Annotated in this window: 43 protein-coding genes (2 of these 43 only partly in view); 18 read left to right on the top strand and 25 right to left on the bottom strand. The window is 63.7% G+C overall.

What is annotated here, in order from left to right:
- From AC1D08_RS10570 to AC1D08_RS10555, 4 genes are all read left to right on the top strand, one after another.
- Positions 1-876, top strand: the 3' portion of a protein-coding gene (locus AC1D08_RS10570) for an NHL repeat-containing protein (protein WP_457152276.1). It extends 180 nt beyond the left edge of the window; the window shows 876 of its 1,056 coding nt (coding positions 181-1,056); its start codon lies beyond the left edge, outside the window; its stop codon occupies positions 874-876.
- Complete coding sequence (locus AC1D08_RS10565; RefSeq protein ID WP_477423072.1) at positions 876-2,372, top strand: sugar ABC transporter ATP-binding protein; 1,497 nt, start codon at positions 876-878, stop codon at positions 2,370-2,372. Before AC1D08_RS10570 ends, AC1D08_RS10565 begins: the two co-directional genes overlap by 1 nt.
- A gap of 153 nt (positions 2,373-2,525) precedes the next feature.
- Positions 2,526-2,933 (top strand): carboxymuconolactone decarboxylase family protein, encoded by a 408-nt coding sequence (locus AC1D08_RS10560; protein WP_457153631.1) that lies wholly within the window; start codon positions 2,526-2,528, stop codon positions 2,931-2,933.
- Positions 2,934-2,963: 30 nt separating this feature from the next.
- Entirely contained in the window at positions 2,964-3,494 is a 531-nt protein-coding gene (locus tag AC1D08_RS10555) for a GNAT family N-acetyltransferase (RefSeq protein ID WP_457153627.1), read from the top strand.
- Between the two features lie 51 nt (positions 3,495-3,545).
- Here AC1D08_RS10555 and AC1D08_RS10550 read toward each other — a convergent pair whose 3' ends face one another.
- The 12 genes from AC1D08_RS10550 to AC1D08_RS10495 all read right to left on the bottom strand — a co-directional run bounded on the left by AC1D08_RS10550 (position 3,546) and on the right by AC1D08_RS10495 (position 14,403).
- A complete protein-coding gene (locus tag AC1D08_RS10550; protein WP_457153630.1) occupies positions 3,546-4,433 on the bottom strand; it encodes an amidohydrolase family protein in 888 nt (295 codons plus the stop codon).
- Complete coding sequence (locus AC1D08_RS10545) at positions 4,433-5,551, bottom strand: vWA domain-containing protein (RefSeq protein WP_457153629.1); 1,119 nt, start codon at positions 5,549-5,551, stop codon at positions 4,433-4,435. Before AC1D08_RS10545 ends, AC1D08_RS10550 begins: the two co-directional genes overlap by 1 nt.
- 5 nt (positions 5,552-5,556) lie before the next feature.
- On the bottom strand, positions 5,557-6,438 hold the full coding sequence (locus AC1D08_RS10540) for an AAA family ATPase (protein WP_457153628.1): 882 nt from the start codon (positions 6,436-6,438) through the stop codon (positions 5,557-5,559).
- Between the two features lie 9 nt (positions 6,439-6,447).
- Positions 6,448-7,452, bottom strand: coding sequence for a xanthine dehydrogenase family protein molybdopterin-binding subunit (locus AC1D08_RS10535; RefSeq protein ID WP_457153626.1), 1,005 nt, complete (start codon positions 7,450-7,452; stop codon positions 6,448-6,450).
- A 1-nt stretch (position 7,453) separates the two neighbouring features.
- On the bottom strand, positions 7,454-8,821 hold the full coding sequence (locus AC1D08_RS10530) for a xanthine dehydrogenase family protein molybdopterin-binding subunit (protein WP_477226924.1): 1,368 nt from the start codon (positions 8,819-8,821) through the stop codon (positions 7,454-7,456).
- Between the two features lie 11 nt (positions 8,822-8,832).
- Positions 8,833-9,315, bottom strand: coding sequence for a (2Fe-2S)-binding protein (locus AC1D08_RS10525; protein ID WP_477226925.1), 483 nt, complete (start codon positions 9,313-9,315; stop codon positions 8,833-8,835).
- 60 nt (positions 9,316-9,375) lie between these two features.
- A complete protein-coding gene (locus tag AC1D08_RS10520; RefSeq protein WP_457153251.1) occupies positions 9,376-10,170 on the bottom strand; it encodes an FAD binding domain-containing protein in 795 nt (264 codons plus the stop codon).
- Between the two features lie 12 nt (positions 10,171-10,182).
- Positions 10,183-10,626 (bottom strand): SRPBCC family protein, encoded by a 444-nt coding sequence (locus tag AC1D08_RS10515; protein ID WP_184875027.1) that lies wholly within the window; start codon positions 10,624-10,626, stop codon positions 10,183-10,185.
- A gap of 133 nt (positions 10,627-10,759) precedes the next feature.
- Positions 10,760-11,587 carry a helix-turn-helix domain-containing protein gene (locus AC1D08_RS10510; protein ID WP_477226926.1) on the bottom strand — a complete coding sequence of 276 codons (828 nt, stop codon included), beginning with the start codon at positions 11,585-11,587 and terminating at the stop codon, positions 10,760-10,762.
- 186 nt (positions 11,588-11,773) lie between these two features.
- Positions 11,774-12,541 (bottom strand): SDR family oxidoreductase, encoded by a 768-nt coding sequence (locus AC1D08_RS10505; RefSeq protein ID WP_457153249.1) that lies wholly within the window; start codon positions 12,539-12,541, stop codon positions 11,774-11,776.
- A gap of 87 nt (positions 12,542-12,628) precedes the next feature.
- On the bottom strand, positions 12,629-13,627 hold the full coding sequence (locus tag AC1D08_RS10500) for an ABC transporter permease (protein WP_095091447.1): 999 nt from the start codon (positions 13,625-13,627) through the stop codon (positions 12,629-12,631).
- 35 nt (positions 13,628-13,662) lie between these two features.
- Positions 13,663-14,403, bottom strand: a complete 741-nt coding sequence (locus tag AC1D08_RS10495; RefSeq protein WP_095091448.1) for an ATP-binding cassette domain-containing protein — start codon at positions 14,401-14,403, stop codon at positions 13,663-13,665.
- A 470-nt stretch (positions 14,404-14,873) separates the two neighbouring features.
- Here AC1D08_RS10495 and AC1D08_RS10490 point away from each other — a divergent pair, with 470 nt between their 5' ends.
- Positions 14,874-15,863: a sugar-binding protein gene (locus AC1D08_RS10490; protein ID WP_095091449.1), complete on the top strand. Its 990-nt coding sequence runs from the start codon at positions 14,874-14,876 to the stop codon at positions 15,861-15,863.
- A 183-nt stretch (positions 15,864-16,046) separates the two neighbouring features.
- Positions 16,047-16,832 carry a FadR/GntR family transcriptional regulator gene (locus AC1D08_RS10485; RefSeq protein WP_095091450.1) on the top strand — a complete coding sequence of 262 codons (786 nt, stop codon included), beginning with the start codon at positions 16,047-16,049 and terminating at the stop codon, positions 16,830-16,832.
- Between the two features lie 149 nt (positions 16,833-16,981).
- On the opposite strand, the gene AC1D08_RS10480 is transcribed toward AC1D08_RS10485, so the two are convergent.
- The gene (locus AC1D08_RS10480; protein WP_457154687.1) at positions 16,982-17,920 is read right to left on the bottom strand and encodes an NAD(P)-dependent oxidoreductase; all 939 of its coding nucleotides are present in this window, start codon (positions 17,918-17,920) and stop codon (positions 16,982-16,984) included.
- Positions 17,921-18,039: 119 nt separating this feature from the next.
- Between AC1D08_RS10480 and AC1D08_RS10475 the strand changes: the two genes are divergently transcribed.
- Both AC1D08_RS10475 and AC1D08_RS10470 read left to right on the top strand, forming a co-directional pair.
- A complete protein-coding gene (locus tag AC1D08_RS10475) occupies positions 18,040-18,936 on the top strand; it encodes an NAD-dependent epimerase/dehydratase family protein (RefSeq protein WP_457154686.1) in 897 nt (298 codons plus the stop codon).
- Between the two features lie 102 nt (positions 18,937-19,038).
- On the top strand, positions 19,039-19,815 hold the full coding sequence (locus AC1D08_RS10470; RefSeq protein ID WP_457154685.1) for a FadR/GntR family transcriptional regulator: 777 nt from the start codon (positions 19,039-19,041) through the stop codon (positions 19,813-19,815).
- Positions 19,816-19,833: 18 nt separating this feature from the next.
- Here AC1D08_RS10470 and AC1D08_RS10465 read toward each other — a convergent pair whose 3' ends face one another.
- Complete coding sequence (locus tag AC1D08_RS10465; protein ID WP_457154684.1) at positions 19,834-20,121, bottom strand: DUF3175 domain-containing protein; 288 nt, start codon at positions 20,119-20,121, stop codon at positions 19,834-19,836.
- 174 nt (positions 20,122-20,295) lie between these two features.
- Here AC1D08_RS10465 and AC1D08_RS10460 point away from each other — a divergent pair, with 174 nt between their 5' ends.
- The 7 genes from AC1D08_RS10460 (at position 20,296) to AC1D08_RS10430 (ending at position 28,270) form a co-directional block, all read left to right on the top strand.
- Positions 20,296-21,525 (top strand): MFS transporter, encoded by a 1,230-nt coding sequence (locus tag AC1D08_RS10460; RefSeq protein WP_457154922.1) that lies wholly within the window; start codon positions 20,296-20,298, stop codon positions 21,523-21,525.
- Between the two features lie 155 nt (positions 21,526-21,680).
- Entirely contained in the window at positions 21,681-22,709 is a 1,029-nt protein-coding gene (gene gntR / locus AC1D08_RS10455; RefSeq protein ID WP_457154921.1) for an HTH-type transcriptional regulator GntR, read from the top strand.
- 304 nt (positions 22,710-23,013) lie between these two features.
- Positions 23,014-24,141 (top strand): sugar ABC transporter substrate-binding protein, encoded by a 1,128-nt coding sequence (locus AC1D08_RS10450; protein ID WP_095091454.1) that lies wholly within the window; start codon positions 23,014-23,016, stop codon positions 24,139-24,141.
- A gap of 79 nt (positions 24,142-24,220) precedes the next feature.
- A complete protein-coding gene (locus tag AC1D08_RS10445) occupies positions 24,221-25,768 on the top strand; it encodes a sugar ABC transporter ATP-binding protein (RefSeq protein WP_477226928.1) in 1,548 nt (515 codons plus the stop codon).
- Complete coding sequence (locus tag AC1D08_RS10440; protein WP_457152510.1) at positions 25,765-26,745, top strand: ABC transporter permease; 981 nt, start codon at positions 25,765-25,767, stop codon at positions 26,743-26,745. Before AC1D08_RS10445 ends, AC1D08_RS10440 begins: the two co-directional genes overlap by 4 nt.
- Entirely contained in the window at positions 26,742-27,728 is a 987-nt protein-coding gene (locus AC1D08_RS10435) for an ABC transporter permease (protein WP_457152511.1), read from the top strand. The genes AC1D08_RS10440 and AC1D08_RS10435 overlap by 4 nt, the downstream gene beginning before the upstream one ends.
- Before the next feature lie 2 nt (positions 27,729-27,730).
- Complete coding sequence (locus AC1D08_RS10430; RefSeq protein WP_477226929.1) at positions 27,731-28,270, top strand: gluconokinase; 540 nt, start codon at positions 27,731-27,733, stop codon at positions 28,268-28,270.
- Here AC1D08_RS10430 and AC1D08_RS10425 read toward each other — a convergent pair.
- The 11 genes from AC1D08_RS10425 to AC1D08_RS10375 form a co-directional block, all read right to left on the bottom strand.
- On the bottom strand, positions 28,267-28,716 hold the full coding sequence (locus AC1D08_RS10425) for an RrF2 family transcriptional regulator (RefSeq protein WP_013530871.1): 450 nt from the start codon (positions 28,714-28,716) through the stop codon (positions 28,267-28,269). The genes AC1D08_RS10430 and AC1D08_RS10425 overlap by 4 nt on opposite strands.
- 353 nt (positions 28,717-29,069) lie before the next feature.
- On the bottom strand, positions 29,070-30,056 hold the full coding sequence (locus AC1D08_RS10420) for a sulfate ABC transporter substrate-binding protein (protein WP_457152513.1): 987 nt from the start codon (positions 30,054-30,056) through the stop codon (positions 29,070-29,072).
- Positions 30,057-30,282: 226 nt separating this feature from the next.
- Complete coding sequence (locus AC1D08_RS10415) at positions 30,283-31,323, bottom strand: sulfate/molybdate ABC transporter ATP-binding protein (RefSeq protein WP_095091460.1); 1,041 nt, start codon at positions 31,321-31,323, stop codon at positions 30,283-30,285.
- A 13-nt stretch (positions 31,324-31,336) separates the two neighbouring features.
- Positions 31,337-32,221: a sulfate ABC transporter permease subunit CysW gene (gene cysW / locus AC1D08_RS10410; protein WP_095091461.1), complete on the bottom strand. Its 885-nt coding sequence runs from the start codon at positions 32,219-32,221 to the stop codon at positions 31,337-31,339.
- On the bottom strand, positions 32,214-33,065 hold the full coding sequence (cysT, locus tag AC1D08_RS10405) for a sulfate ABC transporter permease subunit CysT (RefSeq protein WP_095091462.1): 852 nt from the start codon (positions 33,063-33,065) through the stop codon (positions 32,214-32,216). Before cysT ends, cysW begins: the two co-directional genes overlap by 8 nt.
- Positions 33,066-33,087: 22 nt before the next feature.
- Positions 33,088-34,116: a sulfate ABC transporter substrate-binding protein gene (locus AC1D08_RS10400; RefSeq protein ID WP_457152514.1), complete on the bottom strand. Its 1,029-nt coding sequence runs from the start codon at positions 34,114-34,116 to the stop codon at positions 33,088-33,090.
- A 222-nt stretch (positions 34,117-34,338) separates the two neighbouring features.
- Positions 34,339-35,442 (bottom strand): TIGR03032 family protein, encoded by a 1,104-nt coding sequence (locus AC1D08_RS10395; protein WP_457152037.1) that lies wholly within the window; start codon positions 35,440-35,442, stop codon positions 34,339-34,341.
- A gap of 80 nt (positions 35,443-35,522) precedes the next feature.
- A complete protein-coding gene (locus AC1D08_RS10390; RefSeq protein ID WP_477423069.1) occupies positions 35,523-39,812 on the bottom strand; it encodes a beta strand repeat-containing protein in 4,290 nt (1,429 codons plus the stop codon).
- A gap of 167 nt (positions 39,813-39,979) precedes the next feature.
- Positions 39,980-40,702, bottom strand: coding sequence for a M15 family metallopeptidase (locus AC1D08_RS10385; protein ID WP_457152041.1), 723 nt, complete (start codon positions 40,700-40,702; stop codon positions 39,980-39,982).
- Between the two features lie 18 nt (positions 40,703-40,720).
- The gene (gene pbpC, locus AC1D08_RS10380; protein ID WP_457152039.1) at positions 40,721-42,811 is read right to left on the bottom strand and encodes a penicillin-binding protein 1C; all 2,091 of its coding nucleotides are present in this window, start codon (positions 42,809-42,811) and stop codon (positions 40,721-40,723) included.
- A gap of 108 nt (positions 42,812-42,919) precedes the next feature.
- Complete coding sequence (locus tag AC1D08_RS10375; RefSeq protein ID WP_477423067.1) at positions 42,920-48,400, bottom strand: alpha-2-macroglobulin family protein; 5,481 nt, start codon at positions 48,398-48,400, stop codon at positions 42,920-42,922.
- Between the two features lie 272 nt (positions 48,401-48,672).
- Between AC1D08_RS10375 and AC1D08_RS10370 the strand changes: the two genes are divergently transcribed.
- The 3 genes from AC1D08_RS10370 to AC1D08_RS10360 all read left to right on the top strand — a co-directional run.
- Entirely contained in the window at positions 48,673-50,601 is a 1,929-nt protein-coding gene (locus tag AC1D08_RS10370; RefSeq protein ID WP_477423065.1) for an autotransporter assembly complex protein TamA, read from the top strand.
- A gap of 3 nt (positions 50,602-50,604) precedes the next feature.
- Positions 50,605-56,658: a translocation/assembly module TamB domain-containing protein gene (locus AC1D08_RS10365; RefSeq protein WP_477423063.1), complete on the top strand. Its 6,054-nt coding sequence runs from the start codon at positions 50,605-50,607 to the stop codon at positions 56,656-56,658.
- 265 nt (positions 56,659-56,923) lie between these two features.
- Positions 56,924-57,671, top strand: partial view of an ABC transporter substrate-binding protein gene (locus tag AC1D08_RS10360; RefSeq protein ID WP_477226939.1) — the beginning only. Its footprint extends 905 nt past the window's final position; the window shows 748 of its 1,653 coding nt (coding positions 1-748); it begins with the start codon at positions 56,924-56,926; its stop codon lies off the right edge, out of view.

Genomic DNA, 57,671 nt, shown 5'->3' with positions numbered 1-57,671 from the left:
CACGCTATCGCTGCCGGCGCTGTGCCAACCGTGGTCGAGACTTTTCCATCTCCGGTCACGGCGCTGGCGCTGTCGCCATCAGGCGAACTGACGGTCGGGCTGGAGAGTGGCAGGCTGTTGATTGCCGGCAAGGAGGTTTCGTTGCCGGCCGGAATGCGCTGCATCACCGCACTTGCCTATGCAGATGATGGCATGTTGTGGCTGGCCAACGGTTCGGCTGAACACGCGCCGTCGCAATGGGCCGCCGACCTGATGAAGAAGGGCGCGTCCGGTTCGCTGTGGAAGCGGGATGCGGCGGGCGGTGGGTTCCGCAAGGTGGCAGGCGAGATCGCCTTTCCCTATGGGCTCCATCCCATAGGGCAGGATGTGCTGGTCAGCGAAAGCTGGCGCCACCAGCTCGTCCGCTTCGACGGCGCGACCGGCAACCGCTCGACGGTGCTGGCGCATCTGCCCGGCTATCCCGCACGGCTGTCGCCGACCGCCGATGGCGGTGCGTGGCTGACCTTGTTTGCGCCGCGCAACCGGCTGATCGAATTCGTGCTGCAGGAAACGCACTACCGGCAGGACATGATCAATCAGGTGCCACCGGCCTACTGGATCGCGCCGGCCCTGGCTTCCAGCCGCAGCTTCCTTGAACCGCTGCAATGCGGTGGCATCCGCACCATGGGCATCCACAAGCCTTGGTCGCCAAGCCGCTCCTACGGGCTGGTGGTAAGGCTCGACCAGAAGCTGCAGCCGCAATTCAGCCTGCACAGCCGCGCCAACGGCACGCGCCACGGCATTTGCAGCGTCGCCGAAAGGGCCGGCCTTCTGTTCATCGCCTCCAGGGGCGGCGACTGCGTGTTGTCCGTCGACCTCGCGTCGGGAGGGTTTTGATGGAACCGATCGTCCGCCTGGAAAACGTCACCAAGACTTATCGCGGCGTGCCCGCGGTGAAGAACGTCAGCTTCGACCTGCGCAAGGGCGAGATCCACGCGCTGCTCGGCGAGAATGGCGCGGGTAAGTCGACGCTGACCAAGATCGTCGCCGGGGTGGTCGACGCCACCTCCGGCAGGATGTTCCATAAGGGCGCCGAAATCGCCTACGCCTCGCCGCATGCGGCGCTCGAAGCCGGCATTGCCATGGTGTTCCAGGAAACCAGCCTGGTGCCGTCGATGACGGTGGCGCAGAACCTCTATCTCGGCGCCGAAAAATTCCTCAACCGGCTACGCGGCACCTACATTTCGGCGCAGCAGTTCCTGCAGTCCCTCAACTTTCCCGTCGACCCGAACGCGATGGTGGCGACGCTGGGTGCCGCCAAGCGGCAGATGGTCGAGATCGCGCGCGCCGTCCACCACAATGCCGAGGTCATCATCTTCGACGAGCCGACGGCGACGCTGACGCCAGAGGAGAAACGGCATTTCTTCGCGCTGATCCGGCGGCTGAAGGCGAGCGGCGTGTCGATCGTCTTCATCAGTCACGCGCTTGAAGAAGCGCTTGATATCGCAGACCGCATCACCATCTTGCGCGACGGCGAGTTGGTCATCACCGACGACACATCCGCCTTCGACCGCGACCGGATCGTCGCCGCCATGGTCGGGCGTACTTTGTCGGGGCAGATCTATCGGCAGCGCGACGAGGCGAAATTGCGCAAGGCCGGCAAGAAGGTTCTGTCGGTGCAGGACATCTCGATGAGCAATGTCGTGCGCAACAATTCGTTCTCTATCTTCGAGGGCCAGATCACCGGCGTGTTCGGGCTGATCGGCTCTGGCCGCACCGAGACGTTTAAGATCGTCTCCGGCATCTACAAGCGCGATTTCCTGCGTGGCGGGGCGATCGAACTCGACGACAAGCCGGTGCGCTATCTCGTGCCGAGCGAGGCGGTGGCCGACGGCATCGTCTATGTCACCGAGGACCGCAAGAGCGAGGGCATCTTCGAGACGATGGGCATTGCCGAGAACCTGTTCGGCGGGCTGTTGGCGGCGGGCCGCGAAAAGGCCTGGGTGATCGACCAGCAGGAGATGCGGCAGCTTGCGGCCGAATGGACGAAGACGCTGAACATCAAGGCGATCAACGACAATGCACGCGTCGTCGAGCTATCCGGCGGCAACCAGCAGAAGGTGGTGATCGGCAAGGGGCTAGTGCAGCGGCCCCGCATCGTCATCTTCGACGAGCCGACGCGCGGCGTCGATGTCGGCGCGATCGCCGAGATCCATCAGATCATCAACCGGCTGGCCGATGAGGGCCTCGCTGTCGTCGTGATTTCCTCCTACCTGCCGGAGATCATGAACCTGTCGGACCGCATCCTGGTCTGCCGGCAAGGACGTATCGTCGAAGAGTTTTCGCCGGCGGAGGCAACCGAGGAAAAGATCATGTACGCGGCGGTTCACTAGATTCAGGTGAGGCCGGCCTGCAAATGGCGGCTTCCTGGGCTTCCTGAGCAAAATCGCCACTCCGTCGCTAAAAAGTGAATCGGGCAAATGGATTGGCTGCGATTGCTCAAGACCTGATTTAATTCACAAGACGTTCAAACGAAAGGACCAGCCATGGCCACCACGAAACTTCTGAGCGATGCCGAGGTGGAGAAGATCCCGGCTGTGAAGGCGGTGTTCGACGACATCCGCGCGACTCGCAAAGCCGATTTCGTCAACAATTTCTGGCGGGGGCTGGCCAATGATCCACCGGCGCTGAAGCGGATCTGGGAACAGTTGAAGGTGGTGATGGTCGCTGACAGCGCCATCGATCCATTGACCAAGGAGATGATCTATATCGCGGTGTCGACCGCCAATGGCTGCTCCTACTGCGTCCACTCGCACACGGCGGCGGCCCGGGCGAAGGGCATGACAGACGTGCAGCATGGCGAACTGGTTTCGATCATCGGGCTGGCCGGCCAGACCAACCATCTGGTCACGGCGATGCAGATCCCCGTCGATCCGCAGTTCGAGGTGAAGTGAGGGCGGTTGCTTCCCGCGGCTGGAACTTTCATGGACAAAAGCACCAGATTTCCAACGTCGCTCTCTGGCTACGAGATTGAAGGCCTGATTGGAATTGACGCTTCACGACTGGTGCCGCTGTATCAGGGCTGCTCTGACTATGTCGTGCTGGAACGAGGCGAGCCGCCCAACGTTGCCACCGCAAAGGAGGAATTTGAGAACTTTCCACCGAACCGAACGGAAGCCGACAAATTCGTATTCGGGGTGAAGGCAATCGATGGTGAATTCGTGGGCTTGCTGGCCTGCGACCGCAATTATCCGCGAGTGGAGTGTTGGTGGATCGCGTTGTTCATGATCGACAAAGCACTTCGCGGAAGAGGGTTGGGGCGTACACTGTGCGACGACTTTTTCAGGTGGCTGAAATCCCAGAACGTCAAGTGGGTGGAACTCGGCGTGATCACAGAAAATGAGCAGGCTCTTCGCTTTTGGCAGCGGCAGGGCTTCAAGCTGGTGCGGATGGCGGGGCCAGTCAGTATTGGGGCGAAACGGCATATGGTCCAGGTTTTAGGCCGGCCGTTGTGAGCAGATACATCAAAGGCGCTTGGCCACCTTCTTGAGAAGGGAAGGCGTGTGCTATGCAGGCCGATAAACTCTCTCGGCCGTGTTCCAGAAAATATCCGCCTCAGCTTTCGCGCCATGCTTGGCCACCGCCGCGCGATGCGCCTTGATCAGCTCGGCGTGGCTGGTCCACAGTTTCTCGATCGGGAAGTTCGAGCCGAACATCAGATGGTCCGCGCCCAGGATGTCGATCGCATTGTCGACGATGTAAGCGATCAGAGCCGGGTGGTTGCCGTGGACGAAGGTGCCGAGGCCGGACAGTTTTGCATGGAAATTGGGCGCGGCCGACAGCGTGCGCAGGCCTGCCTTCCAGGCTTCCGTGATTTCGGGCTCCATGCCGGTGAGCATGCCGGCATGGGTGAGGATGAAATTGGTCTCCGGGTTCTCGCCGACCAGCGTCAGCCCGTCCTTCATCTGGGCAGGGAATAGCTGAAGGTCGAAGGACAGGCCGTAGTGCTTCAGCCGGGCGACATTGGCGCGGACCTTGGGATCGATGACCTGGTCGGCCGAAGTGGCGAAGCGGAAGGCCGGCGTCTCGTGCCAGTGCAATTGCATGCGCACGCCGCGCAGCAGCGGATATTTCTTCAGCCGGTCGATCTGGGGCCTGATATCGTCCACGGTCATGTCGGTGTAGCCGACGATGGCGTGTGGCCAGCCGGTCTCATCCGCCGTTTTCTGCAGGAAGGCGACCTCCTTCTCGAAATCTTCCTTGGCCCAGTTGGTCTGGACATAGACGGCTTTTTCGACGCCCGATCCCTTCTGGTCGGCCAAGAATTCCTCGATCGGGTAGTCGCGGCGGATCGGCTCATAGGGGCCAAAGATGCGCGGCACCATCGGTCCGACCAGCCAGGGCTGGTCCTGTTGGCGCCAGATGTGGAAATGCGCGTCGATTGCTTTCTGCATCACGAAACCCTCTTCCAGATTGCCGCCGCCGCCGGGGTCGGGCGGGCGAGCGACAGGATGAAATCGGTGAGGCCCTTGAGCGACGAGCCGTCGATGAGATCGTCGAGCACCGGCAGGATGGCGCGCAGTGCTGCCGTTGCAGGCCAGAAGCGCGGGTCGCCGGCGAGCGGCGTCGCGAGAGACAATCGGAAAGCGCGCGCGCTCAGCCGACGCATCGCTGTCTCCAGTTCGGCATGATCGCCGCGCTCCAGCGCATCGGAGAGGATGACGATCGCTGCACCGCGGGCGAAAGCGGAGAAGCGTGGCACCGACAGGAAAGCGAGCAGCGTCGGCCCCATGCGGGTGCCGCCGTCCCAGTCATCGACCTGCGCCGCCGCGCGGGCCAGCGCCTGGTCGCGGTCGCGAATGCGCAGTGCGGCGGTAATGCGGGTGAGCCGGGTGCCGAAGGTGAAGATTTCGGCGCGGTCAGCACCTTGCACTGCGGCATGGGCGAGCTTGAGATAGTCTGACGTGTGCAGCTTCATCGAGCCGGAGACGTCGATCAGGATCAGCAGCTTGCGCGGCACAGTCTGCCGGCGACGCAGCAGCGGCGAGGGCACGTCGCCATCGGCACTGACGATTTCCCTGAGCGACCGGCGCAGATCGAGTTTGCCGCGCGAGTGGGTGCGCACGGTGCGGAAGGAGCGGCGGGCAGGCAAGGCCGGGGACAGCTTGCGGCGGAAGGCGGCCAGCCTATCGTCGTCGCGCTGGAAATCGCGCGCGCTCAATTGCTCCAGGGCCGAGGACAGTTCGCCGCCTTCTTGGCTGTGCTCGGCTTCGATCCGTTCGACGTCAGCGCCGCCATCATCCTTGATATTGATTTCCTCATCTCCGTCTCCTTCGACCACGGCGGATGCGTTGCCGTAGAAATGGTTCTGGAAATGCGCCTCGAATTCGTCGCGGCGGTCTGGCGGCGGCGCCAGCGTCGCAAGGGCCGCTTCGCGGATGTCGGCCATCGAACGCGGCCCGAGCAATGTCACGGCCTGCATGAAGCCGGACACCTGCTCCGGCGCGACGGCAAAGCCGTAACGGCGCAGCAGCCGGCCGAAGCCGAGGAACGGCGCGGCCGCGCGGGGCAGGGCGTTCACGCCATGGCCTCCTCGACAATCCGGCCAAGCTCCGGCGCGATGTAGGTCAGGTCTTCTTCGTCCTTGATCAGCACGCCGATCGATCGGCGGAAGGCTTCGGGCCACGGGCTGCCGCCCCTTTCCAGAATGGTCGCTGCGTTGGCCCATTCGACCGCCTCGGCAATGCCGGGCGGCTTGGCCAGCGGGCGCGCACGGATGCTCTGCACGGCTGTCGCCACTGCGCGTGCGGTGTCTTGCGCCACATCGCCGGCGCGCAGCATGATGATGGCGGCCTCGCGCTCGGCGTCGGGATAGCCGATCCAGTGGTAGACGCAGCGTCGGCGCAGCGCCTCGGCGAGTTCGCGGGTGCGGTTCGAGGTCAGGATGACGATCGGCTGAGCTGTGGCGCGGATGGTCCCGCGCTCGGGAATGCTGATCTGGAAATCGGAGAGGAATTCCAGAAGCAGCGCCTCAAATTCATGGTCCGATCGGTCGATCTCGTCGACCAGCAGCACGCGCTGCTCCGGCGCCTTCAGCACCTGCAGCAGCGGCCGGGCGATCAGGAAGCGATCGTCATAGATGTCGATCTCGTGCTCGCCGGCGTGGCGGATGGCGAGCAACTGGCGCTGGTAGTTCCATTCGTAGAGCGCGTGCGCGGCGTCGATGCCTTCGTGGCATTGCAGCCGTACGAGATCGCGGCCGAGCAACTGTGCGATCGCCTTGGCCGCTTCCGTCTTGCCGACGCCCGGCGCGCCTTCGAGCAGGAGCGGCTTGCCCAGCCGGATAGCCAGGAAGATGGCGGTTGCCAGGCTGTCATCGGCTAGATAGCGCGAGGCGGCCAGGTGCTGCGCCACAGCCTCCGGCGAGGTCGGCGATGTCTCGGCGTTCACCTCGGGCATTTCGATCACTCAGTTCGCCGCTTGCGCCCTGAGCGCGCGCAGGATGCGCTCGGGCGTGATCGGCAGCGTGTCGATGCGCACGCCGACGGCGTCGAAGACGGCATTGGCAACGGCGGGGATCTGCGGGTTTGCGCACATTTCGCCCGGCCCCTTGGCGCCATAAGGCCCGTCGGCCGACGGCCGCTCCAGCACGATGATCTCGGTCTCGGCAAGATCGCCGGGGCCAGGCATCAGATACTGGTTGAAGTCGGTGCCGCCATGGTCGCGGTTGGGATAGTAGGGCTCGGTCGTCTCGTAAAGCGCATGGCTGATGCCCATCCATGAGCCGCCGACGAGCTGCTGCTCGACCATTTTCGGGTTCAGCGCACGGCCGATCTCAAAAATGTTCTTCACCGTCAGCACTGTGACCTCGCCGGTCTCGTCATCAACCTCGACCTCGGCCACGGTGCAGGCATGCGCATAGCAGGTCGACGGCTTCATCGCGCCGGTCTCTTTCTCGGGATAGGAGCGCGGGATCAGGAACATGCCGCGGCCGGAGATCGAGCGGCCGCGCTTGAAATGAGCCGACAGTGCGACGTCGAAGATCGAGATCGATTTTTGCGGCGCGCCCTTGACCAGGATGTTGCCCTGTCCATCGGTCTCGAGGTCGGAGGCGTTCACTTCCAGCTCCTCTGCGGCCACTTCCAGCATCACCTGGCGGGCTTCCCTGGCGGCCTGGATGACGGCGTTGCCGGCGCGGTGGGTGCCGCGCGAGGCGAAGGTGCCCATGCAGTGCGGGCCGGTATCGGTGTCGGCGGTGTCGACGACGACGCGGTCGGTCGGCACGCCGATCGTCTCGGCGCAAATCTGCGCCATGATCTGCTTCATGCCCTGGCCGAGATCGACCGATGACAGTGTGACCATGAAATTGCCGGTCGGCGTCGAATGCACCAGGGCCTGGGTCGGGTCGCCGCCAAGGTTCATGCCGGTTGGATAGTTGATGGCGGCAACGCCGCGTCCGCGCCTGATCGCCATCTCAAGCTCCCTTCACGTAGGAAGACATCGCCATGAATTTTTCCGCCACCGGCCAGTTGGCGGCGCGCGAGGCTTCCTGCATGCACTCGATCAGCGCCGCACCCTCGGTCGGCTGGCGATGCGCCTTCATGTCGCCGTCACGATAGGCGTTGATGAAGCGGAATTCGAGCGGATCCATGCCGATCAGCCGCGCCAGCTTGTCCATCTGCACCTCCAGAGCGAAGTCGCCAATGGTGACGCCGAAGCCGCGCATGGCGGAGGAGGGCGTGCGGTTGGTGTAAACGCAGTAGGTGTCGATCCAGACATTGGGGATGGTGTAGGGGCCGGGATAGTGGCCGGCCCCCTTCTGCGCGCCGTAAGGCGAATGGCGCGAATAGGCGCCGGCGTCGGTATAGCCGGTGACCTTGCGCGCGACGATGCGGCCGTCCTTCATGACGCCGTCCTTGATGACCACCTTTTCGGCGGCGCGCGGCGAGGAGATCTGCATCTCCTCCTCGCGGCTGTAGATGAAGGAAACCGGACGGTCGGTGAGCTTGGCGCCGAGAATGGCGATCGGCTCGACGATGACGTCGACCTTGCCGCCGAAGCCGCCGCCGACGGTGCCGCCGACGAAATGGAGCTTGTTGCCGGGCATGTGCAGGATAATCGAGGCGTTGTCGAGGGTGAAGAACATCGCTTGCGTGTTGGTGTAGCAGGTGAAGCGGTCATTGCCTTCGGGCGCCACCACGCAGCCGGTGGTCTCGGTCGGCGCATGCTCGATCGGCGAGGACTGGTAGCTCTGCTCGAGGATGTGGTCCGCGCCCGCGAAGCCTGCCTCGATATCGCCGAAACGCACCTTGCGGCATTCGCCGCTGTCATAGAGATAATAGTTCTGACCGTGGTACTCGTTGACCAGCGGCGCGCCGGGCTTCAGTGCTTCCTCCATGTCGAAGACGGCCGGCAGCACTTCATAGTCGACCTTGACCTTGGCGGCGGCTTCTTGGGCGGCGCGCTCGGTTTCGGCCAGAACGGCGACGACGGCCTCGCCCTTCCAGCGCACTTTGCCGTCGGCGAGCACCGTCTCGTCCTCCGGTCCAATCTGGATCAGGATCAGGATGGTGTAGACATTGTGCGGCACGTCCTTGGCGGTCAGGATTTTCACCACGCCTGGATGCTTTTCCGCCTCGGCGGTGTCGATCGAGCGGATGCGGGCGTGATGATGCGGGCTGCGCACCATCTTCAGGTGCAGCATGCCGGGGAAACTGCGGTCGGCGAAAAAAGCGGTCTTGCCGGTGACATGACCGGGTGAATCCGAGCGCGGCCGGGGCTGGCCGATCTCGTGCAGATCATCCTTGCGGACATCGGCGAAGTAGCTCTTGCGCAGTTCCATGTTTGCTTCCCTCAGGCCGCGTTCTGCGAATTGGCGCGGGCTGCACGCAGCACCGCCTGGATGATCGGCTCGTAGCCGGTACAACGGCAGATGTTGCCCGACAGCGCCTCGACCACGTCGTCGCGGCTGGGATTGGGTGTATGGTCGAGCAGCACCTTGGCGGCCATGATCATGCCCGGCGTGCAGAAGCCGCATTGCGTGGCGAAGGTGTCGAGGAAGGCGTGCTGCAGCGGGTGCAGGACGCCACCTTCCGAAAGCCCCGATGTCGTCGTGATGGCAGCACCATTGCACGTCTCGGCCAGCGTCAGGCAGGACAGCCGGAGCTCGCCGTCGATGATGACCGAACAGGCGCCGCAGGTGCCTTGATGGCAACCGCCTTTCGGCGAGGTGTCGCCGATCTTGTCGCGCAGTGCGTGGAGCAGCGTCGTGCCGCTGTCGATGAATTCGGCCTTTTCAGAGCCGTTGAGCGTGAACTGGACCGGGACCTTTGCCATGTTTCCTCCTTGCGCGCCTGCCCGATTGATCGGACAGACGCGCGCCCCCCAACGGGTGTTTCAGGTCAGCAGCAGCCGGCCGAGATGGACCGGCAGCACTTCGTTGCGATACCAGGCGCTGGCGATCGGATCGGTGGCGGGCGAGGTGCCTTTGTTGCCCGCAGCGAGCGCCGGGGCGATGCCGTCCTTGGTCAGGCTTTGGCCGATCAGTGCTTTTTCCGCGGCCTTGGCGCGCATCGGCCGGTTTGCCATGCAGCCGAGCGCGATCCGCGCCGAGGACACGGCACCGTCGCCGGCCAGTTCAAGTACGGCGGCGATGCTGAGCACCGAGACGCCCTTTGGCTTGACCCGCGACACTTTCAGGAAGCGAAAGCCGTCTGCCTTCGGAAGCGCGAAAGCGACCGAAGTGACGATAGCGCGGTTGCTGTCGCGCCCTGCCAGGAAGGTTTCGATCGGCGTTTCGCCGTCATCGGTGCCAATCGTGGCATCGAGCGCCAGCAGGGCAACGGCGAAGTCGCCATAAGGCGCCGGTGCGAACAGATTGCCGCCAACGGTCGCCATGTTGCGGACCGCCGGGCCGCCGACGGCGCGTGCGGCCTTGGCAAGGAAACCGAGATCCGGATGACGGGCGACCGCCGCCATGGTCACCGAAGCGCCGATGCGGACCTTGCTGTCAGTGACGGCAATTGATGAAAGCGACGGCTCGGTCGAACGGATCAGGCTGGAGACCGAAACATCGCCTTCATTGGCGGCGCGCACGACCAGCGTGCCGCCTCCGAGATAGCGGCTGCCCTGGGATTTCAGCGCCGCGTTGGCCTCCTTCACCGTCGCAAAAGTCTGCAGTGCTAGCGCCATAGCCGGGCTCCCTCAGCTCTGGCCGGCGAAATGGCTCTTCAGGGCATTGAAGCCGCCCTGGAAGACGTTGGCGCCCATGCCCTCGGCCAGCTTGCCGGCTTCCTCGGGCGCCGCGTCGAAGCTGGCGGTCCATTCGGCATAGGTTCGGTCGCCATCGGTCACGCGTCGCAACTGCAGCGTCGCCTTGTGGTTGGTGAGCGGCTGCGGTGTCTCCAGGATCGAGTAGCTGACGAGGAAATTGTTGTCGGAGAAGTCGAGCAGCTTTTCGCGAATGCGGGCGCCACTGGCGAGCTGGAAATTGCGCACGCAGCCGATCGTCGAGGCGTCCTTGCCGTCCTCGATATGGCTTTCCACCATTCGCGGGTGCCAGCCTGGCAGGCCGTTGAAGTCGCGAATGCGCGCCCAGACCTGTTCGACCGGTGCGTCTATGACGCTTGAGATGGTGACGTTCGCCATATGGATGTCCCCTTGCAGATGCGGCAGTTGGGCAAGGGTAGGGCGGCCAAGTCAAAGACGCTTATCAATGCGTCTTGAGCCCGTATCAAGGAGTCTGAAAAAGGGTGGGAGCCTGAAAAAGCGGCCGGTTGGCTCAGGCGATCATCCGCGCCGCTTCGCGGTAGAGCGTCGGCGGCACGCCGACATGGTCGCGGAAGAAGCGCGAGAAATTGCCCTGCGTGGTGAAGCCGAGATTGCAGGCGACCGAAATCAGCGGTTCCTGCGACCACTGCAATTGCCGCACCGCTTCCTCCATGCGCAGCGTGTTCCAGTAGACATTGGGTGTCAGATTGGTCTGTTCCTTGAACAGGGCGAAGAAGTGCGGCCGCGACAGGCCGACGGCACGCGCCACGTCGTCGAAGCAGATGCGCTCGCAGACATTGGCTCTCATCAGCTGGATTGCCTTGCGGACGCGGAAATCCTGCATGGTGTTTATGCGGACGCGCGCTTCCTGGGGCGCCGAAGCGTCCGCGGCATCGAGGACGCTGTCGATGAAACGCTCGATCTCGTAATTGGCGACATCGTCGACGCTTTCATTGTCGATGAGGTGATCGAGCAGACTGGCGGCGGCCTGGTGCAGCCAGGGTTCCAGCGTGATTGCGGCCTGCGAGAACAGCGGTGCGGACGAAGGCAGGTCGCGGCGCCGCCGCGCCCAGTCGGGATCGATGTAGAAGGCGAGGAACAGGCCCGGCGTGCCGTTTCGCGACAGGACATGGCTGTGTGGCTGAAAGGAGTTGATGCCGGCGGCGGTGCGCGGGCCAAGCCGTACCGTCTCGCGGCCGATGGTCATCTCGCCGGCAGTGCCTTCAAGCCAGATGATCAAATGTGCTTCGACGTGGGCATGGGTGACGAAGTCGCTTGCGACATTCAGGACAGAAACATGTCCGAACCGGCCCCAGTAGAGCCTGATCGCTTCCGTCATGGGTATTCCTCCCGCAGACGACTGGCCTCCCTTCGCCTGCGGGGCGGATTGTGCGGCTGAGTTCGGGGCCGCGTCAAGACGTGGGCCTGTGGCGAGGGTGGATGACGGCCGATGCCGGTGGATTTTCAGACTGAGCGATAGGCAGTGAACCGAACAACGGTGGATGGCCGCGCCGGCGTCGGTGCCTCAAACCGAAGCCGTCATGCCGCCGTCGACATAGAGCGTGTGGCCGTTGACGAAGGACGATGCGTCGGAGGCGAGGAACACAGCGGCGCCGATCAGTTCGTCGACATTGCCCCAGCGCCCGGCCGGCGTGCGCTTCTCCAGCCAGGCGGAAAATTCGGGATTGTCGACCAGCGCCTGGTTCATTTCGGTGCGGAAGTAGCCGGGCGCGATCGCGTTGATCTGCAGGCCGTGTTTTGCCCAGTCGGTGCACATACCCCTGGTCAGATTCCTGATCGCGCCCTTGGTTGCGGTGTACGGCGCGATGTTCGGCCGGGCCAGTTCGCTCTGCACCGAGCCAATGTTGATGATCTTGCCCATGCCGCGCGCGATCATGTGGCGGGCAACCGCCTTGCCGGCATGGAAGGCGCCTGAGACATTGGTCTTGAACAGCCGCTCCCATTGCTCCTCGGGAAAGTCTTCGAGCGGGGCGCGGAACTGCACGCCGGCATTGTTGATGAGGATATCGATGGCGCCGATCTCGGCTTCGATGCGGGCGATGTCCGCGTTGACCGCTTGAAAATCGGTGACATCGAAGGTCGAGGCGTGCGCCTTGAAGCCGGCATCGCGCAGCTTTTCGACGGCGCCGCCGATCCTGGCGGCATCGCGGCCGTTCAGCACCACGCCGGCGCCATGTTCAGCCAGGCCGCGCGCCAGGGCAAAACCTATGCCCTGACCAGAGCCGGTTACCAGCGCCAGCCGGCCCTCAAGGCTGAACAGCGAGTTTGCCATCAGGCTGTCTTCTGTTCGACCATGATCTCTGGACAAACGGTTTCCGTTTGTCCGAAAAACCGGTTTCCACTTTTCGGGATCATGGTCCTAGTCGTTGCGGCGGAAATTGCGGATGCGGTCGAACAGAACCGCCAGCAGGATGGCGCCGCCGATGAACACGCCTTGCCAGAACGCATTGATGCCGAGCAGGCCGAGACTGTTGCGGATCACCTCGATGAGCGCCGCGCCGACGATGGCGCCAAAGGCGGTGCCAACGCCGCCGGCAAGGTTGGCGCCGCCGATGACGGTGGCGGCGATGACCTGAAGCTCCATGCCGGTGCCGAGATTGGTGGTGACGGCGCCCAGCCATCCGGTCTGGATGATACCGGCAATGCCGGCCGAGAGCGCCGAAATCATGTAGACGGCGACCTTGATCTGGCGCACCGGAACGCCGGTCAGCGTCGCAGCATGCTCATTGCCGCCGATGGCGAAGATGTGCCGGCCGAACTTGGTCCAGCGCAAGATGAAGCCGGTGATCAGCGCCAAAAGGATCATGTAAAGCACTGGATTGGCGATGCCGAACACCCAGGCGCCGCCGCCCAGCGCCAGCAGCTTGTTGTGGTCCGGTCCGAACTGGAAGACGACGGTGTTGTTGGAAGCAACCATGGCCAGGCTGCGGGCGATCGACAACATGCCGAGCGTCACCACGAACGGCGGAAAGCCGAGATAGGCGATCAGGATGCCGTTGAAGGCGCCGATGGCAAGCGCCGTTGCGATAGAGGCCAGGATGCCGATCTCGATCGAGTAGCCGGCATGCATGGTGACGGCCAGCACCATCGACGACAGGCACAGCACCGAACCGACCGAGAGGTCGATGCCGCCGGTGATGATGACGAAGGTCATGCCGAGCGCGATGATGGCGACGAAGGTGATGTTGCGGGTGATGTTGTAGAGGTTCTTCTGCGTGGCGAAGGCGTCGGTGGCAAACGACAGGAACAGGCAGGCGAGGATGACCGCGATCACCACCCAGAAGGTCTGGCTGGCAAACAGCTTCGACAGCAAGGTGTGCTGTTTCTGTGCGATCGTCTGGTCAAGGGTGACTGCCATTATCGACCTTTATCTGCCGGTGGAACGCGCTGAAATCAAACCTGTTCGATAGCACCAGTGATCAGCCCGGTGACTTCTTCGGGCGAACTGGACGCGATCGTCTTGTCGGCGACCTTGCGGCCACGCCGCATGACGATGACGCGGTCGGCGACGGTGAAGACGTCGGGCATGCGGTGGCTGATCAGCACGACGGCAATACCCTGGTCGCGCAAATGACGGATCAGGTTGAGCACCTCGGCGACCTGCCGCACCGAGATCGCCGCCGTTGGCTCGTCCATCAGCACGATCTTGGCTTGCGACAGCATGGTGCGGGCGATCGCCACCGCCTGGCGCTGGCCACCCGACATCTGCTTGACGAGGTCGCGCGGGCGGGTCTCGGACTTGAGCTCCGCGAAGATCTGGCCGGCGCGCTTGTACATAGAAGCGTAGTCGAGGATGCGGAAGGGGCCGACGCCGCGGCGCAATTCACGGCCGAGATAGACATTCGCCGCTGCCGTCAGATTGTTGCAGAGCGCCAGGTCCTGGTGAACGATCTCAATGCCGTGCTGGCGGGCTTCGACCGGCTTGTGCAGAATCAAATCCTTGCCGTCCATCTGCATGGTGCCGTGGCTCGGGCGGAAATTGCCGGCGATCATCTTGACCAGCGTCGACTTGCCGGCGCCATTGTCGCCCATCAGGCCGACCACCTGGCCGGGCTCGATCGACAAAGACACGTCGTTGACCGCCTGGATGGCGCCGAAATGCTTCGATATGTTGGTGAGTTCGAGAACCGCCACCAGCCTTCTTGCCTCCCCGTGCTTTGCGACCTGCTGCTGTTCCCGGCGTCAATGCCGGCGCTGCTTTGGCCTCGCTCTTCCCAGCTCCTCCCGGAAACAGCGTTAGCGTTCTTTTACGCAAAAGCCGGCGCGCGTCAATCAATTGTCGGACGAATTAAGGTTGGATTATTCTAAAAATCCGTTTTGTAGGACAAATAGCATTGACGTTGGCGGCGAGCCGATATTAGCTAAGCGTCGGAGGAGATTATGCCGGTCCCTGCCTGCGGTTCGCCGGGTGGAATCGGTGGAGGTTTATCGGTCGAGGTTTCGGCTGCACCCCGTGTGTTGAGCCGGTCCAAGGCCGCATCTGGAAATGCTTATCGATCTGTCTTGGCGATACGAGAGCTCGCGAAACGAACCTCGGTCATCACGCGTCCGGTCGATCTGTGTGGCGGGCACGCCGTGTCCGTCTGTTTCAAGGGAGGACTGATATGAGGAAATCACTTTTGCTTGCCGCCGCCGCCATGATGGCGCTTGGCGCCGGACCGGCTTTGGCCAAGAAACAGCTCGTCATTGTCGTGAAAGGTCTCGACAATCCGTTCTTCGAAGCCATCCACCAGGGTTGCGAGAAATGGAACAAGGAAAACGCCAGCTCGGAATATGAATGCTTCTACACCGGCCCTGCCTCGACCTCGGACGAGGCCGGCGAGGCGCAGATCGTCCAGGACATGTTGAGCAAGGCCGACACCGTGGCGATGGCGATTTCGCCATCCAACGCGCCGCTGATCGCGCAGACCATCAAGACCGCCAATCCGACGATCCCGATCATGACGGTCGATGCCGACCTCAGCAAGGAAGATGCGGCGCTGCGCAAGACCTATCTCGGCACCGACAACTACTTGATGGGCAAGAAGATCGGCGAGTACATCAAGAAGGGCAAGCCGAATGGCGGCACGATCTGCACCATCGAGGGCAATCCTGCGGCCGACAACATCTTGCGTCGTGCGCAAGGCATGCGTGACGCACTGTCGGGCAAGGAAGGCCTCGCGGCGCTCGCCGGCGAAGGTGGCTGGACCGAAGTCGCCGGCTGCCCGGTGTTCACCAATGACGATGGCGCCAAGGGCGTTCAGGCGATGACCGATATCCTCGCCGCCAACCCCAAGCTCGACGCGTTCGGCATCATGGGCGGCTGGCCGCTTTTCGGTGCGCCGCAGCCCTATCGCGATCTGTTCGGGCCGCTCAAGGACCGCATCGCCAGCAACGACTTCGTCATCGGCGCAGCCGACACGATTGGCGACGAGGTGGCGATTGCTCGTGACGGCCTGGTCACCGCACTGGTCGGCCAGCGGCCGTTCGAAATGGGCTACAAGGCGCCCTCGGTGATGATCGACCTGATCGAAGGCAAGACCGTCGCCGATCCGGTGTTTACCGGTCTCGACGAATGCACCAAGGACACGGTCGACACCTGCATCCAGAAGTAGGTTCTCGATTTGGGGCGCTCGGCAACGGGCGCCCCCCGTCGATTCCTGAACGGGACACTGCGGTTGGGGCGGCAGGCTCCGGCTTTGCCGCGTCCATGGTCTGGATTTTTCGGCAACGAGATCGGCGTGCCGTGCGGGTCCGGACCAGTCCGGACGACAGACGGCCGACGCATTGGAACGTGGATGCCGGACAAGAAGTCAAAGAAGCGAACCGACCGGGCCAAGGCACAAGACAGCCTCCGTCCAGTTGTCATGCGCAGGGCTGGCGCTGCACACTTTTCGGGAGCGAGCGTTCATGTCTCGCTAGCCAGCGAGATTGGTCTCAGGATCGTGCGCGGCGATTATCTGCCCGGCACCATCTTGCCCAACGAGGCCAAATGGGCCGAAATCTTCGACGTTAGCCGTTCGGCGGTGCGCGAAGCGATCAAGATGTTGATGGCCAAGAGCCTTCTGGCCTCGCGCCCCAAGATCGGCAGCTGGGTCGAGCCGAAAGAGCGCTGGAACCTGCTCGACCGCGACGTGCTGGCCTGGTACGCGACAGCGCCCGATCGCGAGGCATTCCTGCGCACCGTGCAGGAGTTTCGCCATATCATCGAGCCGGAAGCGTCGGCCTTTGCCGCCATGCGGCGCAGCGACGAGCAGATGGCCGAGATCAGCCAGGCCTGCCGCGAGATGGGCGATGCCTTGAGCCTGCAGGAGCGTATCCGCGCCGACACGCGTTTTCATCTCGCCATCCTGCGCGCCTCCGGCAACGATCTGCTGGTGCCGCTCGGCGTGCTGATCGAATCGGCACTCGACCATCTCTTCGACTTCACGACGCAGAGGGTCGGTGATCAGCGGCAGGCGCAGAAGCTGCATGAGGCGATCGAGAAGAACATCCGGCTGCGGCGTCCGACAGCCGCGCGCAACGCCGTGCACAAACTGCTTGAGAACACCGATGAAGGGATCGGACGGTCAAGGCGATGGTAGTGCGGCAGTGACCGCCGGCCCTTTGGGCTTTCCCTCTAAGATGTCCACTGGCCCTTTTTTCCGCCCGGAAGCGGACCCGGCCTTCACCGTTCGAAACTCGAAAAGCCAAGCAATTGGCTTTTCGTCAGTTGCGCGGACAGGTTCTCACCTCAAATCGTCTGTTTCTTGCCATCCTTGGTCGGCATCAGGTCGACGCCGTTGACCTTGCCGATATGGGTTGCCAGCATCGGCACGAATTGCTCGGCGGGGCCGGTGGCGAAGGCGCCGGCGAAAGAGTTCTTGGTGGCGTTGCCGAGCGGGTTGGCGATGCCGGCCGCGCCGGCCATCGATTCCAGATAGGTCAGGTCCTTGAAGGCGTTGGCGATGGAGAATTTGTGGGCGTCGCGGTCGCCCTCCAGCGTCCAGCGCATGAAGGTCTGGTAGAAGCCGCAATCCATGCGGCCGTTGCGGATGACGCTGTCGAAGCGCGGCGGCGAGATGCCGACCTTCTGCGCCAGCGCCAGCGCCTCGGAATAGATCGCGGCATAGCCGAGCGAGATGAAATTGTTGAGCAGTTTCATGCGGTGGCCGTCACCAGTGTCGCCGATATGAACGATGCGGCCGGCCCAGGTTTCCAGCACCGGCTTCAGCCGGGCGAAGACGGCGTCCGGCGCGCCGACCATGGCGTCGAGCGTGCCTTCCCAGGCTTCCTTCGGCGTGCGGCTCAGCGGCGCGTCGACGTAGTCGATGCCGAGCGCCTTGAGTTCAGCCGCCAGTGCAATGGTCGAGACCGGATCGGAGGTCGAGCAGTCGACGACGACCGCGCCCTTTTTCAAGCCCTCCTTGAGGCCGCCGGGGCCGCGAATGATAGCCTCGACTTCGCGCGATCCGGTGACGCAGATGAAGACGATGTCCGATGCCGCCCCGACATCGCGCGAGGTCGATACTTCCGCGGCACCGCGGCCAAGCAGGTCCTCCGCCGGCTTGCGGTTCTTGCGGCCGAGAAAGGTCAGGCTGTAGCCCTTGTCGACGATGTTCTTAGCGATCCCGTGCCCCATCAGGCCAAGGCCGATGAAGCCGATCTTTTCGCTCGCGGCAGTCGTGTTCATGTCTTCAAGTCCTGTTGCAATGATTGATGATCAGCGCTGCCGTTTTGCAGGCGAGGGTGGTTGCGGATTGCGATTTTGTCTGACAATACACATAAATCCCAGCGGATGTGGAGAGCAAAATGACGAAGCGGATCATGTTCACCGGCGGCAGCGGCAAGGCCGGACGCCATGTCGTGCAGTATCTGGTGGAGCAGGGCTGCCAGGTGCTCAACATCGACACAAAGCCGCTCGACAATCCCAAAGTGCGCACGCTGATCACCGACATCACCGACAGCGGACAGGTGTTCAACGCGCTGTCGAGTTATATGGGATTGCACGAATTCGACCCGTCTCTACGCGCCCAACCGGTCGATGCGGTGGTGCATTTCGCCGCCATCCCGCGCATCATGATCACCACCGACAACGAGGTGTTCCGCATCAATGCGCTCGGCACCTACAATGTCATCGAGGCGGCGGTGAAGCTCGGCATCCGCAAGGTGGTGATTGCCTCAAGCGAAACCACCTATGGGCTGGTGTTCGCCAACGAGCCGCGTGATCCCCAGTATTTCCCGCTCGACGAGGATTATGACGTCGATCCGATGGACAGCTACGCGCTGTCCAAGGTCGTCAACGAGAAGACGGCGCGCGCCTTTGCGCTGCGCAGCGGCATCGACATCTATGCGCTGCGCATAGGCAACGTCATCGAGCCACATGAATATTCGCTGTTTCCGAAATGGTTCGCCGAGCCGGGGTTCCGCAAGCGCATCGCCTGGAGCTATGTCGACGCGCGCGACCTTGGCCAGATCACCCTGCGTGCCATCGAGAAGGACGGGCTCGGCTATCAGGTGTTCAACGCCGCCAATGACGATACCTCATCCGACCTGCCGACCGCCGAACTCCTGAAGCGGTTCTATCCCAGCGTACCGGTCAAGGCCGACCTCGGCGAATACGAGACGCTGCTGTCGAACCGCAAGGCGCGGGATATTCTCGGCTTCCGCCCGGAGCACAGCTGGCGCAAATACGTCAAGCAGGCCTGATCCGTCGGAGCAATCGGGCTGATCTGTGCACAGCGGCCGGCTTTGCCGCCTGAGCCGCTTGCCGCGCTTGACAGCCCCTGCAATCCGGCCTTTCTGGAGCCTATGCGGGACGCGAAGCCGAACAAGGAAAAATCGCCAGCGAAAGCGGCCTCCGGCGAGCGCCCGGCGGGCGTTCGCCGACCAGACGCGGCGCGCATCCCCGGCTCGAGCGTCCATGCTTCGCTGGCCAGCGAGATTGGCCTCAGGATCGTGCGCGGCGACTACCCGCCCGGCACCATCCTGCCCAATGAAGCGAAATGGTCGGAGACCTTCAGCGTCAGCCGCTCGGCGGTGCGCGAAGCGATCAAGATGCTGATGGCCAAGAGCCTGTTGGCGTCGCGCCCCAAGATCGGCAGCTGGGTCGAGCCGAAGGAACGCTGGAACCTGCTCGATCGCGACGTGCTCGCCTGGTACGCGACGTCCCCGGATCGCGAGGTGTTCCTGAAGACCGTGCAGGAGTTCCGCCACATCATCGAGCCGGAAGCGACCGCCTTTGCCGCCATGCGGCGGACCGATGAGCAGATGGCCGAGATCAGCCAGGCCTGCCGCGAGATGGGCGAGGCGACGAGCCTGCAGGAGCGCACGCGTGCCGATACGCGTTTCCACCTGGCGATCCTGCGGGCATCCGGCAACGACCTTTTGGTGCCACTCGGCGTGCTCATCGAATCCGCGTTCGACCACCTGTTCGCCTATACGACACGGGAGCTGGATGATTTGCAGCACGCACAGAAGCTGCACGAGGCGATCGAGAGGAACATCCGCCTGCAGCGACCGGATGCGGCGCGCAACGCGGTGCGCAAGTTGTTGGCCAACACCGACGGCGTCATCCGTTCGCGCTAGGAGCCTAATGGGTCGCGGCTAATCCTCTTTCTCCCGCCCGAAGGCGGCTCGAAGCTCGTCCTTGGCGTTCTCAAGCACTTGTCTGCGCGAAGCGGGCAGATTCTTGCCGGCGCGGTTGATGTAGAAGTTCAGCATCGACATGGCGGACTGGAACGGCTCGGCCTTGCGCCGGAGGCTGTGTTCGGCGGATCGCTTGAGGGAGGCGGCGATTTTCCTGGCGTCATCGGATTCGAAGACGTGGTCCTCGAGATCCATAGCGTCGCTGTGCTCGGTCACCTCGGCCGACCATTTCTTCTTCGCGGTCATGGCAGGACTCCTTTGCAGGGTGGCTTGCCGGGAAACTCCACACCTTGGCATCGGTTCCCCATTGGTCTTGTCTGGTGCGACGGATTTGCCTGCCGTGGCGCTGCTGCGCGTTGCGAATGTGCCGATAGTGGCGCAAACGGCAGCCGATTTTCGAGACCGCCGACAGGAAACGCCTTGACCCGAACCGACTTGAGCCGGCCGAGCCCCGGGATCGACAGCAGCTATGCCTGGATGCGGCTCGCGATTTCGATGCTGCTGGCGACGATCGGCGGCGTCGGCATGTGGGCTGTCGTCGTGGTGCTGCCCGCTGTGCAGGCCGAGTTCGACGTTGATCGCGCCGCGGCGTCCATGCCTTACACCGCGACCATGGTCGGTTTCGCCGCCGGCAACGTGCTGGTCGGCCGCGCCATCGACCGCATGGGCTACTGGATCCCCGCGCTGCTCTCCTCGATTGCGCTCGCCGCCGGCCTCCTGCTCGCGGCGCTGTCGACCTCCATCCTGCAATTCACCATAGCTCAAGGGCTTTTGATCGGTGTCGGCACGTCGGTGATCTTCGGACCGCTGATCGCCGATATCTCGCACTGGTTCAACCGCCGGCGCGGTGTCGCGGTGACCGCGGCGGCCGCCGGCAACTACCTTGCCGGAGCGATCTGGCCAACCATCATGCCGACGCTGATGAAGGCTGAAGGCTGGCGCTTCACCTATGCCGCGATCGGCGTCTTCTGCCTGGTGACCATGGTGCCGCTGGTGCTGTTGCTGCGGCGCGGTGCTCCGGAGACTGCCGCAGCTGGTTCGCCGGGAAGCCGGCCGGTGCAGCCGATCTCGCTGTCGCCGGCGGCCTTGCAGGTGCTTCTGGTCGTCGCCGGCCTCGGCTGCTGCGTGGCGATGTCGATGCCGCAGGTGCATATCGTCGCCTATTGCATGGACCTCGGCTACGGCATGGCGCACGGCGCCGACATGCTGTCGATCATGATGGCGGCGGGCGTCGTCAGCCGGCTGGCCTCCGGGTTTCTCGCCGACCGCATCGGTGGCGTGAAGACGCTGCTCATAGGCTCGGTGCTGCAATGCCTATCACTGCTGTTCTACATTCCCTTCGACGGACTTGCCTCGCTTTATGTCGTGTCGCTGGTGTTCGGCCTGTCGCAAGGCGGCATCGTGCCTTGCTACGCGATCATCGTGCGCGAATACATGCCGGCCAAAGAGGCCGGCCAGCGCATCGGCATCGTCATGATGGCGACGATCTTCGGCATGGCGATCGGTGGCTGGATGTCGGGTTGGATCTACGATCTGACCGGCTCCTACGCCGCGGCATTCCTCAACGGAATCGCCTGGAATCTGCTGAACATACTGGCGATCGGTCTGTTGTTTTGGAAGGCAAGGCAACGTGCCGTGGCGATGGCTTGAACGGGCTGAGCTACTTCGAGTTGCTTGACAAGGGCGAAAGGCTGCGCGACGCCAGAACACGAGTGGGTGCGGCAAGGCAAGCCGGGTGAGATGACGACAGCAAGGACGATCGTATCCGCGCGCTTTGGTGGGTGCTCTTCCGAGGGAGCGGGTCCTTGATCAAGCCGCGCTCGCGCCGGGGCGGTGGCCGCCCGACCATTGCCGATGTCGCGCGCAAGGCCGGTGTCGGCGCCATCACCGTGTCGCGCGCCCTGCGCGAGCCGGTGCGCGTCTCGGAGGAATTGCGCCGCCAGATTCAGGCCGCGGTCGACGAACTTGGTTATGTGCCGGACCCGAATGCGCGGGCACTGGCTTCGGCGCGCGCCGAGGTGTTCGGCGTGCTGGTGCCGTCGCTCACCAACAACGTCTTTGCCGAGGTGGTGCGCGGCATCTATGACAGCCTGTCGGCCAGCCCGTTCCGTATCCAGCTTGGCAACACCCATTATTCCGGCCTCGAAGAAGAGCGGCTGCTGCAGGTCTTCGGTTCGCAGCGGCCGGCAGCGCTGATCGTCGCCGGCATCGACCAGACACCGACCTCGCGAAAACTGCTGGAGAGCGCCGGCTGCCCGGTGGTGCAGGTCATGGAAACCGGGCCTGATCCTGTCGACATGATGGTCGGCTTCTCGCATTTCGACGGCGGCAGGACGGCGACCGAGCATCTGATCGAGACAGGCTACCGCCGCATCGGCTTCATCGGCGCGCGCATGGATCCGCGCTCGCAGCGGCGCCTGGCCGGCTATCGCGCGGCGATGGAGGCCGCCGGGCTGTTCGACCCACGCCTCGTCACCACCACGCCAGTGCTGTCGAGCGTGCCGCTCGGGCGCGAAATGCTCCGCGACGCGCTGGCCAAGGTACCGACGCTCGACGGTGTGTTCTGCAACAATGACGACATCGCGCTCGGCGTGTTGTTCGAGTGCCATCGCGCCTCGATCGCGGTGCCGAAGACGATAGGCATCGTCGGCTTCAACGATCTCGACATGATGCAGGTGGCGTTTCCTTCGATCACCAGCATCCGCACCCACCGCTATGAGATTGGCCGACGTGCGGTCGCCATGGCGCTGGCGGCGATCGCCGGTAACAGGCCGGAACAACGGATCGTCGATCTCGGCTTCGAACTCAAGCGCCGCGAGAGCACTGCCCGTTGAAACACACAGAAGCGACTGTGTGAATGCCGGTTTACACAACGTCATGGTAGCGCTACCAATTCCCCAAAATGGAAATTTACGGCAAAGGCCAAGTCCTGTTTATTATATATAAGCGACAGCTGATGCTTGTTTATTATGTATAATATGATAGTTTTTGTTTCCGATTTGGAGGTGGCAAAGGAGGGAATCGGGTCGACATTGGCGACTTAAGAAAGCGCGAGAGGCAAGACAGGAGGTGTCTGGCCGGACGCGTGAAGTGCATGGCAGCCAACAACAATCAAAACTGCAACTGGGAGGAATATCGATGATCAAGTCACTCGTGGGTGGCATCGTTGCCGCCACTGCATTTGTCATGCTCAACTCGGCCGCAATGGCCGCCGGCCCCGAAGTCGTGAAGGGACCAGCCGCCGAACCGGACTGCTTCGCGCCCTGGGCCGCGGATACGCAGTTCTTCAAGTTTCCCAAAAAAGATGGCCCATACCGGATCGCGCTCGCCAATGGCTATATCGCCAACACCTGGCGCATCCAGATGATCCAGACCGCCAAGGCTTACGCAGCGCAGAAGGACGTCGCCGCCAAGCTGAAGGAATTCAAGGTGGTGTCGACCGGCGAGGATGTGCCGGCGCAGATCTCGGCGATCAACAACTTCATCGATTCCGGCTATGACGCCATTGTTGTCAACGCGCAGAACCCGACCGCTTTCGCGCCGGTCATCAAGCGCGCCAAGGAAGCCGGCGTGGTGCTGGTCGCCTTCGACAACATTCTCGATACCAAGGATGCCATCAACGTCAATGTCGATCAGAAGGGCCTTGGCGAACTTTGGGGCAAATGGCTGACCGGCCATATACCCGAAGGCGGCAAGATTCTTGAAGTCCGCGGCGTTGCCGGCACGTCGGTCGACACCGATCGCCATAATGGCATCCATGAGGTTCTCGACGCTTCGGGCAAGAAATGGGACGTCACCGAAGTCGCCGGCAAGTGGGACGATCCGACGGCACAGAAAGTCACGGCTGACGCGATCGCCACCAATGGTCCGTTCGTCGGCATCACCGGCCAGGGTGGCGACACCGGCATCGTGCAGGCGATGATCGACGCCAAGCATCCGTTCGTGCCGTTCGGCGGCGAAACAGAGAACGGCTTCCGCAAATTCTGCGCGGCCCATGCGGCGGACGGATTGAAATGCTCGTCAGCCGGTACCGGCCCCGCCCAGGTGGCGGTTGCCATCAAGACGGCGATCGCAGCCCTTGAAGGCAATGTCGTCCCGCAGTCGGTCAAGCTGCCGCTTGCGATCGTCGAGGATCCGAACTTCAAGGCAGGTCAGGATTTCTTCCCTGATCAGTCCGACAATTTCTTCGTCGGCAATTCCTTCCCGACCTGCGGTATCAATTTCACCGCGCAGGAAATCATGGGCCAGACCAAGGCCGACCAGTAGCTGCACCCAGGCGCCGCGGGATATTCCGCGGCGCCGACCACTCGATATCCCTAGTCGTCAAAGAGCCTCGGGAGGCCCGATGGACGGTGCGATTCCGCTCTTCCGGATGGAAGGCATATCCAAGCGCTATGGTGGTGTGCGGGCGCTGGAAAAGGCCGAGCTTTCGGTCTCATCCGGCAGCATTCACGGCATCCTCGGCGAAAACGGTGCCGGCAAATCGACGCTGATCAAGGTGATGGCCGGTGTCGTTGCGCCCGACGAAGGGCGCATGACGTTAGATGGCCGCGAGGTGACGTTCGCTTCGCCGGCTGCCGCCAACCAGGCCGGCATCGTCTGCATCTTCCAGGAACTGTCGCTGGTTCCCGAACTCAGCGTTGCCGACAACATTGTTATCTCAGACCCGCCGACGCGGTTCGGCATGATCGACCGCAAGGCACAACGCCGGATTGCGGAGGAAGCGTTGGCGCGCGCGGGCGCAGCAGATATCCACCCGCTGGCGCTGGTCAAGGACCTGCCGCTGTCGCGCCGCCAGATGGTCGAGATCGCCAAGGCGCTGGCACGCAAGCCGCGCATCCTGATCCTCGACGAGGCGACCTCGGCGCTGACCGCGACGGATGTCGCCAAGATTTTCGGCGTGCTGAAGCGACTGCGCTCGGAAGGGCTGGCGCTGCTCTATATCTCGCATCGCATGAACGAGATCGCCGAACTGGCCGACCAATGCACGGTGTTTCGCAACGGTCGCAATGTCGCCAGTTACGCGGCGGGCACAAAGAGCGACAATGAAGTCGTCGAACTGATGATCGGGCGAGAATACAGCCACATCTTTCCGCCGAAGCCGCCACGCGCTTCGGCTGCCGCCGTTCCGGTGTTGGAGGCACGCAAGCTTTCATGGACCGACCGGTTGGACAATGTCTCGCTGACTGTTGGGGCAGGCGAGGTCCTCGGTCTTGGCGGCCTCGACGGTCAGGGCCAACGCGAACTGCTGCTTGCCTTCTTCGGGGTGTTGCGCGGCCTGTCGGGCCAGATCCTCATCGACGGCAAGCCCGTTGCCATCGCCAGCCCCGCCGCCGCACGTGAAGACGGTATCGGCATGGCGCTCATTCCCGAAGACCGCAAGACCGAAGGGCTGATGTTGCCGATGACGGTTCGCGAAAACCTGTCCTTCGCCGCGCTCGACCGGCTGTCCAAAGCCGGCATCATCGACCGTGCCGCCGAGCAGCGGCTGATCGACGACATGGTCGGCCTGCTGGCGATCAAGACCGCGGGGCTCGACATTCCGGTCGGCGCGCTGTCGGGCGGCAACCAGCAGAAAGTGGTCATCGCCAAATGGCTGATGCGCCAGCCGCGCATCATCCTGCTCAACGATCCGACGCGCGGCATCGATGTCGGCACCAAGCAGGAGCTCTACCAGTTGATGCGCAAGCTCGCCGATGCCGGTGCTGCGATCCTGTTCTATTCGACCGACTATGACGAGCTGATCGGCTGCTGTGACCGCGTGCTGGTGCTCTATGATGGGGCGGTCAAGCGCGAGTTGATCGGCGCCGAGATCACCGAGCGGGCGCTGATCGCCAGCGCGCTCAACATCCATGGCGAGGAGAGCCCCGTGAGCCTGGGAGCAAACGCGTGAAGGATTGGCGCTACTGGCTGGCCGAGCAGCGCGGGACGCTGCTGGCGCTCGGCATCTTCATCGTCATGTTCGTCATTTACACCTCGAACCACCCGGCCGGCTTCACCGCCAATGTCGTGCAGACGGCAGCGAACAAGGGCGTGCTGCTCGCCTTCGTCGCCATGGCCCAGACGCTGGTGGTGATCACCGCCGGCATCGACCTGTCCGTGGGCATGATTTTCACCCTGACCAATTGCCTGGCGTCCTGGCTGGTCATCGGCACTGGCATCGAAACCGCCTTCGGCGTCCTCGCGGTGCTCGGCACCGGGCTGCTGTGCGGGGCGATCAACGGCGCCATCGTCATCTATGGAAGGCTGCAGCCTATTGTCGCCACCATCGCCACCGGCGCCGTCTACTTCGGCATTGCCCTGCTGCTGCGACCTTTTCCCGGCGGCTCGGTCAATGAGGACCTCGCCGACGCTTTGACCGGACGACTGTTCGGCGTGGTGCCGGCAAGCTTGGTCGTGCTGTTGGCCGTGGTGTTGTTTGTCTGGGTGCCTTTCAGCCGCTCGGTGCTCGGTCGTGCGGCTTACGCAGCCGGCTCGTCGGAGACGGCCGCCTACATGTCCGGCGTGCCGATCCGCCGTGGCAAATTCGCCGCCTACGCACTGGCCGGGCTGCTTGCCGCAGTCGGCGGGCTATTCCTGACCTTCTTCACCTATACCGGCGACGCAGCCTATGCCAGCGGCAACGCCTATACGCTGTTCTCGATCGCCGCCGTCGTGCTCGGTGGTGTCTCGCTGTTCGGTGGCAAGGGCAGCGCCATCGGCGCGATCTTCGGCGCGCTGGCGTTCCGCACCATCGGTGACCTGCTCTTCGTCTTCGATTTCGATCCGCTCTGGCAACCGCTGTTCCAGGGCGTTATCCTGCTGATCGCGGTCAGCCTCGGCGCCTTCGCCCTGTTTCGGGTCCGCAACCGGCTGGAGTGGTTCCTGTGAGCGAAACGACGCTTGGCGGCATTGCCGGCCGCATGCCCAGATTCATCCGGCGCGCCGATCCGGCGGTGCTGACGGCCTTTGCCTGCATCGTGCTGCTGCTGTTCCTCGGCAGCCTCTATTCCAGAAGCTTCCTGTCACCTGAATACCTTCTGCAGCAGCTCAAGGTGGCGTCATTCCTCGGCGTCATCGCCACCGGCATGATGCTGGTCATCCTGCTTGGCCAGATCGACCTGTCGGTGCCATGGTCGGTCGCAATGGGCGCCATGATGGCCAGTGCGGCAGCCGCCTATGGTCCGGTCGGCGTGGCGGTGGCCATCCCATTCGGCATCGTCTGCGGCATGCTGATCGGCGTTGTCAACGGCATCGGCGTCGCCTATCTGCGCATCCCCTCGATGATCATCACGCTGGCCACCAACGCCGTCGCGCAGGGGCTGATGGTGGTCTACACCGGCGGTTTCTCGCCACAGGATTCGGCGACTGGCGCGATGCGCTACCTGGCGACTGGTTTTGCCATTCCGGGCGTGCCCAACGCGGTCATCATCTGGGCGCTGATCGGCGCGGCGATGGTGTTCGTACTGACCCGCACCAGCTTCGGCCGCGCCGTCTACGGCATCGGCAACCGCGAGCGCGCCGCCTATCTTTCGGGTATCGACACGCGACGCGTGGTGATGATCGCCTTCGCCGTCTCCGGCGGGCTTTCAGCCTTCGGCGGCGTGCTTCTGGCCGGCTATGCTTCGAAGGCGGCGCAATCGATGGGCGACGCCTACCTGTTGCCGTCAATCGCGGCAGTGGTGCTTGGCGGTACCTCGATCCTGGGCGGGCGCGGTTCCTATCTCGGCACCGTTGCAGGCGTCATCCTGATCACGCTGCTGCAATCCATCCTGTCGGTCATGCAGATGCCGGAGGCGGGGCGGCAGATCATCTATGGCATCGTCATCGTTGCCATGCTGTTGCTCTACGGCCGCGCGCCGGCAAGCCGCTGACAGTGGACGAAAAGACAGAACAGGCGCCAACGGGCGCTCCCGGTTCGGTGCCGGCCATTGTGGTGATGGGTGTCGCCGGCTGCGGCAAGTCGGCCGTCGGCACCGCGCTGGCCGCCGTGCTGGGCGCCATCTTCATCGAGGGCGACAGGTTGCATCCGCCCGAAAACGTTGCGCGCATGGCAAGCGGCGAGCCGCTCACCGATCAACTCCGTGAAGGCTGGCTCGACGCGATCGGCGAGCGCATCGTGGCGTCGGTCGGGCAGGGCGAAGGCGTGGTTGCCGCCTGCTCGGCGTTGAAGCGCAGCTATCGCGAGCGGCTGAGCGGCTTCTGCCCGGAGATCGTCTTCCTCTACCTGGAGATCGACGCTGCCACGGCGAGGCGACGCGTCGCCGGCCGCAAGGGTCATTTCATGCCGGCAAGCCTGGTCGACAGCCAGTTCGCCATCCTCGAGCCACCGGCGGCGGATGAGCGGGCATTGACGCTCGACGCGATGCGCCCGGTCGGCGAACTTGTCGCTGCCGCGGTTCGTCAGATGCGCTAAATCTGCGACGTCAGTTCGACCGGAAAATCATCATTGTCGGCGTCGCGCATGGCGGCGAGGCTGCGATTGTCCAGCACTTCGGCAATCGCCTGGCGTACTTCCAACATCATGTGCCGGACCTGGCAGGTCGCCTCGTCGCAGTCCTCGCAGCGCTGATACTGTGTGCGGCTGGCGCAGGGGATCGGCGCCAGCGGTCCGTCAAGCACGCGCACGACATGGCCGATCTTGATTTCGGAGGCCGGCCGGGCAAGGCGATAGCCGCCTTCCTTGCCCTTGCGGCTCTGGACGAAGCCGGCGTTGCGCAACTCGCCCAGGATGGCATCGAGGAACTTCTTCGGGATGTTGTTGGCGACCGCGATGTCGTTGACAAAGGCCAGTTGGCCAGCCGGCAGGCCGGACAGATGCACAAGGGCCTTGAGGCCGTATTTGCCTTTTTTAGTCAGCATGCCCAGATCAACCCATTGAAGCCCCAACCACCCGCATCTGGCGACTGTTTGTGTGCAAATAATGACGTTTTCGCCGCGCGATGACGTTTCGCGAAAACAAGCCGCCAGATGGCACGTTAGGCACAAACGCGTTGATTCTTTGTAACGTTTTGCATGATGAAGCCGATAGAGCATGTTCCACCCGATAGAATCGGGATGGAACTCTGCTTCTCGGCTCGAACATGATTCTGGCGAAAACCGGATTCCGCTGTTCGGGATCATGCTTTGGTCCGCTGAATACCGGATTGCCGGCGCACGAAACGAAAAAAGCCGGCACAGCGCCGGCTTTCGCGTTCACCTCGGATGCTGCCCCGTCAGCGGCTGCCGTAGGTCTGGTCGAGCAGGCCGCCGGCGGCGAAATGCTCCTTCTGCACCTTGTCCCAGCCGCCGAAGACGTCGTCCACCGTCAGCAGGCGGACATCGGGGAAGTCGGCCTTGTATCTGGCGGCGACGGTCGCGTCGCGGACCCGGTTGCCGTTCTGCGCGAGGATGTCCTGGCCTTCCGGCGTGTAGAGGAAGTCGAGATAGGTCTTGGCCAGATCGCGGGTGCCATGCTCGTCGGCCACCTTGTCGACGATCGCTACCGGGAATTCGGCCAGCAGGCTAACCGAGGGCGTGACCTGCTCGAACTTGTCGTCGCCATATTCCTTGCGGATGCCGCGCGTCTCGGACTCGAAGGTGATCAGCACGTCGCCGATCTCGCGCTGCACGAAGGTGGTGGTCGCGGCGCGGCCGCCTGTGTCGAAGATCGGAACGTTGTTGAACAGCTTGGTGATGAATTCCTTCACCTTGGCGTCGTCGCCCTTGAAGGCTTCCTTGGCGTAGGCGGTGGCCGCCAGATATGTGTAGCGCGCATTGCCCGAGGTTTTCGGGTTGGGGAAGATCACCTGGACGTCGTCGCGCACGAGGTCGTTCCAGTCCTTGATGTGCTTGGGGTTGCCGGCGCGCACGAGGAAGGACGGCAGCGAATAGAAGGGCGAGGCGTTGTCGGGAAAATCCTTCTGCCAGTCAGCCGAAACGAGGCCCTTCTTGACCAGGAAATCGATGTCGGTGACCTGGTTGAAGGTGACGACATCGGCGCCGAGCCCTTCGGCGATGGCGCGCGCCTGCGCCGAGGTGCCGGCATGCGACTGGTCGACGGTGACGCCTGGATGCCCTGCGATGAAGGCCTTGTTGACCTGGACGAACAGTTCGCGGCCGACATCGTAGGATGCGTTGAGCAGTTTGTCGGCCGACCAGGCTTGGGAGGATGCGAGGAACAGGCCGGCTATGGCGGCGACGCCAAGGAAAAATCGCTTCATGAAACGGGCTCCGATGCAATGTGTTTATGGTCGAACCATAGCCGTGGCGCAGGGTACGGGACGAGGCACGCGCAGCGGCCCGTGCCCTAGCCACGAGAAAAGATATCGCCAAAACGGCCGGCTGTTAGGATCTCTTTTCTGGCATGGATATTTTCGATGCCCCAGCCGGCACAACGACGCTGCGTGCGCGCACAATCCTTCCCGAACGATGGGCAGGCGGATTGGATCAAGCGGTCGGGAAGAGCTTCCAGCGACCGGGGCGGAAGGCCACCCGACTTTTCTGCGCCGCGGGGTGATCGACCGGCAGTTCGATTTCGACCCGCTGGCGCTCGCCGCCGATCTCGAGTTCCACTCGCCGCGTGCCGGCGACGCGGCGACTGGCCGCGACCGTGCCGGCGATGCAGCCGCTGCAGCCGTCGAGCAGCTCGACATCGTGCGGGCGGAAGAACAGCGTCGCGTCGCCCGAGGGCTCGTGTGGCGCGGCAAGTCCGATCGGGCGGTCGGCAAGCCAGATCTCGCCATTCTCGACCTTGACGGGAAGCGAGCTCGATTCACCGATAAAGCCATAGACGAAGGGCGAGTTCGGCGTGTCGTAGATGTCGTCGGCGGTGCCAACCTGCTCGATGCGGCCCTGGCTCATCACCACGACGCGGTCGGCAAGCTCCAGCGCCTCTTCCTGGTCATGGGTGACGAAAACGGTGGTGTGGCCGGTGGCGTCATGGATTTCGCGCAGCCAGCGGCGCAACTCCCGGCGCACCTGTGCGTCGAGCGCGCCGAACGGCTCGTCGAGCAGCAGCACCTTGGGTTCGATCGCCATGGCGCGCGCCAGCGCCACGCGCTGGCGCTGGCCACCGGAGAGCTGAGCCGGATAACGCTTTTCCAGCCCTGAAAGCTGGACGAGGTCGAGCAGTTCGGAAGCGCGGCGGCGGATCTCCTGCGCCGGCGGTCGCGACGGCCCGTGCCGGACCTTGAGGCCGAAGCCGATGTTATCGGCCACCGTCATGTGCCGGAACAGCGCATAGTGCTGGAACACGAAGCCGACATTGCGCTCCTGGATCGACCTTTGCGAGGCGTCCTCGTCACCGAAGAAGATTTTCCCCCGCGTCGGCCGCTCCAGCCCGGCAATCAGCCTGAGCAGCGTCGTCTTGCCGGAACCGGACGGCCCCAGAAGCGCGATCAGCTCGCCCGACTTGATGTCGAGCGACACGTCGTGAAGCGCCGGAAACCGGTCAAACTCCTTGCGCACGTTGGCAACGCGAACTTCCATGCAAACCCCTCTATCAGTGTCCGCGCGTCGCGGCGATCTCGGCGCCGTAGCGCATCTCGAGAAGTGTTTTCAAGACCAGCGTGACGAGCGCCAGGCCCGCAAGCAATGAAGCGACGGCAAAGGCGCCGACGGCGTTGTACTCGTTATAGAGGATTTCGACATGCAGCGGCATGGTGTTGGTCAGGCCGCGTATGTGGCCCGACACCACCGACACCGCGCCGAACTCGCCCATGGCACGTGCATTGCACAGAAGCACGCCATAGAGCAGCCCCCATTTGACGTTGGGCAAGGTCACGTACCAGAAGGTCTGCCAGCCATTGGCGCCGAGCGACAGGGCTGCCTCCTCGTCGCCATTGCCCTGTTCCTGCATCAGCGGGATCAGTTCGCGGGCGACGAAGGGAAAGGTGACGAAGACGGTGGCCAGCACGATGCCCGGCACCGCAAACAGGATGACGATGCCATGCGCCTTCAGCCAGCCGCCGAGCAGCCCCTGGGCGCCGAACAAAAGCACATAGACCAGACCTGAAATGACCGGCGAGACTGAGAAGGGCAGGTCGATCAGCGTGGTCAGGAAGGCCTTGCCCTTGAACTCGAACTTCGCGATCGCCCAGGCGGCGGAGATGCCGAAGACGATGTTGAGCGGCACCGAGATCGCTGCGACAAGCAGCGTCAGCCGGATCGCCGAGCGCGCGTCGGGATCACTCAGCGATTGCGTATAGGCGCCGACGCCTTTCGCCAGTGCCTCGTTGAAGACGATGATCAGCGGCAACAGCAGGAAGATGCCGAGGAAGGTGAAGGCAACGGTCATCAGCGCCACGCGCGCCGGGCGGCTTTCCGTGACGGCCGCTGACTGGCTCTCGTGATGCGGCTCGTAGGATTTGATCTCGGGATCAGCCATAGCGCTTGCGGCTCCATGTCTGCGCGAGATTGACGACCAGCAGCATGACGAACGACAGAGCGAGCATGATCGCCGCGATCGCGGTCGCGGCCGGATAATTGTATTCCTCCAGCCGGATGACGATCAGCAGCGGCGCGATCTCGGATTTGTAGGGCAGGTTGCCGGCGATGAAGATGACCGAGCCGTATTCGCCGACGCCGCGGGCGAAGGCCAGCGAAAAGCCGGTGACGATGGCCGGCGCCAGCCCTGGAAACAGGATGCGGGTGATGATCTGGAAGCGGCTGGCGCCAAGCGTGGCAGCGGCTTCCTCAACCTCCTTGTCGATCTCCTCCATGATAGGCTGCACGGTGCGCACGACGAAGGGCAGGCCGATGAAGACCAGCGCGATGACGATGCCGAGTGGCGTATAGGCAACCTTGATGCCGAGCGGCATCAGCAATTTGCCGATCCAGCCGTTCGGGGCGTAGAGCGTGGTCAGCGCGATGCCGGCCACCGCCGTCGGCAGCGCGAAGGGCAGGTCGACCATGGCATCGACGATGCGGCGGCCGGGAAAGCGGTAGCGCACCAGAACCCAGGCGACCAGCGTGCCGAAGACGACGTTGACGGCGGCCGCGATGAAGGCGGTGCCGAAGCTGATTTCCAGCGCCTTGATGGTGCGGCGATCGGTGGCGATGGCCCAGAATTCAGGCCAGCCAAGGGCGGCCGAGCGCCAGAGCAGCCCGGATAGCGGGATGAGGATGATGAGGGTGAGGTAGGCAAGCGAGAAGCCGAGCGTCAGTCCGAAACCCGGAATGACACTCGGCTGTCTGAACCGCCACCCTGCCTGCGCGGGTGCTGTGGTCATATCGTCCTGATCTAGATCTAGCTCACGGGGCCGGCTTGTAGATCTGGTCGAATATACCACCGTCGCCGAAATGATAAGGCTGTGCTTTCTTCCAGCCGCCAAAAAGCGGATCGTCGATGGAGATCAGCTTGATGTCGGGTGTCTTGGGAAGATCAGCCGGAGCCACAAGTTCGGGCTTGGCCGGACGATAGTGGTTCTTGGCGATGATTGTCTGGCCTTCCTTGGAATAGAGCCAGCCCAGATAGGCTTCGGCGACCTTGCGCGTGCCCTTGGCGTCGACATTGGCGTCCACCACCGCCACCGGCGGCTCGGCCAGGATTGATGTCGGGGGATAGACGATGTCGAAATTGTCCGCGCCGAATTCGTCGAGCGCCAGGTAGGCATCGTTCTCCCAGCCAATCAGCACGTCGCCGATGCCCTTTTGCGCGAAGGTCACGGTCGAGCCGCGGGCACCGGTGTCGAGCACCGGGGCATTGGCATAGAGCTTGCCGACGAATTCCTTGGTCTTGGCCTCGTCACCGCCGTCGTTGGCGTTGGCGTAGGCCCAGGCGGCGAGATAGTTCCAGCGCGCGCCGCCGGAGGTCTTGGGATTGGGCGTGATCACCTGGGTGCCGTCCTTTACCAGGTCGTTCCAGTCATGGATGCCCTTGGGATTTCCCTTGCGGACAAGGAAGATGATGGTCGAGGTGTAAGGCGCTGAATTGTTTTCGAATTTGGTGCGCCAGTCGGGATTGATCTTCTTCGACTTGGAGACGATGGCGTTGATGTCGCCTTCGAGCGCCAGCGTCACCACATCGGCGTCGAGGCCGTCGATTACGGCGCGGGCCTGGGCGCCCGATCCGCCATGCGATTGCTGAATGGTGACCGTCTCGCCGGTCTCGGCCTTCCAATGCGCCGCGAAGGCTTCGTCATAGGCCTTGTAGAGCTCGCGCGTCGGATCGTAGGACACGTTGAGGATGGTGGTGTCGGCAAACGCGAAACCGAGCGTGCCGAACTGGACAGTTGTGGCGACCAGTGCGCCGAGCAGTTTCTTGAAATGAGGTTTGGTCATTTCTGCCTCCGTTGAACCGGCGCCAAATCTACCGAATTGATAGAAATTAGATGCATTCAATGTTGCCTTTTTTGCCCTCCTGAAGAAAATGTTCGACGATATTTCGGTCTGCGGAGAAATTTCTTCCTCATGGCTGCGCTGAGCGAATTCCGAGCCTGCCTGACGTTTGATCTAGGCTTTGGACAGGCCGGGACAAGGACTTAGCAGGCGGGCCCGATTCGCTCAGCCTTCGCTGTCGATAGTGATCAGCGAAGCCATGTTCGGGCTGTTGAGCGGCACGGACGAAGGGCAGCGGCAGCCCGCAATGACGGCGACGTCGAACAGCTCGGTGATGTGTCCCTTCAACTCGATCCACTCGGCTATGCCGCCGGTATGCAGGTCGATGATGTAGAGCGCGCAGCGCGGCTCGGCGTCGCGCGTCTGCAGATTGTCTTGTAGCGGCAGGTCCTTGAACAGGCCATCGCGCGGCAATGACGTGGTGACGATGGCAAAGCGGCCATGAAAGCTCAGGCCGCGCAGGAAGCCGGGGCAAAAGGCGATGTTCTGCCGCTGTCCGGTTCCGGGATCGATGCGGACCAGGAAGCCGCGGCCGGAATCCAGCACCCACAGCGCACCGTCATGGACGCGTGGCGAATGCGGCATCGACAGATCGTCGACCACCACTCTGTCCTCGGTGATGTCGATGATCATGCCGCCTTCCCAGCGGCGGTCGCGCCAGCCGCCGACCGAGTCCGACCGACTGATCGCGCTGACATAGCGGGCGCGCCCGTTCTGCATGGCGAGACCATTAAGATGACAGCGGTCCTCAGGCACCAGCTTGCTGATGAAGGAGGGCTTCCACAACGGTCGGAAGGAATGCGTCGGGCTCAGCGTCGCCAGGCAAGAGAACTTGGTGTTGATGAACACGACCTGCCCGTCTTCGCGCACAGCCAGTTCATGGATGTCGAGGTCGCCTGTGTAAGAAGCGGCGCGCGGCATATACATGCGGTCGTAAATGGCGTTGGCGACCTGGTCGGGTCCGAGGATGTTTTCCAGCCGCCACACCGCCGTGTCGGAGGCTAGGATGATCCGCTGCCCGGCAACGGTCACGCCCATGGCTCTGACGAAACTGGTCTGGTGGATGGAGGCCTTCCTGTCGCCGGTGAGGCCGACCAGGAACAACTGTCCGGTCTGGTAGGAGGTGAAAGCCAGCGAGCACTGCGCCGTCTCCATCCAGTTGATGAAGCCGCGCGACAGCGAGACGTTGGTCTGCTGTTCGGCCGCGCTGGGAGACGCGGCTTCGGGCGGTTTCGCCTGGGCCTCGTCAGTGGCCTTAAATGTGCTCACGCTTGCTCCATGGGTAGACCTAGTCATGACTACGCCGGCCGCGAGGGCCGGCGCAAGAAGTTCAGATGCAATCCGCTGGACTACCAGCCGTAACGGAGTGCCGCGCCAATGGAGCCGGCGCTGTAATTGTTGCCGAAGCGGACGCTGCCGCGGACCACGCCGGACCAGTTGCTGGCGCTGGCCACGTTCACGCCGACGCCGACCTCGCCGAACGTGCCGTTGCCGGCGCTGTCGGTGGCGGAGAAGGCGCTACCGGGGAAGTTGATGTCGACGGCGTTGCTGTCGCCGAAATGGTTCCAGACACTCAGCGTCAGGTCCGGACTGACGGTCATGCCGTTCATCTGCATATCGGTGCCGACGCGCACGCCGATCCTGGCGCGGCCGCTGCTGCCGTTCTGGAAGTCGATGTCGCCGCCAAACAGCGATACCGAATCCATATTGGTGCGGACCCATTCCAGGCTGGCTTGCGGCTCGATGAAGCCCCAGCCCATGGCGACGCGGTAGCCGGCGTCGAGGCGCGCGCCGATATTGGTGGCGTTGGTGCTCGTCTTGCCGCCGACGTCGTTGATGTCGACATCGAGGAAGTCGGCCTTAACGAGGCCGTCGAGGTAGAAGCCGCCATTCAGGTAGGTGGCATAGGCGCCGACCGTGCCGCCCTTGTAGTCCCAGCTGTCGTCCGTCGCCTTGAAGTCGAGCCTGGAGGTGACGTAGCCGCCCATGACGCCGAACAGCATATCGCCGCCGGCGATACCTTCGAGCCCCATGTCGATGCCGCCGAGGAAAGCACCGGTGCGCTGGCTGCGATCGAGGTCGAGGGTCTCTGCCTGCAGCGAGACCGGATCGGTGAAGCTTACGCTGCTGTCGCGATTAGACCAATCGCCGGACGCCCGCGCCCAGAGGCCGCCCATGCGCGCCGCGAGTTTTTCCTCCGGCATATCCGCATTGTGGACGCCACTTTCCTGCGCGCGCAGATCCGCCATGCGGTCCTGCCAGAAGCCGGTCGTGTCCAGCCACACATCCTGTGCTCCGGTCACGCCGGCGGGCAGTTCGAAACCGGCATTGTCAAGCCCGATGGAACGCAGGCCGTGTGTGTTGCCCTGCAGGAACAGGCCGTAGGTGAAGAAGCCGGCATTGACGGGGCCAGCCAGATCGAAATCGCTGTCGGCGGTTGTTCCGGTCACCGTGACCACGGGGATGAAGACCGCCGGCGCGCCGGCGCCGACGACATTCACGACCAAATCGGTATGACCGGACGAATTGCCGCCGATCGTCAGAGTGTCGGCGACGCCGGTGGTAAAGTTTGCGTCGACGCCGAGCTTCGAATTGCCCTGGCCGGTGAAGTTGCCGCTGGTGGTCAGTCTGTCGCCTGCCACGCCATCGATCATCGTCGTCAGGCCGGCTCCGGAGCCCAGGCTGCCGTTGACGAAGCTATCGAGGCCGATGAAGCTGACGGTGCTCGGTGACGAGCCAAAGAAGCTGCCCGATGCGTAGAGGGTGCCGCCATTGTTGAGCGTATCGCTGCCGGCACCGAATTTGCTGTCGGTGAATGCCCTGAAGACGCCGGTGTCATTGACGTTCATGACATTGCCGGCGTCGCTCAATTCGACGCGGCCGGCAATCACGCCGGCATCGTCGATCCTGGTTGTTCCGGCGGTCGACTTGATGGCCAGGTTGTTGTTGGCGCCGACAAAGCCGGACGTGCCGATGGTGACCGTGGAACCGCCGGTCGAACTGACCTGCAGGCCGCCAAGCTGGCCGTGAATCTTGCCATCGTTGGTGACGAAGATCGTGCTCGATGTGCCGGTTGCGCCAGCGATTGCGCCGAAGCCCACGCTGCTGAACAGTTCCGCATTGTTTCCGGTGTTGCCGATGACGATGTTGCTGCCGGCGCCGCTCGTGTAGGCAGCCATCCCGGCAACGCCGCCCTTGGCATTGACGGATGCCGAATTGGCGACGGCAACGCTGCTGTTGTCGCCAATGGACTTGGCATAGAGGCCTTCGCCGGCCGTCGAGATGATGTCGCCACTGTTGGTGACGCTGATGGTGCCCCCGGCTCCGTAAGTGCCGGCGGCAATACCCTTGCCCCCCGATTTGATGACGGCGGCGTTGGTAATGTTGATCGTGCCGCCATCGTCGGGATTGGAATTGCCCGGGTCGGACGGATCCTTGTTGCCGGCCTGTGCAAAGATGCCCGACGCATAGGTGCCTGTCGTGGTTATCGTGCCACCAGCCTTGTTGCTGATGACGATGCTGCCGTTGCTGGTGGCCGGGAAAAGGGGCCCCTGGCAGCTGCAGGTGCCATAGAGGTTGGCGATCGCGGTGATGCCGTTCGCACCGACGCCGATGGTTGTGATCGCGCCACTGTTGGTGACGCTGATCTGGCTGTTGTCGCCATTGACATTGGCGGCGATGCCGGACGAACGACCGTTCGTCGAGGTGCTGTCGCCGGTCTTGATGGCGCCGTTGTTGTCTACGGTAACCATGCCGCCGTCGCCGTAGGCCTGGGCGAATATGCCTTCGGAATTGGCGGCCGTGGTGATGCTGGCGCTGTTGGTGACCGAAATGTGCACGTTGCTGGCCGAGGAATAGGTGCCCGAGGCCTGGATGCCCGTCGCGTTAGGACCGCCGGCGGTCGTGTCGATGGCGCCGCTGTTGGTGATATCGATGGCTATGTCGCTGCCAATGGCAACAGCCAGGATGCCGTAGGAACCGTTGTCGCCCAGTTTTCCGGCTGTGATCGCGGCCGAGTTTGAAACCGTTACATCGCCGCCATTGCCATAGGTGATGGCGGCGATGCCGGTGTGGCCGGAACTTATCGTGGCGGCATTGGTAATAGTGATGGTGCCGCCATTGTCGGGGTCGGTATTGCCGTTGCTCCCTGCCAGCGCGAAGATGCCGAACGTACCGGTGCTGGTGTCGATGGTGCCGCCGGCCTTGTTGTCGATGACAATGCTGTCGCCGCTGCTGCCATAGGAAATGGCGACCGCCGTAATGCCATTCGCGTTCGGATCCGTGGTTGTGATCGCCCCGCTGTTGGTGACGCTGATCTGGCTGCTGTCGCCGTAGACGTTGGCGACGATACCGAGCGAGCCGGCGTTGATGGTGCCGCTGTTGTCGATGGTGACCGTGGCGCCGGTGCCATAGGAGCGAGCGAGGATGCCTTCGGAATAGGCGCCAGTGGTGATGCTGGCTGTGTTGGTCACTGAAATGTGCGCATTGCTGAAATCGTAGTAGCCAGCCGTGGCCTCGATGCCGACAGACCGCTGACCGCCGGCGGTCGTGTCGATGGCACCACCATTGGTGATGGTGATGGTCGCGTCACTGCCGTAGGCGACGGCCATAATGCCGTCGGAGGCATTGGCGCCGCCTGTGCCGGCCGTGATATTGCCCTTGTTGTCGATGGTGATGTTGCCGCCTGCGCCATAGGTGAAGCTGGCGATGCCGATATTGCCGGCACTGACGGTGGCGGCGTTGGTGATTTTGACCGTGCCGCCATGGTCCGGATTGCCGGCCTTGGCGAGGATGCCATCGGCGCCGGCGCCCGTCGTGGTGATGGCAGCCTTGTTGCCGATGACGATGCTGCCATTGTCGCCATTGTAGTAGTTGGCGATCGCCGAGATACCCGAAGCGGTGTCGCCGATCGTGCTGATGGCGCCACTGTTGGCGATGTTGATCTGGCTGTTGTCGCCGTCGACGGTGGCGAATATGCCGGACGATGTGCCGCTCTGGGAGGCACTGGCGCCGGTCTGGATGACGCCACTGTTGTTGATGGTCACGACGTTGTTGGACCCGTAGCTGGCATTGGCATAGATGCCCTCGGCGTTGGGGCCTGCGGTCAGGTTGCCTGAATTGGTGATGGTGATGTGGGTGTCGCTGCTGAAAACGGTGCCGCTCGTGGCGGCGTCGGTCGCCTTGATGCCGTCGCTGTACGAGTTGATGGTGCCGGTGTTGTTGATGGTGATGTCAGCGCCAATGCCGTTGGTGCCGGCATAGATGCCGCGCGCGCCGGTAGACTGCGAGAAAGTCGGCCCCGGAATGAGTGAAGTCGAAGTCGTGGTCAGCAGCCCGCTGTTGGTGATGTCGACGGTGTTGCCATTGCCGGTCGTCACTATGCCGATGGCGTTGTCGCCAGCCACGGTTGCCGTGCGTGCGACGGTGTTGGTGCACGAGATCGGCGTTACAGCACCGTTGACCGTGATCGGCGAGGGCGAGGCCGGCTGCGTGCAGTTTGCCGCGAATGACGGGGAGGCGCAGAGCGCTACCAGCGTCGAGCCGAGCGCCGTGCCCAAAAGCAGCGAGCGGCGACGCTTTGGACATAGTTGAACGACGTCGCGCACGAACACGACGTCAAAACCCGACGTAAAACCCATTGGAAGCCCTCCAGCGGCCATGCGTATCCTTGCGGAAGGGAATTGCAATTCGAGTCTGCGTGATTTCAGGGCAATCACTAGTGACGGGCAATTTAAGTTGTATTTATACAACAACTTGTTGAAGTATCAGGTCGCTGAACAGCAGTTCCACCGGTTTGGTGGCTGTCTCACCTGGCGGTGACGGGAAAGTCGAATCGCTGCTTGGCGAACGGTTCATTTGCCAGCGTGAAATGCCACCATTCGCGCGCATAGTTCTTGAAGCCGCCGGTGCGCATGGCATCGAGAAGCATCTTGCGGTTTACCGCGGCTTCGCTGGCGAGCCCGCGGTGGGCGGTCTCGCTTATCGGGTCAAAGCAGTCGAAGCCGGTGCCGAAATCGAGCGTGTCGGCTTCGACGGCACCGCAGGCCGGTTTCGGCGCGGATCTGCTGTCGGCTCGCGCAATGGCGACATCGACCGTCGAGCCGCGGGAATGGCTGGACAGTTCACCGACATAGCCGTTGGCGATGAGGTCGCCGCGCTTAACCCGCGGATACCATTGCGGATCGGGCGGCCCGCCCTCTCGCGTCCATTGCCCCATGTCGGTGACGGCACGGGCAGGGCGGTAGCAATCGAACACGACCAACGTCAGGCCATTGGCGGCAATCGCCTTCTGGACGCCGGAAAGCGCCTTGGCCGCCTGCTCGGTGAGGATGCAGGCAGGCGCTTCATAACCGTTCACCCTGCGGTGCAGGAAATTGTCGGATCCAGCGTAGCGGATGTCCTGGCGGATCGAGGGGGCGATGTCGGCGAGGCGAACAAAGCCGGCGGGCAGGGTGTCGGCATGTGTCGGCAGAGCGAAAGCCGCCACCATTAGCGCGCAAAAGCCAATGCCCTGAATCGCCTGGCGCATTCTATTCAAGGAACGCTTTCACTCGACGAACACTTTCACGCTTGCTGCGCGTCCAGCGGCATCGATGACGGTCAGCGTCGAGTAGCCGGTGCCATCCGGCTGCCAGGTTGCGGTGCGGCGGCGGTCGATGCCGGTCAGCAGCTTGCCGTTGGCCAGCCAGCGGAACGGCGCCCGGCCGCCCTGCAGCTTCAGCACCAGCGGCGAGGCATCGGCTGAGTTGGTGCCGAGGTCGACGCGAGCGCCGTCCGGCGGAAAGATTATGGTCGGCGCAGGTTCGGTCGGTGTCGCCTGCACGAGCCCGTCCGAACCGGTGCTGAACCGGGCGAGCGTCATCGGCAGGTCCTCGCGTTTGGGGCTGAAGACGCCCGGCGGCTTGCCCGGCAATGGCACGGTGGCGAGGCCGGAACGGACAAAGCCCTCGAACAGGATCGGGGCGGCCGAGACATAGCCGGAGAGGCCAGGAACCGCGCCCGCGTCGGGACGGCCGACCCAGACGCCCAACACGTAGCGGCCGTCGAAGCCAACCGACCACGCGTCGCGGTAGCCATAGGAGGTGCCGGTCTTGTAGGCGATGCCGCGTTGCGAGGCGCCCTCGGGCGGCTTGACGCCAGACAGGATGTCGATGATCTGCCAGTTGGCCTGACCGTCGAGGATGGTGGCGGTGGTACGCTCGGCATTGGCCGGCTCGGTGCCGTCATGCAGCGTGTGCGTCTTGCCGCCATTGGCGAGGCCTGTGTAGAGCTGGACGAGATCGCGCAGCGACACACCGACGCCGCCGAGGCCGATGGCCAGGCCCGGCGCCTCGTTGACCGGCAGCGTGGGGCTCACCCCAGCCTGGCGGAAGCGCGCCATCAGCCTCGTTGGTCCGACTGCGTCCAGCACGCGGATCGCCGGCACGTTGAGCGACAGCTGCAGCGCCTGGCGGATGCTGACGTCGCCCTGGTAGCCCATGTCGAAATTCTTCGGCCGGTAGCCGGAGAAATCGACCGGGCTGTCGTCGATCAGCGTTTCCTGCGCCACCAGGCCCTGCTCAAAGGCAAGTCCATAGATAAAAGGCTTCAGCGTCGAGCCGGGCGAGCGGACGATCTTGGTCATGTCGATCCAGCCGGAGCGGCTGGCATCGAAGAAATTGGCCGAGCCGACCTCGCCGAGAATGTCGCCGGTGCGGGCGTCGGCCAGCACCATGGCAACGGAGAGGCGAGGCCCTAACTTGGTGGCGGCGTCCCTGGCGACCTGCTCCAGCCCCTCCTGGACGCCCTTGCGGATCGTCAGCTGCACGGGTTGGCCGGGCACGGCCTTGGGCAGCATCGCATAGGCGGCGTGCGCGGCGAACGCCGGCAAGGTGCGGCGCAGGCCCGACACATCGTCGAGGGCCGCGCGCGCGGCCTCTCGCTCGCCGAGCAGGCCGGAGGAGACCATGCGGGTCAGCACCCGGTCGCGCGCGGCGTGGGCGATCTGCAGGTTGCGGTCGGGCCGGCGCTTTTCCGGCAGCTGCGGCAAGGCTACGAGCAGGGCGGCTTCGGAAACGGTGAGCCGCTTCGGCTCCTTGCCGAAATAGGCCAGCGAGGCGGCGCGCACGCCTTCCAGATTGCCGCCATATGGCGCCAGCGTCAGGTAGCGTTCGAGGATTTCGCGCTTGGACAGCCGCCGCTCGATCTGGATGGCACGCAGCATCTGCTTGATCTTGGAGCCGAGGCTGCGGCTTTCGCGCGGCTCGATCAGCCGGGCGAGCTGCATCGACAGGGTCGAGCCGCCGGAGACGATATGGCCGCTGGTTGCGAACTGGCCGGCGGCTCGGGCCAGCGCCAGCACGTCGACGCCCTCATGGTCCCAGAAGCGCTTGTCCTCATAGGTGACCAGCATGTCGACGAACTGCTTGTCGACCTGGTCGAGCCTGGTTTCGAGCCGCCAATAACCGTCCGGCGTGGCGAAGGCGCGCAACAGCTGGCCGTCGCGGTCCTGGACTTCCGTCGAGACCGTGAGCTCGGCCGGGAGCGGCGGGGGAAAGGCGCGGTCGAGTTCCCAGAGGGAGGCGACGGAAAGGGCAAGGATGCCGGCGCAGGAAGCTGCGGTAACGGCTGCGCGGCGCAGGATCTTTTTTGAGAGCATGGCGCTGCCCCTCATCCGCTTGCCGGCACCTTCTCCCCGTCTGGTGACGGGGAGAAGGTGGCTGTCGCGAGCGCCATCGTTCTGTTCATGATCGCCACCATCGGCACCTTACGGCGCCTTGACCTCCATCATGCCGGTGGCGGTGCGGGCCGAATACTGCGGCCGGTACATATCCTCCACCGTCGCCGCCGGATGGGCGTAGGTGCCCGGCGTCACCGCGCGAACGACATAGGCAAGCGTGATGTTGCGGTCGCCATCGCCGTCATTGGGGTTGAACGCCGCGACGAAACGGTCGTCGCGGAATTCGAGATGGGCCGCGTCGGTCTGGGCGAGCCAGGAGAAATTCGACAATTGCGCACTGGAGACCAGGCCCGGATTGTCGATCTCGAAGCCTGCCGGCAACAAGTCGGTGATCAGGAGGCGCGAAGGCCAGCGGTTCTGCTCGTAGATCTTGAGCACAACGACATAGCGTTCGTTCTGCGTCGCCTCGGTGACGTTGGCTTCGGTGCCATCGAGCTTGTAGTAGGTTCGGCCGATGGTGAAGCCGTCGCCGCTGGCCGGCAGCGGCTGGATCGGCGACGCCACGGTGGTGACGACGGCCTGCAGCGGGGTCTTGCCGGTGTTGGCGATGGCGAGCGGGCTGTCGACCAGGTCGCTGCCGTTGATCTGGTTGGAATAACCGCCTGAATGCGGCGCGCCATTGACGGTCAGCGTGATCGAATCATTGCCTTCCTTCAATGCGCGGGCCGCCAGCAGCATCCAGGATTCGTCCTGGGTGGTGGTCCAATCGGCTTCGGCGCGTTCTTTCGTCACCAGCTTGATAAGCTCCGGCACGATCGTCGGCACCGGCTTCGATTCCGCCGCCAGCGCCAGCATCGCCGCGCCGTCACGCAGCGGCGAGCCATAGTCGGAGCGGTAGTAGTCATAGTCGGTTGTCGCCTTGGCGAGCTGGAGCGCAGTCTTGAACGTCGCTTCAGCGCGCGGCGTGTCGCCGTAGAGCGCCAGGCTCGCCGCCAGCTGGGCAACCGCCATCGGGCTCGAGAAAGCCTCGAGCTGGGTGTCGGCATAGTAGCGCAGGTCGCCGATCGAGGCCTTCTTGTTGCGGGCCAGGACGTAGAGGGCGTAAGCGATCTCGCTGCCACGGTCCTGTACGCTCTGGTCGTAGCCGAGCGAGTTCTGCAAGTTGCTCAGCGCCTGGTTCATCGCCAGGCTCGGCACGTCGTATTTCTGCTCGCGCGCCCTGGTCAGGAAGTCGGTGACATAGGCGTCGAGCCAGAGGTCGCCGGAGCCCGGACCCCACAGGCCGAAGCTGCCGGCAGAGGCCTGGTAGCTCAGAACCTTGTAGATGGCATCCTGGATGCGGCCGTGCAGGTCAGGGTCACTGGCCATGCCGATGCCGGACGCCAATTCATTGACGTAGAGAAGCGGCATGGCGCGGCTGGTGGTCTGCTCGGCGCAACCATAGGGGTAGCGGTCGAGCGTCATCAAAAGCGACGGCACGTCGAAGGCTGCCGCCTGCGAAACGCCGACGCTGACGGAAGCGCCGTCGAGCAGGCTTGCCGCCAGGAGCTCCTTGTCGACGCGCAAAGCGCCGCCATTGCCCTTGAGGTCGACGACCAGGCGGGTGGTGACCGGCAACTGCGCCGGACGCACTGGCACGTACAGCGTCTGTTCGACAGCGGTGCCGTCGGCATGGGCAAGCTTGATGGTGATCGAGGCATTGCCCGCCGTCTGTGCGATCAGCGGCACGGTCAGTGTCTGCCGCTTGCCCTTGGCCAGCGTCAGCTTCTCAGGCAGAGGCTTGTCGCCGGTCGACAGGTCGCCGGTCGTGTTTATCGACAGCGCATAGTCACCGGCCGGGCCATCGGTGTCGGCGACATCGAGGCGCATGACGGCGGCGTCGCCAGGCGCCAGGAAACGCGGCAGGCCGGCGGTGATGACCACCGGATCACGCACGATGACGTCGGACTGCGCATGGCCGACCGCTTCCTTGGTCCAGGCGACAGCCATGACGCGCACGGTGCCGTTGAACTGCGGAATGTCGAAGTCGATCCGCGCCTTGCCGTCGGCGTCGAGCTGAACCGGACCAGAGAAGAAGGCGACCAGCTTTTCGGTCGGCGGACTGCCTTGCGTCTGCATGTTGGCGCCGTCGCCGCCGGTCCTGAGCTTGCCGGTGTTGCCCAGCGAGCCGTCGATCAGGCGGCCGTAGAGGTCGCGGATTTCCATGCCCAGCATGCGCTGGCCAAAGAACCAGTTTTCCGGATCCGGCACTTTGTAGTTGGTCAGGTTGAGGATGCCGACATCGACGGCGGCAACCATGACATAGGCGTTGCTGCCCGGCTGCACGCCGGCCACCGCGACCGGGATCGACAGCTGCTGGCGAGGCATGGTCTTGTCGGGCGGCGTGAGGGTGACGGCGAGCTTCTTCGAGCCCGGATCGACCTTCAGCCATTTCACGCCGATGGCGCGGGCCGGCATGCGCGATTCCTGCGCGTCGCCAGGCCGGAACAGGGTTGCCGTGACATAGGCGCCGGCGCCCCAGTCGTCACCGACCGGGATGTCGACGGTGCTGCCGCCGGCCGGCACGGTTGCCGTGACGGTCTTCAACAGCTTGTCCGAGCCGATGTTGATCAGGAGTTCGCCGGCAAAATGCGGCGAGACCTTGAGCTTGGCCACTTCGCCAGCGGCATAGGTGTCCTTGTCGAGGGCGATCTCCAGGCCGTCAGGCGTTTCGGTGGTGGTCGAGGAGACGTACCAGCCGGCGTCGAACTCGTAGCTGGTCGCCGGTCCCTCGGGATCCGATGTCTCGACCTCGAGGCGGTACTGGCCCCAGTCGACCGGCACGGAGACCGTAGCGTCGCCGTCGGCACTGAGGTCAACCTGGCCGTTGGCGATCGACTTGGTGAAGGTGACCGGCTCGTAGTTCCAGGAGTTGTTGGAGCGGTACCACTGGTAATTGCGTTCGACCTTGACCAGCGTCCATTGGGCGCCTTTCAGCGCCTCACGTTTGCCGTCGGGATCGACAGCGATCAGGCTGAACTTCGCCGTGCCGCCCTGCGGCACTTCATTGTCGGCGAAATCCGGACGGATGCCGATCATATGGCCTTGCGGGCGGATGCCGATGTTGAGCGAACGCTCGATGGCGCGGCCACCGGTTTCGCGCATCCGGACCGTCACCTTGGCGTCGACCAGCTTGGTGGTCGAGGGCAGTTGCTCGACGGAGACCGGGAAGGTCGCCTTGCCGTCATCGCCAACCACCGGCAGATCGGTGAGAGGGGTGACCGTGGGTTCGGCCGACTGCTCATCGGCGAGGCCGAAGGAGAAGCCCTGGAAACGGTCCCAATCGCGGGACGTCGACAGCGTCAACTCGCCTTCCAGCGCCAGGCCTGCAGCCGGCGCGCCGTACAGGAAGCGGCCGTCAATGTTGATGTTGGCGGTTTCGCCCTGTGCGATCTCCTGCTTGTCGGCCTTCATGTCGAATTCGATGCGATCCGGTACGAAATCCTCGACCAGGAACATCTGGCTGGCGACCGCCGGCTGCTTGGGATCGGTGTAGATCGACACCGACCAGGTGCCGCGCATGGCGTTGGGCTCTAGCGGCAGGTCGACGGCGTGGCCGCCGGCCGATGCGCCGTCACTGACGATGCGGCGGTCCTCGACGCCGTCGGGGCGCGAGAAGATGAAGGTCAGCGGCAGGTTCTCGACCGCCTTGGCGGCGCCGTCGCGGGCAAGGGCCGCGACATGAACATCCTCGCCGGCGCGGTAGATGCCGCGCTCGGTCCAGGCATAGACATCGAGCGCGCCGGGCGCCGCGCGTCCGGTGACGCCGCGATCGGACAGGTCGAAGCCTGCCCGGCCCATGTCGAGGAAGACGAAATCATTGTCGCCCTGCTTGCCCATCAGCACGGCCGGCACCATGCCGCCGTCGCCACGCGTCAGGCCCGGGTTGAAGACGGCGTGGCCGTCGGCATCAGTGGTCGCGGTGCCAAGAATCTCGTTGTTGCGGGCAACCAGCGTCAGTTCGGCGCCCGAGATCGGCTTGGCGCTGCCCAGCGAACGGGCAAAGACATTGAGCCCGTCCTGGCCGGTATAGGTCGACAGGCCGATGTCGGAGACGACGAACCATTGCGTGGCCATCGAATTGTAGTCGTCGCTCTTGTCGTTGACGGCCTGGGCGGTCAGCACATAGACGCCTGGCTTGCGTTGCGGCAGCGCTTCGTCGACCGGGAAGGAGGTGGTGACCTCCTTGTTCAGATCATTGGCGATGTCGAGCTGGCCGTGCCAGACCGGCTCGCCCATCTGCTCGGAAATGTTGGAGATATCGTAGCTGTCGAGCTGGTGGAGGAACTGATAGCCCGAAAGAAGCTGCGCCAGCGAACGGTCGCCGATACGGTAGAGCTTCATCTCGGCCGCGTTCATGTTGACGGTGACGACCGGAATGCCGCGGCGCGCGCCGGCCGGCAGCACGAAGCTGTCGCCGGTGAAGCGGGCCGAGGGTGCCCGATCCTGCACATAGATCGACAGCACCACGGGGGCGGCGGTCACCTCGCCGATGGCGGCCGGCAGGCCGGCGCGGAAGGTGACCTCGTAATGCTGGCCGTGCTCCAGACCTTCGACGCAGATCTGCTTGTCCTTGGCCTCGACGCCCTTGGGCGGCGCGTTGTCGACGGTGACGAACTGTGCGTAGTCGACGCCGGTCTTGACCAGGTCCTCCGAGAATTGCGCGCAGATGCGCGGCGCGCTGGTGTCGGCATCGACCGTGTGGTCGATGACGCGGAAACCCTTGCGGGCCTTCAGATCGGCATAGTCGGCCTGGACCGCCGGCGAGGGGACCAGCGCAAGGCTGGCCTCATAGGCCTGCAGGGCTGGCCGGTAGAGATCGCGCTTGTCGAGGCCGTTGCCGAGCAGCGCCAGCACTTCGGCGCGCGTCTTGTTGGTGCGCGAGAGCTTGTAGGCGTTGAAGGCGGCCGAGGTGCCGTTTGCCGGCAAAGTGGAAGCCTCGGACGTGTTGGCGGCAGGCTGCACGGCCAGCGTTTCGCGCGCCAGGGCGAGCCAGAGCTGGCCATCATCGGGCATGACGGACACGGCGCCTTCATATCTCAGCATGGCGGAGCGGTGATCGCCGGTAAGCTCGGACTGTTCGGCGGCATTCGTCAGCGCCGTCAGCCCTTCCGTCGGCTTGACATAGGCCGGACCCAACAGCTTGTTGCGGTATTGCTGGGCCTGATCGGCCATCCAGTTGGGGAAGAAGGCAAGTTCCGGCGGCGCGCCGATGTCGGGGTCGCCATCGATGTTGACGACCTTGCCGGCGACCGCACCGTTGAACGGCTTCAGTTGATTGTAGTCGGATTTGAGGAAACACCATTTGGCCTTGGTGTTGTAAGTGAAGGCGCGGCAGGCCGGATCACCCAGACATGTCGTCTTGCACTGGTCGAGCGTGACATTCTGGTCGGACCTGAGATCAAAGCCGAAATAATCGGAATTGTCCGTTGTCGCGATTCGCCGGGCTTCAGCCGCCTGCGCGACACCATTCCAGGCAAAAAAGAGAAGAATCAGGATCGACAGACCACGAGCCGCGCGCATTGCCATTACACCCTCCCAGACACTGCTGACGTCCAGGCATGATCAAGCATCAGTCATGCTTGTCAACACAAGGACGCGGCAGGGTTCCGCCTGCCAACGGTTTCCTTTCCGGCCGATCGCCGGTAGTAGCTCCATAGGACAGGGGATCACGCTTTCTTGCGGCGACGCAGAAGGTGTGAATTCCAAGCCCGTCCTATTTCAGACAATTGGATTGTGGCCCCTTTACGAGCGCTTCAGAACTTCATTCCAATTTTAGGTTTTCATTCTAGGTTGTCTTAATGCCGGCGCATGAAGAGCAGATGTCAGGAGGTACCGCGCCAGGGCGTGTGCTTTCGCGCGCCCTGCTTTTGGCCATGATCTGGTCAACCGCGCTTGTCGCCGAGGCCGGAAATGCTGCTGCTTTCGAGCTTTTCGGCATCAAGCTGTGGGGATCGTCGAAAGACGAGGACGCCGACATCGTCGACCCCCTGCGCTATGCCGTCACCATTTCCGCGCCCGATGCCGACAAGGATCTCGTCAAGAAGCTCGAAAATGCCTCGGCCCTGAAAAGTGACGAGGAACGCCCGGTTTCCGGCTCGCTCGGGCTGATGGCCAAGGCGCGTAGCGACCGTGAACAGTTGGTCGCGGCGCTCTATGCCGATGCCCGCTATGAAGGCGTCGTCACCATCACCATCGACGGCAAGCCGCTCGACGATTTGCCGCCAGATGCTGAATTCAAGGGCCCGCAGCCGGTACCTGTGGTCATCGATATCGCCAGCGGGCCGAAATTCACTCTCGGCAATATCCGGTTGGAGGGTGACGCGGCGGGGCTGATGAGCGCCGATTATGGCCTGATCGCGGGCGGTGACGCCGGGTCCGGCGCCGTGCTCAAGGCCGAGGCGCTGATCGTGCGGGCACTGAAGCAGGAGGGCAGGCCGCTGGCCAAGGTGACCGACCGCCAGATCGTCGCCGACCATGCCACCTCGACGCTCGACGTGACGCTGACGGTCGCCGCCGGGCCGGTCGCCGGCTATGGTGACACCACGGTGGAAGGCACGGAGAAGGTCGATCGCGACTTCACCGAATACATGACCGGCCTCAAGCGCGGCAGGCAATACTCGCCCGACGAGATCAGCGATGCGCGCGACCGGTTGCTGGCGCTTGAGGTGTTCAACAGCGTGACGTTCAAGGAAGCCGACAAGCTCGATGCCGACGGCAACATTCCGATCGGCCTCCAGGTCAGTGAGCGCAAGCCACGCTATTTCGGTGTTGGCGGGACCTTCTCCAACACTGAGGGGCTCGGCCTGGAAGGCTATTGGGGTCACCGCAACCTGTTTGGCCGGGCCGAAAAGCTGCGCATCGAAGGGGCCATCAGCGGTATTGGCAGCAACAACCTCAGCGAGCTCAACTATAATGCCGGCATCATGTTCGAAAAACCGGGCGTAATCGGGCCGGCGTCAAAGTTCTTCGCCAGGTTCAAGACCGTGCTCGAGCATCCGGACGCCTATGACCATTTCTCGGTCAAGGGCAGCACCGGCCTGTCCTACGAACTCACCAAGAAGCAGACGGTCTCGGCGGAAGTATCGCTCGACTATTCGCGAATCCACGATGCTTTCGGCAAGCACAAATATCTGATCGCCAGCATTCCGCTGCAGTATGTCTACGATAACCGTGACAACCGGCTGAACCCGACCGGCGGCTTCCGGGTGCTGGCCTATGCCGAACCGAGCTATGACATTCTGAGCGGTGCGGCCTTCCTCAAGCTGAAGGGCGAGGGTTCGGCTTATCAGTCGCTGGATTCGGCTTCGAAGTTCGTGCTGGCCGAGCGTGTCGCCGTCGGCTCGATCGTCGGCACCAGCCTCGAAAATGTACCAGCCGACCGGCGCTTCTATTCCGGCGGCGGTGGTTCGGTGCGCGGCTATGCCTACCAAGGCATCGGCCCCAAGGATTTCAACGGCCAGCCGATCGGTGGTCTGTCCTTCTTCGAGACCTCGGTCGAGATGCGTATCGCCATCACCGACACGATCGGCATCGTGCCGTTCGTCGATGCCGGCACGGTGTCGACCAAATCGGTGCCCAATTTCTCCGATGTCAAAGTCGGCGCCGGTGTCGGCTTGCGCTATGTCACGCCATTTGGGCCGCTGCGCATCGACGCGGCCGTGCCGCTCAATCGTGATCCAGACGATCCGCATTTCGGCATCTATGCCGGCATCGGACAGGCGTTCTGAGCGATGAAGATATTCAGGCGCATCCTTCGCATTGTCCTCTACACGCTGCTCATCGCTGTCGCCGGGGCGATCGGCGCGCTGGTGGTGCTGACCAAGACCGAGCGTGGACGCGACAATCTTGCCGGCATCATTTCGCGGCTGGCCTCGAGCGATGACCGCAAGATCACCGTCAGCGGTATCGACGGCATCTGGTCGGGCGCGCTCAGCGTCGACCATGTCGTGCTGGAAGACCGTGAAGGCGCCTGGCTGGTGGCGCGCAAGGTCGCCGTCGACTGGTCGCCCCTGGCGCTGCTGTCGAAAAGCTTCAGCGCCGACCGCATCGCCGCCGGACGCATCGAACTGGCCCGGTTGCCGGTGGCCAGCACGCAGCCGGCGCAGAGTGGCGGCACGACGACGCTGCCGGTCTCGCTTGACATCAAGCAGATCGACCTTCCCGAAATCGCGCTCGGCCAGGATCTGGCCGGCAGCGGCATCGCCGAACTTGCCGCCAAGGGCATGCTCAAGGTCGACGCCGCGCCGCTGGCGGTCGAGACGACGCTCAACGTCACCCGCCATGACGGCAAGCAAGGCAATGTCGACGCCAAAGTCCATTTCGCGCCAGCCGACAACAAGCTCGACCTCGATCTGAAGGCATCGGAGCCGGCGGGCGGCATCATCGCCAACCTGCTCAATCTGCCTGATACGCCGCCGGTCGACATCATTGTCTCGGGGACGGGCCCGCTGGCCAACTGGAGCGGCATCGGGACCTTCGTTGTCGACGGCCAGATCGTCACCCAGCTCACCGGGCGCCACCAACTGACCGACAAGGGCAATCACATCGAGGCCAAGGGCGACGGTGATTTCGCGCGCTTCCTGCCGGAGAATTTGAAGCCGCTGTTTGCCGGCAAGACCAGCTTCGATGTCGCCGGCACCGCCACATCGGCCGGCGGTGTCAGTGTCGACCGCGCCAGCATCGACAGCGATGCGGTGCACGGCACCGCATCCGGCATCGTCGATCCTGCCGGTGCCAGCGATCTCGCGGTCGAACTCGCCGCCAAGGGCCCGCCTGTGGTGATCAGCGTTGGCAGCAAGGCGCAGCCAATCATGCTGGCGATCAACAACGCCACTGCGCGCGCGTTCGGCGACGGCAAGACGCCGATCATCGACATCGGCGCCTCCTTCGTTTCGATCGTCGCCGGCGGCACGCGGCTGGACGATCTGGCGGCGCAGATCCATTCGGACGGCTTCGATATCCAGAATCGCGCCGGGCCGGTCACCGTCAGGCTGGCGGCGGGCGGCCTCAAAACCGACGTGGCGACACTGGCGCCGCTGGTCACCGGCAAGGTCAATGTCGATCTGGCCGGGTCGGTCAGCAAGGACGCCATTGCCATCGACGAAGGCACGCTGCGCTCCGACGCGGTCAACGCCTCGCTGACCGCCACGGTGGCGCTTGCCGACCTGTCGATGCAGCTCAAGATGAATGCCGATGCCGTGGCGACGGCCTTGCCGCCGCAGATCGCCTCGGTGCTCGGCGCCCGGGTGAAATTCTCGGCCGCGGCGACGCGCGATCCGCAGGGATCCTTTGCCGCCAACTCGATCTCACTCACCTCCGGCACGCTCAGCGCCAGCGGCACCGCCAGCGCGCAAGGCGCCGACATCCAGGCCGATATCAAGGGCAAGCTGGGCGACGTTTCGGTGCTGTCGCCAATGGTTGGCGTGCCGGTGGCCGGCGGCGTCGATTTTGCACTGTCGGCAAGCGGCGCCAGGACGGCGCCGGATTTCACGGTCTCCGCCGACAGCGACAGCCTGACGGCCTCGGGCCGCACGGTGAAGGGCATAAAGCTGACGGCAAGCGGCAAGGCCGACATTGCCAGCCCCTCCGCCAATGTCTCGCTGACCGGTTCCGTCAACGACCAGCCGCTGGACATCAAGGCGGCGCTGGTGACCAGCGAAGGCAAGCGTTCGATCAATGGGTTCCTGGTTTCGCTTGGCGACAACAAGGTCTCGGGCGACCTCGCGCTGGATGACAAATTCATGCCCTTGGGCACGCTGACGCTCGCCGCGCCTGCTATCGACCAATTGGCCGCGCTCGCCGGCCAGGCGGTGACGGGCGACATCGACGGCACCATCCGCTTCGCCAGGGATGGCGACGCGCCCTCGGTGGCTATCGACGCCAAGAGCACGGCGATCGCGCGCGGCGAAGTGACGGCCAAGGCAATCAGCGTCAATGCGCTGATTGCCAATTATCTCAAGGCGCCGGCGATCGCCGGTTCAATCAAGGCCGACAGCGTCACCTCGGGAACCACGGAAATCGGCGGCATCGGCGTCGACCTGAAGCGCGATGGCGACTGGACCAATTTTACCGGTGGCGCCACAATATCGGGCATTCCGGCGACCGCTGCCGGCCGGGTCAAGATCGCGGACGGGACGACCAGCATCGAGATCGCTTCGGGTGAAGCCACGGTTCGCGGCATTAAGGCCGCGATCGCGCAGCCATCGACGTTGAGCATTGCCAATGGCACGACCAGCATCGAAAAACTGGCGCTCGATGTCGGCGGTGGTTCGGTGACACTGTCCGGCACCGCCGGCCAGGCGCTCGATCTGGCGGCACAATTTTCGGCACTGCCGGCAGCACTCGCCAATGATTTTTCGCCCGGTCTCGATGCCGTGGGCACGCTCGGCGGAACCGCTGAAGTGACCGGGTCGCCATCTGCGCCCGAGGTTCGGTTCGACGCACAACTGGCCGGCGTCGAAACCAGCCAGACCCGGCAGGCGGAGCTCGGTCCGCTCGCCGTCGATGCAGCCGGCAGCTACACCGTGGCCGGCGGCGTCGTGCTCGATCATGCGACGCTCACAGGCGACAAGATTTCCGGCAAGGCGGCGGGCACCCTAAACCCGAACGGCGCCAGCGATTTCGCCCTCGATCTCGCCTCGGCCGGAACCAGCTTGCCGCTGACGCTGGGCAGCGCGGAAAGCCCTATCAAGCTTGAACTGCAGGCGCTGTCGGTAAGGGTAGCGGGGCAGGGCACGCAGCCGCGGCTCGATATTTCGGCGGCGCTGCCGTCGGTCGCCACCAAGCTGACCAAGGTCGAGGGCGTTGCCGTCGCCCTGCATTCCGATGCTTTCGATCTGAAGGCCCGGACGGGTCCGATCTCCGGCACGGTGTCGGCCGACCAGATTGGCCTCGACAACCCAACCATCGCGCCACTGATCGCCGGGAAGGTCACGGCCAAGGTTGCCGGCAGCCTCGCCAAGGATGCCATCACCATCGACAGCGGCTCGGTGACGAGCGATGCGCTGAACAGCGGCTTTAGCGGCCGGGTATCGCTGGCCGATGGTGCCATCGAGCTCAATTTGAAAGCCGACGCAGCCTCCGCTGCGCTGCCGGCGGCGGTGCGCGGCGTGCTTGCCGAACGCGCGGAACTGAGCGCTGCGCTGAAGCGCGATGCGTCGGGCAATGTCAATGTCGACGGATTGAAGCTGGCCTCCGGTGCACTGACTGCCGAGGGGCAGGCAAGCCTTGCCGACAACAAGGTCGCCGCCGACATCAAGGGCGCGCTAAGCGACATCTCGCTGCTCTCGAAAGACGCCAAGGGCGCCATCGGCTTCGCCTTGAACGCACAGGGTCCCGCGACCGCGCCCGATCTGTCGCTAACGGTCGACAGCGATCGGCTTTTGGTGGCCGCGCGCGAGATCACCGGGCTGAAGCTTACCGCCACCGGCAAGGCCGATGCCGCCAACCCGGCGGCGAATGTGCAACTCACCGGCAATGTCGCCGGCCAGCCACTGCAAGGCAGTGCGGTGCTGGCGACGGCGGATGGCAAAAGCGCCATCAACGGCCTGCTGCTGTCGCTTGGCAAGAACAGGATCTCCGGCGATCTGGCGCTGGACGAGAAGTTCGTGCCGGTCGGCACCATCGCGCTCGACCTGCCTGATATCGGCCCACTGGCGGCACTTGCGCTGGAAAAGGCGGAAGGCGACGTGCGCGGCACCATCGCCTTTTCCAAGAACGGCACCGCGCCGCAGGTCGCGATCAAGGCGGCGACGGCGTCGATCTCGCGCGGCGATTTGCAGGCAAAGGCCGTTTCCGTCGATGCGCTCATCGCCAACTATCTCGCTGCTCCGGTGATTTCCGGAAAGATCCGCGCCGACACCGTCACATCAGGCGGCACCGTGATCAGCGGCATAAATGTGGATTTGAAGCGCGATGGCGACTGGACCGGCTTTTCCGGTGGCGCCACCGTAAAAGGCATCCCGGCGCAGGCCGCTGGCCGGGTGAAAGTGGCCAACGGCACAACCACCATCGAGCTTGCTTCCGGCCAGGCCACGGTCAAGGGCATCAAGGCGGCCATCGCCCAGGCCTCGACCATCAGCATTGCCAATGGCACGACGACGCTGGACCGGCTGGTGCTCAACCTGGGCGGCGGCACGGCGACGGTGACCGGCAAGGTCGGCACGGCGCTCGACATCAACGCGACGCTGGCGCGAGTGCCGATGTCACTTGCCAACAGTTTCTCGCCGGGCCTCGATGCCGCCGGTTCGATCTCGGGCACAGCCAAGGTGACGGGTGCGCCGGCGAGCCCCGCTGTTGCCTTCAACATCGATGCGACCGGCGTGCAGACGTCGCAGACCCGGGGTGCGGGTGTCGGTGCGGTGAGTGTTTCTTCGTCCGGCACCTTCGCCGCCAACAAGCTGACCTTCAACGCCAATGTCAGTGATGGAGCCGGCCTTGGCCTCAAGGGCGGCGGCACCGTGACGACGGCAGGCACGCCGGCGCTGGTGCTCGATTTCAATGGCGCCGTGCCGTTCGGCCTGCTCAGCCAGAAGCTTGCCGCGCAGGGGCTGTCCCTGTCTGGAACGGCAAATGTCAACGTGCAGGTTCGCGGTCCAGCGACATCGCCTGTCATCGGCGGCTCGGTCAGCACCTCCGGCGCGCGCCTGGTCGACGCGCGCTCGGGCCTTGCGGTCAACGATATCGCCGCCGACGTATCGATCGCCGGCGGCGTCGCAAGGATCAACCGGCTGACCGGCACGCTGTCGACGCGCGGCAGCCTGTCGGCCAGCGGCACGGTCGGCATCAACCCGGCGCAAGGATTTCCGGCCGATCTGTCGATCAAGCTGGTGGACGGCCGTTATACGGACGGCCGGGTGGTGACCGCCAATCTCGGCGGCGACCTGACGATCAAGGGGCCGCTGACCTCCGCACCGGTGATTGCCGGCACGATCAATCTCGCCAAGACGGTGATCACGGTTCCAGACAGGCTGCCAGGTTCGCTTTCGGCACTCGACGTCAAGCACAAGAATGCGCCGGGCGCCGTGCGGGCGCAGGACAAGGCGCTGCGCCCGCCGACGACCAGTGGCGGTGGCGGCGGCAGCGGCCTCGTCCTCGATGTCACGGTCAACGCGCCGAACCAGATCTTCATCCAGGGCAGGGGCGTCGATGCCGAACTCGGCGGCTCGCTCAGGCTGACCGGCCCGGCTTCGTCGCCGCAAGCGGTCGGCACCTTCACCCTGCAGCGCGGGCGGCTGTCGATTCTTGGCAAGCGGCTGACCTTCACCGAAGGCACGGTCGGCTTCTCCGGCTCGCTGGTGCCTTACCTTAATTTGACGGCGACAACGACGACGACCTCCACCACCGTCACCATCGTGGTGTCGGGTGAGGCGACCAATCCGAAATTTACCTTCTCCTCGGTGCCGGCGCTGCCCGAGGATGAGGTGCTGGCGCAGCTGATCTTCGGGCGCTCGATGTCGAACCTGTCGCCGCTGCAGATCGCCCAGCTCGCCGAAGCGGCCGGGCAACTGGCCGGAGTCGGTGGCTCGACGTCGCTGCTTGAAAACCTGCGCAGCGCAATCGGCGTCGACGATCTCGACGTCACCACCGACGACCAGGGCGGCACGGCGGTTTCGGCGGGCAAGTATCTGAACGACCGCACCTACGTGACGATCCAGAAAGGCGACAAGCCCGGTTCCGGCAAGGCGACCATCGACCTCAATGTCGGGCGCGGCGTCAAACTGCGCGGCGAGGCCAATGATGCCGGCGAGGCCAAGGGCGGCATCTTCTACGAGAAAGAATATTGATACTTCGACGGGGCTTTTGGCCCCATGATGGCCCAAGGCTGGCGCTGTCCGCCCTTCAGTAAATGTCTCAGTTTATTCGACTATCGAGATTCCAGAGGAATCAGTCGGGCAGTAGCAATTTTGCGCCAAGACTGTCGTTATCACGCGAACCGCTCGCTTTCCAAAGTTGCACATTCGCTAACATGTTCCAATCCATACCGGCTTTGACATCATGGCCTGGATGCGGAATGTTAAAAGGCGGAAAGCCAACAATGGGAGTTAAGTCATGACAATTTATGAGAGTAACGGCGATCGCGTTCCCGATCACATCCTGGCCATGGCCGAAGACGCCAAGGCAGGCACGGTGGATCGCCGCGAATTCCTGGCCATGGCCAGCGTGTTCGGCGCGTCGACGGCAATGGCTTACGGCTTGCTCGGCCTCGCCGACCCGACGCCGGCGAAGGCCGAAGAGGTAAAAGGCAAGAAGGGCGGCACGCTGAAGATCGCCCAGTGGATCAAGGATCCGAAGGACCCGCGCAAAGCCGACTGGTCGGAAATCGCCAACGCCGAGCGCCAGGCGCTCGAGCCACTGGTCAAGTACACTTCCGAATACACGTTCCGCCCCTATCTGCTGGAAAGCTGGGACGTGAACGACGACGCCACGCAGTACACACTGCATGTACGCAAGGGCGTCACCTGGTCGAATGGCGACCCCTTCACCGCCGATGACGTCATCTTCAACCTCAAGCGCTGGGCCGACAAGAAGGCCGAAGGTAATTCCATGCCAGGCCGTCTTGGCTCGCTGGTCAAGGACGACAAGCTCGACGAAAGCGCCGTGACAAAGCCGGACGACCACACGGTCGTGCTGAAGCTCGCCAAGCCTGACATCGCGCTGATCCCGAACATGTGCGACTATCCCGGTCTCATCGTTCACAAGAGCTTCGATGAGAAGGGCGGCGATTTCAAATCCTGCCCGATCGGCACCGGCCCGTTCGAACTCGTCTCCTATGATGTCGGCCAGAAAGTGGTCTACA

The sequence above is a fragment of the Mesorhizobium sp. P2_E6 genome, assembly GCF_056403835.1.
The sequence above is the reverse complement of the archived record's forward strand: the minus strand, read 5'-3'. Positions and strand labels throughout refer to the sequence as shown.

Excerpts from the sequence above, each read along its gene's own strand:
- AC1D08_RS10565 (WP_477423072.1), top strand. The coding sequence starts at position 876 with ATGGAACCGATCGTCCGCCTGGAAAACGTCACCAAGACTTATCGCGGC.
- AC1D08_RS10560 (WP_457153631.1), top strand. The coding sequence starts at position 2,526 with ATGGCCACCACGAAACTTCTGAGCGATGCCGAGGTGGAGAAGATCCCG.
- AC1D08_RS10555 (WP_457153627.1), top strand. The coding sequence starts at position 2,964 with ATGGACAAAAGCACCAGATTTCCAACGTCGCTCTCTGGCTACGAGATT.
- AC1D08_RS10550 (WP_457153630.1), bottom strand. The coding sequence starts at position 4,433 with ATGCAGAAAGCAATCGACGCGCATTTCCACATCTGGCGCCAACAGGAC.
- AC1D08_RS10540 (WP_457153628.1), bottom strand. The coding sequence starts at position 6,438 with ATGCCCGAGGTGAACGCCGAGACATCGCCGACCTCGCCGGAGGCTGTG.
- AC1D08_RS10535 (WP_457153626.1), bottom strand. The coding sequence starts at position 7,452 with ATGGCGATCAGGCGCGGACGCGGCGTTGCCGCCATCAACTATCCAACC.
- AC1D08_RS10530 (WP_477226924.1), bottom strand. The coding sequence starts at position 8,821 with ATGGAACTGCGCAAGAGCTACTTCGCCGATGTCCGCAAGGATGATCTG.
- AC1D08_RS10525 (WP_477226925.1), bottom strand. The coding sequence starts at position 9,315 with ATGGCAAAGGTCCCGGTCCAGTTCACGCTCAACGGCTCTGAAAAGGCC.
- AC1D08_RS10520 (WP_457153251.1), bottom strand. The coding sequence starts at position 10,170 with ATGGCGCTAGCACTGCAGACTTTTGCGACGGTGAAGGAGGCCAACGCG.
- AC1D08_RS10515 (WP_184875027.1), bottom strand. The coding sequence starts at position 10,626 with ATGGCGAACGTCACCATCTCAAGCGTCATAGACGCACCGGTCGAACAG.
- AC1D08_RS10510 (WP_477226926.1), bottom strand. The coding sequence starts at position 11,587 with ATGACGGAAGCGATCAGGCTCTACTGGGGCCGGTTCGGACATGTTTCT.
- AC1D08_RS10505 (WP_457153249.1), bottom strand. The coding sequence starts at position 12,541 with ATGGCAAACTCGCTGTTCAGCCTTGAGGGCCGGCTGGCGCTGGTAACC.
- AC1D08_RS10500 (WP_095091447.1), bottom strand. The coding sequence starts at position 13,627 with ATGGCAGTCACCCTTGACCAGACGATCGCACAGAAACAGCACACCTTG.
- AC1D08_RS10490 (WP_095091449.1), top strand. The coding sequence starts at position 14,874 with ATGAGGAAATCACTTTTGCTTGCCGCCGCCGCCATGATGGCGCTTGGC.
- AC1D08_RS10485 (WP_095091450.1), top strand. The coding sequence starts at position 16,047 with ATGCCGGACAAGAAGTCAAAGAAGCGAACCGACCGGGCCAAGGCACAA.
- AC1D08_RS10480 (WP_457154687.1), bottom strand. The coding sequence starts at position 17,920 with ATGAACACGACTGCCGCGAGCGAAAAGATCGGCTTCATCGGCCTTGGC.
- AC1D08_RS10475 (WP_457154686.1), top strand. The coding sequence starts at position 18,040 with ATGACGAAGCGGATCATGTTCACCGGCGGCAGCGGCAAGGCCGGACGC.
- AC1D08_RS10470 (WP_457154685.1), top strand. The coding sequence starts at position 19,039 with ATGCGGGACGCGAAGCCGAACAAGGAAAAATCGCCAGCGAAAGCGGCC.
- AC1D08_RS10465 (WP_457154684.1), bottom strand. The coding sequence starts at position 20,121 with ATGACCGCGAAGAAGAAATGGTCGGCCGAGGTGACCGAGCACAGCGAC.
- AC1D08_RS10450 (WP_095091454.1), top strand. The coding sequence starts at position 23,014 with ATGATCAAGTCACTCGTGGGTGGCATCGTTGCCGCCACTGCATTTGTC.
- AC1D08_RS10445 (WP_477226928.1), top strand. The coding sequence starts at position 24,221 with ATGGACGGTGCGATTCCGCTCTTCCGGATGGAAGGCATATCCAAGCGC.
- AC1D08_RS10425 (WP_013530871.1), bottom strand. The coding sequence starts at position 28,716 with ATGCTGACTAAAAAAGGCAAATACGGCCTCAAGGCCCTTGTGCATCTG.
- AC1D08_RS10420 (WP_457152513.1), bottom strand. The coding sequence starts at position 30,056 with ATGAAGCGATTTTTCCTTGGCGTCGCCGCCATAGCCGGCCTGTTCCTC.
- AC1D08_RS10415 (WP_095091460.1), bottom strand. The coding sequence starts at position 31,323 with ATGGAAGTTCGCGTTGCCAACGTGCGCAAGGAGTTTGACCGGTTTCCG.
- cysW (WP_095091461.1), bottom strand. The coding sequence starts at position 32,221 with ATGGCTGATCCCGAGATCAAATCCTACGAGCCGCATCACGAGAGCCAG.
- cysT (WP_095091462.1), bottom strand. The coding sequence starts at position 33,065 with ATGACCACAGCACCCGCGCAGGCAGGGTGGCGGTTCAGACAGCCGAGT.
- AC1D08_RS10400 (WP_457152514.1), bottom strand. The coding sequence starts at position 34,116 with ATGACCAAACCTCATTTCAAGAAACTGCTCGGCGCACTGGTCGCCACA.
- AC1D08_RS10390 (WP_477423069.1), bottom strand. The coding sequence starts at position 39,812 with ATGGGTTTTACGTCGGGTTTTGACGTCGTGTTCGTGCGCGACGTCGTT.
- AC1D08_RS10385 (WP_457152041.1), bottom strand. The coding sequence starts at position 40,702 with ATGCGCCAGGCGATTCAGGGCATTGGCTTTTGCGCGCTAATGGTGGCG.
- pbpC (WP_457152039.1), bottom strand. The coding sequence starts at position 42,811 with ATGCTCTCAAAAAAGATCCTGCGCCGCGCAGCCGTTACCGCAGCTTCC.
- AC1D08_RS10375 (WP_477423067.1), bottom strand. The coding sequence starts at position 48,400 with ATGGCAATGCGCGCGGCTCGTGGTCTGTCGATCCTGATTCTTCTCTTT.
- AC1D08_RS10370 (WP_477423065.1), top strand. The coding sequence starts at position 48,673 with ATGCCGGCGCATGAAGAGCAGATGTCAGGAGGTACCGCGCCAGGGCGT.
- AC1D08_RS10365 (WP_477423063.1), top strand. The coding sequence starts at position 50,605 with ATGAAGATATTCAGGCGCATCCTTCGCATTGTCCTCTACACGCTGCTC.